The 57,671-nt window shown below is 51.6% G+C and carries 39 protein-coding genes, 1 pseudogene and 1 riboswitch (2 of these 41 running past the window's edge); of the genes and pseudogenes, 13 read left to right on the top strand and 27 right to left on the bottom strand.

Annotated elements, in window-relative coordinates; translation table 11 throughout:
• Positions 1 to 676, bottom strand: the 5' end (the start) of a protein-coding gene (locus DFP94_RS17005) for an alpha-amylase family glycosyl hydrolase (protein ID WP_114497665.1). The gene continues 4,589 nt to the left of window position 1, outside the view; the window shows 676 of its 5,265 coding nt (coding positions 1-676); the start codon lies at positions 674 to 676; its stop codon lies beyond the left edge, outside the window.
• Between the two features lie 460 nt (positions 677 to 1,136).
• Here DFP94_RS17005 and DFP94_RS17010 point away from each other — a divergent pair, with 460 nt between their 5' ends.
• From DFP94_RS17010 to DFP94_RS17020, 3 genes are all read left to right on the top strand, one after another.
• Positions 1,137 to 2,171: a LacI family DNA-binding transcriptional regulator gene (locus DFP94_RS17010; protein ID WP_114497666.1), complete on the top strand. Its 1,035-nt coding sequence runs from the start codon at positions 1,137 to 1,139 to the stop codon at positions 2,169 to 2,171.
• A gap of 89 nt (positions 2,172 to 2,260) precedes the next feature.
• The gene (pgmB, locus tag DFP94_RS17015) at positions 2,261 to 2,920 is read left to right on the top strand and encodes a beta-phosphoglucomutase (RefSeq protein ID WP_114497667.1); all 660 of its coding nucleotides are present in this window, start codon (positions 2,261 to 2,263) and stop codon (positions 2,918 to 2,920) included.
• 126 nt (positions 2,921 to 3,046) lie between these two features.
• On the top strand, positions 3,047 to 5,365 hold the full coding sequence (locus DFP94_RS17020) for a glycoside hydrolase family 65 protein (protein WP_114497668.1): 2,319 nt from the start codon (positions 3,047 to 3,049) through the stop codon (positions 5,363 to 5,365).
• 65 nt (positions 5,366 to 5,430) lie between these two features.
• Here the strand turns inward: DFP94_RS17020 and DFP94_RS17025 are convergent, their stop codons facing one another.
• From DFP94_RS17025 to DFP94_RS17060, 8 genes are all read right to left on the bottom strand, one after another.
• Positions 5,431 to 10,683 (bottom strand): endo-beta-N-acetylglucosaminidase, encoded by a 5,253-nt coding sequence (locus DFP94_RS17025; RefSeq protein WP_114497669.1) that lies wholly within the window; start codon positions 10,681 to 10,683, stop codon positions 5,431 to 5,433.
• Between the two features lie 313 nt (positions 10,684 to 10,996).
• On the bottom strand, positions 10,997 to 12,358 hold the full coding sequence (locus tag DFP94_RS17030; RefSeq protein ID WP_114497670.1) for an MATE family efflux transporter: 1,362 nt from the start codon (positions 12,356 to 12,358) through the stop codon (positions 10,997 to 10,999).
• A gap of 20 nt (positions 12,359 to 12,378) precedes the next feature.
• Positions 12,379 to 13,038 carry a RibD family protein gene (locus DFP94_RS17035; RefSeq protein WP_114497671.1) on the bottom strand — a complete coding sequence of 220 codons (660 nt, stop codon included), beginning with the start codon at positions 13,036 to 13,038 and terminating at the stop codon, positions 12,379 to 12,381.
• A gap of 34 nt (positions 13,039 to 13,072) precedes the next feature.
• Entirely contained in the window at positions 13,073 to 14,209 is a 1,137-nt protein-coding gene (locus DFP94_RS17040; RefSeq protein ID WP_114497672.1) for a sugar ABC transporter substrate-binding protein, read from the bottom strand.
• Positions 14,210 to 14,231: 22 nt separating this feature from the next.
• The gene (locus DFP94_RS17045) at positions 14,232 to 16,184 is read right to left on the bottom strand and encodes an alpha-amylase family protein (RefSeq protein ID WP_114497673.1); all 1,953 of its coding nucleotides are present in this window, start codon (positions 16,182 to 16,184) and stop codon (positions 14,232 to 14,234) included.
• Between the two features lie 32 nt (positions 16,185 to 16,216).
• Positions 16,217 to 17,257 carry a zinc-dependent alcohol dehydrogenase gene (locus tag DFP94_RS17050; RefSeq protein WP_114497674.1) on the bottom strand — a complete coding sequence of 347 codons (1,041 nt, stop codon included), beginning with the start codon at positions 17,255 to 17,257 and terminating at the stop codon, positions 16,217 to 16,219.
• A 263-nt stretch (positions 17,258 to 17,520) separates the two neighbouring features.
• Positions 17,521 to 19,479 carry a type I pullulanase gene (gene pulA / locus DFP94_RS17055; RefSeq protein WP_114497675.1) on the bottom strand — a complete coding sequence of 653 codons (1,959 nt, stop codon included), beginning with the start codon at positions 19,477 to 19,479 and terminating at the stop codon, positions 17,521 to 17,523.
• A gap of 170 nt (positions 19,480 to 19,649) precedes the next feature.
• Positions 19,650 to 21,686: an amylo-alpha-1,6-glucosidase gene (locus tag DFP94_RS17060; RefSeq protein WP_114497676.1), complete on the bottom strand. Its 2,037-nt coding sequence runs from the start codon at positions 21,684 to 21,686 to the stop codon at positions 19,650 to 19,652.
• A 247-nt stretch (positions 21,687 to 21,933) separates the two neighbouring features.
• On the opposite strand from DFP94_RS17060, the pseudogene DFP94_RS26540 reads away from it, so the two are divergent.
• Both DFP94_RS26540 and DFP94_RS17065 read left to right on the top strand, forming a co-directional pair.
• A pseudogene (locus tag DFP94_RS26540) lies at positions 21,934 to 21,996 on the top strand (zinc-ribbon domain-containing protein); the annotation flags it as partial.
• Between the two features lie 3 nt (positions 21,997 to 21,999).
• Positions 22,000 to 22,650: a DUF2628 domain-containing protein gene (locus DFP94_RS17065; RefSeq protein ID WP_245954924.1), complete on the top strand. Its 651-nt coding sequence runs from the start codon at positions 22,000 to 22,002 to the stop codon at positions 22,648 to 22,650.
• A gap of 114 nt (positions 22,651 to 22,764) precedes the next feature.
• Here DFP94_RS17065 and DFP94_RS17070 read toward each other — a convergent pair whose 3' ends face one another.
• Complete coding sequence (locus DFP94_RS17070) at positions 22,765 to 24,201, bottom strand: NAD(P)/FAD-dependent oxidoreductase (RefSeq protein ID WP_114497677.1); 1,437 nt, start codon at positions 24,199 to 24,201, stop codon at positions 22,765 to 22,767.
• 58 nt (positions 24,202 to 24,259) lie between these two features.
• A riboswitch (purine riboswitch) is annotated at positions 24,260 to 24,359 on the bottom strand.
• Between the two features lie 258 nt (positions 24,360 to 24,617).
• On the opposite strand from DFP94_RS17070, the gene DFP94_RS17075 reads away from it, so the two are divergent.
• Entirely contained in the window at positions 24,618 to 25,931 is a 1,314-nt protein-coding gene (locus DFP94_RS17075) for a hemolysin family protein (protein WP_114497678.1), read from the top strand.
• Positions 25,932 to 26,004: 73 nt separating this feature from the next.
• Here DFP94_RS17075 and DFP94_RS17080 read toward each other — a convergent pair whose 3' ends face one another.
• From DFP94_RS17080 to DFP94_RS17110, 7 genes are all read right to left on the bottom strand, one after another.
• Positions 26,005 to 27,381, bottom strand: coding sequence for a DUF4129 domain-containing protein (locus DFP94_RS17080; protein ID WP_114497679.1), 1,377 nt, complete (start codon positions 27,379 to 27,381; stop codon positions 26,005 to 26,007).
• A 48-nt stretch (positions 27,382 to 27,429) separates the two neighbouring features.
• The gene (locus DFP94_RS17085) at positions 27,430 to 28,296 is read right to left on the bottom strand and encodes a GNAT family N-acetyltransferase (RefSeq protein ID WP_245954925.1); all 867 of its coding nucleotides are present in this window, start codon (positions 28,294 to 28,296) and stop codon (positions 27,430 to 27,432) included.
• 48 nt (positions 28,297 to 28,344) lie between these two features.
• The gene (locus DFP94_RS17090; RefSeq protein ID WP_114497681.1) at positions 28,345 to 29,430 is read right to left on the bottom strand and encodes a DUF58 domain-containing protein; all 1,086 of its coding nucleotides are present in this window, start codon (positions 29,428 to 29,430) and stop codon (positions 28,345 to 28,347) included.
• Positions 29,431 to 29,433: 3 nt separating this feature from the next.
• Positions 29,434 to 30,411 (bottom strand): AAA family ATPase, encoded by a 978-nt coding sequence (locus tag DFP94_RS17095; RefSeq protein WP_114497682.1) that lies wholly within the window; start codon positions 30,409 to 30,411, stop codon positions 29,434 to 29,436.
• Between the two features lie 126 nt (positions 30,412 to 30,537).
• A complete protein-coding gene (locus DFP94_RS17100; RefSeq protein WP_114497683.1) occupies positions 30,538 to 31,650 on the bottom strand; it encodes a hypothetical protein in 1,113 nt (370 codons plus the stop codon).
• A 139-nt stretch (positions 31,651 to 31,789) separates the two neighbouring features.
• Positions 31,790 to 32,098 carry a thioredoxin family protein gene (locus DFP94_RS17105; protein ID WP_114497684.1) on the bottom strand — a complete coding sequence of 103 codons (309 nt, stop codon included), beginning with the start codon at positions 32,096 to 32,098 and terminating at the stop codon, positions 31,790 to 31,792.
• 341 nt (positions 32,099 to 32,439) lie between these two features.
• Positions 32,440 to 32,871 carry a VOC family protein gene (locus DFP94_RS17110; protein ID WP_114497685.1) on the bottom strand — a complete coding sequence of 144 codons (432 nt, stop codon included), beginning with the start codon at positions 32,869 to 32,871 and terminating at the stop codon, positions 32,440 to 32,442.
• Between the two features lie 135 nt (positions 32,872 to 33,006).
• Between DFP94_RS17110 and DFP94_RS17115 the strand changes: the two genes are divergently transcribed.
• A complete protein-coding gene (locus DFP94_RS17115; protein WP_114497686.1) occupies positions 33,007 to 33,951 on the top strand; it encodes a helix-turn-helix transcriptional regulator in 945 nt (314 codons plus the stop codon).
• 58 nt (positions 33,952 to 34,009) lie between these two features.
• Here DFP94_RS17115 and DFP94_RS17120 read toward each other — a convergent pair whose 3' ends face one another.
• Complete coding sequence (locus DFP94_RS17120) at positions 34,010 to 34,309, bottom strand: hypothetical protein (protein WP_114497687.1); 300 nt, start codon at positions 34,307 to 34,309, stop codon at positions 34,010 to 34,012.
• 69 nt (positions 34,310 to 34,378) lie between these two features.
• Positions 34,379 to 35,239 carry an AraC family transcriptional regulator gene (locus DFP94_RS17125; protein ID WP_114497688.1) on the bottom strand — a complete coding sequence of 287 codons (861 nt, stop codon included), beginning with the start codon at positions 35,237 to 35,239 and terminating at the stop codon, positions 34,379 to 34,381.
• 131 nt (positions 35,240 to 35,370) lie between these two features.
• Here DFP94_RS17125 and DFP94_RS17130 point away from each other — a divergent pair, with 131 nt between their 5' ends.
• The 3 genes from DFP94_RS17130 (at position 35,371) to DFP94_RS17140 (ending at position 38,508) form a co-directional block, all read left to right on the top strand.
• Positions 35,371 to 36,429, top strand: a complete 1,059-nt coding sequence (locus tag DFP94_RS17130) for a Gfo/Idh/MocA family protein (protein WP_114497689.1) — start codon at positions 35,371 to 35,373, stop codon at positions 36,427 to 36,429.
• A gap of 316 nt (positions 36,430 to 36,745) precedes the next feature.
• Positions 36,746 to 37,624, top strand: a complete 879-nt coding sequence (locus DFP94_RS17135) for a sugar phosphate isomerase/epimerase family protein (protein WP_114497690.1) — start codon at positions 36,746 to 36,748, stop codon at positions 37,622 to 37,624.
• A gap of 23 nt (positions 37,625 to 37,647) precedes the next feature.
• On the top strand, positions 37,648 to 38,508 hold the full coding sequence (locus tag DFP94_RS17140; RefSeq protein ID WP_114497691.1) for a sugar phosphate isomerase/epimerase family protein: 861 nt from the start codon (positions 37,648 to 37,650) through the stop codon (positions 38,506 to 38,508).
• A 349-nt stretch (positions 38,509 to 38,857) separates the two neighbouring features.
• On the opposite strand, the gene DFP94_RS17145 is transcribed toward DFP94_RS17140, so the two are convergent.
• The 6 genes from DFP94_RS17145 to DFP94_RS17170 form a co-directional block, all read right to left on the bottom strand.
• The gene (locus DFP94_RS17145) at positions 38,858 to 41,653 is read right to left on the bottom strand and encodes an endo-beta-N-acetylglucosaminidase (RefSeq protein WP_114497692.1); all 2,796 of its coding nucleotides are present in this window, start codon (positions 41,651 to 41,653) and stop codon (positions 38,858 to 38,860) included.
• A 71-nt stretch (positions 41,654 to 41,724) separates the two neighbouring features.
• On the bottom strand, positions 41,725 to 43,239 hold the full coding sequence (locus DFP94_RS17150; RefSeq protein WP_114497693.1) for an ABC transporter substrate-binding protein: 1,515 nt from the start codon (positions 43,237 to 43,239) through the stop codon (positions 41,725 to 41,727).
• Positions 43,240 to 43,383: 144 nt separating this feature from the next.
• On the bottom strand, positions 43,384 to 44,334 hold the full coding sequence (locus tag DFP94_RS17155; RefSeq protein ID WP_425459263.1) for a carbohydrate ABC transporter permease: 951 nt from the start codon (positions 44,332 to 44,334) through the stop codon (positions 43,384 to 43,386).
• 17 nt (positions 44,335 to 44,351) lie between these two features.
• A complete protein-coding gene (locus DFP94_RS17160) occupies positions 44,352 to 45,281 on the bottom strand; it encodes an ABC transporter permease (protein WP_114497694.1) in 930 nt (309 codons plus the stop codon).
• 307 nt (positions 45,282 to 45,588) lie between these two features.
• The gene (locus DFP94_RS17165; RefSeq protein WP_114497695.1) at positions 45,589 to 47,148 is read right to left on the bottom strand and encodes a response regulator transcription factor; all 1,560 of its coding nucleotides are present in this window, start codon (positions 47,146 to 47,148) and stop codon (positions 45,589 to 45,591) included.
• Positions 47,148 to 48,995: a sensor histidine kinase gene (locus DFP94_RS17170; protein ID WP_245954926.1), complete on the bottom strand. Its 1,848-nt coding sequence runs from the start codon at positions 48,993 to 48,995 to the stop codon at positions 47,148 to 47,150. The genes DFP94_RS17165 and DFP94_RS17170 overlap by 1 nt, the downstream gene beginning before the upstream one ends.
• 255 nt (positions 48,996 to 49,250) lie before the next feature.
• On the opposite strand from DFP94_RS17170, the gene DFP94_RS17175 reads away from it, so the two are divergent.
• From DFP94_RS17175 to DFP94_RS17185, 3 genes are all read left to right on the top strand, one after another.
• Positions 49,251 to 52,400 (top strand): alpha-mannosidase, encoded by a 3,150-nt coding sequence (locus DFP94_RS17175; protein ID WP_114497696.1) that lies wholly within the window; start codon positions 49,251 to 49,253, stop codon positions 52,398 to 52,400.
• 155 nt (positions 52,401 to 52,555) lie between these two features.
• On the top strand, positions 52,556 to 52,987 hold the full coding sequence (locus DFP94_RS17180) for a YvaD family protein (RefSeq protein WP_114497697.1): 432 nt from the start codon (positions 52,556 to 52,558) through the stop codon (positions 52,985 to 52,987).
• Positions 52,953 to 53,507, top strand: coding sequence for a TetR/AcrR family transcriptional regulator (locus DFP94_RS17185; protein ID WP_114497698.1), 555 nt, complete (start codon positions 52,953 to 52,955; stop codon positions 53,505 to 53,507). The genes DFP94_RS17180 and DFP94_RS17185 overlap by 35 nt, the downstream gene beginning before the upstream one ends.
• 107 nt (positions 53,508 to 53,614) lie before the next feature.
• On the opposite strand, the gene DFP94_RS17190 is transcribed toward DFP94_RS17185, so the two are convergent.
• Both DFP94_RS17190 and DFP94_RS17195 read right to left on the bottom strand, forming a co-directional pair.
• The gene (locus tag DFP94_RS17190) at positions 53,615 to 56,362 is read right to left on the bottom strand and encodes an alpha-mannosidase (protein WP_114497699.1); all 2,748 of its coding nucleotides are present in this window, start codon (positions 56,360 to 56,362) and stop codon (positions 53,615 to 53,617) included.
• A gap of 359 nt (positions 56,363 to 56,721) precedes the next feature.
• A protein-coding gene (locus DFP94_RS17195; protein WP_114497700.1) for a glycoside hydrolase family 130 protein crosses the window boundary here: on the bottom strand, positions 56,722 to 57,671 show its 3' portion. 43 nt of this gene lie beyond the right edge of the window; only the last 950 of its 993 coding nucleotides appear in the window; its start codon lies off the right edge, out of view; it ends in the stop codon at positions 56,722 to 56,724.

Below are 57,671 nucleotides of genomic sequence, written 5' to 3' on the forward strand. Positions count from 1 at the left end.
CCGGGCTCTTCAGTGCATTTTCGGTCACCTTTACCGTTTTGACGATCTTCCAAGGATCATGCTTGGCCTCGATCTCAATATTGCCGGTATCAGCATTAGCTGCAACAGTAAGTTTTCCGGTGGTACTGTCGAAGGAAACTCCGTTCAGCCCTTTGGTTAACGTAAGTTGCACTAGATCTTTGGTATCGCGGTCGCCCGTAAAATAGACCGCATCGATCACCGTGGATTCTCCTAACCCGATTTCTGATGGAGGTGATTTAATAAACTTGATTCCCGGAACGGATAACCCGGGATTGTTGTTGGTATCGCTGTACTTCTCGGAATTCAGAGGATCTCCCATCCAGCCGTCTACATCCATGCCGTATTGGTACCAACCCGCATCAATTCCTCGCGTCAGGGTCCAGACGTTGCCCTCTGCCAAAGTTAGGGGGATTTCTTCCCAATTGTTATAGAAATCGCCCTTAACTATGGCCTTCTGTTCTTGCCCGGTCCCCTGATAATTAAACGTCACCTGCGCTCCGGTTGCGCTTCTTTCCCCGATAACCGGACTGGCGAGCCCGCCGCTATCTAAGGTAGGATCATCAGCTCGCGCATGAGTGAGAAAACTGCCGAAAGAGCCCACAACCAGTACAAAAATGAGCAGCCGGGAAAACCAGCCCTTCAATCTTTTGTGCATTTTGCATAGACCTCCTAAATGAATGTTCACTGCAGAAATTCAAATATTTGCATGCAAAAAAAGACTGAGCGATATAAGCCTCCTTTCAGAATTAAAATTGCGCAAACGTTTGACTAAAAATAATTACTGATTCTGTTTCCGTCTAAGGAGTGCACTCCGCCAAGAAAGCGCTTTTATGTTTCTTATTATATTATCTTAGGCACTTCCAAATGTTAAAACGTTTGCACAATCGATATTTAGAAGATTTTACATCTAAACTCACTGTTTGCTTTGTATAACTCAGCATTGCTCTTAATTTCTTATTATTTCAAGATTAAAGTAAAAATCTCTCAGGCATTCCCATCCCTAGGTGAAAATACGCAATAAATGACACCTTTTCGCGGCTTTATCTATTTACTTTCCGTTATGTTTAGATTAATATTACAATGTAAAGCAAACGGTTCCACAGAGGAGGTTTTTTATGGCTGTTACCATAAAAGATGTTGCCAAAAAGGCCGGAGTATCACCCTCTACCGTGTCCCGGGTGCTGTCCAATCATCCAAGAATAAGCGCCGAAACTTCGAGAAAAGTAAAGGACATTATGGAGCAACTTGGATACCATCCGAATATCATGGCAAAGAGCCTGGTATCCAAAACAACCAACAGTATTTGCATCATGTTGCCGAAGTCTGCCGAAGAATTGTTTTCCAACTTCTTCTTTATGGAGTTAATTCGCGGAATTGTCACACAAGCGAGCCGCTTAGGCTACGATGTGCTGATCAGTTCGGGAGCCAACGAAAAGGAAGAAATTGAAGGCGTATCCAGACTGATCAATGGACGCCGGGTAGACGGAGTGATTTTACTTTATTCGAGGCAAGACGACCCAGTTATCGATTTTCTGCATGAGAACGGTCATCATTTTGTTCTAATCGGACGGAGTGAGCAATATCCCGATATTTTATCGGTGGATAATGACAACGTTCAAGCATCCTATGATGCCACGAAGCATTTGATTTCTCTGGGACATGAACGGATCGGGTTCGTCAGCGGACCTCCCGACCTGGTCGTTTCCAAGGATCGGCTAAAGGGTTATCTGGATGCATTGCATGATTCAGGACTTGAAATGCGACCTGAATGGATTGTTGAGGGGGAATTTCTGCAGGATAGCGGCTATCGTGCCATGTCTTTCTTTATGAATTTACCCAACCGTCCTACGGGCCTGGTCCTGATCGACGACGTCGTGTCATTCGGCGTGTTGCGTGGCCTGCATGAGCTCAAGTATAAAGTCCCCGAAGATTTATGTTTGGTCAGTTTCAACAATATTCCTTTGTCTGAATTGTCGACACCACCGCTCAGCAGCATAGATATCGGAATATACAATTTGGGATACACCGCTTCCCAGGTTCTGATCCAGTCGATTCAGAACAACAGCGACAAGTCCTATCAGAAGCGGCAAATCATTCCGCATCGGTTGATGGTTCGTGAGTCTTCCATGTATTCGATATCGAAAAAATAAAGGCGGGACACAAAAAATAATCGAAGCGTCGGCTTCTTTTATTTTTTGCAATTTGTTCAAACGTTTGCGCTATTGGAGGAGGAGAGGTTATGACCTCAATTAAAGCATGTTTATTCGACCTGGACGGTGTGCTCGTCGACACCGCCAAATATCATTATCTTGCCTGGAAGCGCCTCGCCGAGGAGTTGGGCTTCGAATTTTCGGAGCACGATAACGAACGGCTGAAGGGCGTAAGCCGGATGGCTTCGCTTGATATTCTGCTAAGCATTGGCGGAATTGATTTAGACAAAGCAACCAAACTGGAGCTCGCTGAGCGTAAAAACAACTGGTATTTCGAAATGATCACCAAAATGGATGATTCCGAAATTCTGCCGGGAGCGCTTGATTTTCTGAAGGATTGCCGGGAGAATGGCTTGAAAGTCGCCCTGGGCTCCGCCAGTAAAAACGCCATGACGATTCTGAATAATACAGGACTCACGCCGTATTTTGACGCCATCATCGACGGAACCCGTACTACCAGCGCGAAGCCCGATCCCGAAGTATTTACGCTCGGTGCTTCCGAACTTGGCGTTCTTCCGGAACAATGCGTCGTCTTCGAAGACGCGGAAGCCGGAATCGAAGCGGCTCAACGGGCCGGGATGCGCAGCGTGGGCATTGGATCGCCAATCTCGCTGGGCAAAGCCAATCTTGTTGTTGCCTCGCTTGGAGAGATGACAGTAACGCGCCTGCAAGAGATTGCCTCCGTTTAAACAAGGGGATACTAACGTTCAACGATACCTCAACGATCATGCGTAAGAGAACGGACATTCTTTTTTTGCAATCCTATTCATTTAATCTTAATCACTAGAATTACTTTAAGAAGGAGCCGGTAAATCGTGAAACAATATTTGAAAATGGATGAATGGTCTATTATAGAAGAATCCTTTGACCCTGCTACGCACGAAATTTCCGAAAGTATTTTCAGTATCGGTAACGGATTTATGGGCCAGCGGGCCAATTTCGAAGAGCAATACAGCGGAAAATCCCTTCAAGGAAGCTATATGGCCGGGGTCTATTATCCCGATAAAACCCGTGTAGGCTGGTGGAAAAACGGATATCCGGAATATTTCGCCAAAGTCCTGAACAGTACGAACTGGATCGGCATCAACGTGCTCATTAACGGCGAATCGCTGGATCTGGCCAAATGCGAGATCAAAGATTTCGTACGTGAACTGAACATGAAGGAAGGCTATCTTTCCCGCCGTTTTGTGGCTGTGATGGAGAACGGCAAAGAGATTCAAGTGGAATCGGTCCGCTTCGTCAGCATGAAACGCCAAGAGATCGGGGCCATCCGTTATGCGGTTACCCCGCTTAATTTCTCCGGGACCATCCGGGTTGTGCCTTATCTGGACGGCGACGTGCAGAACAAGGACTCCAACTATGACGAGAAATTCTGGCTCGAGGTAGAAAAATCGGCGGCACAGGATATCTCCTACCTGAACTTAAAAACTAAAAAGCTGGACTTTCACGTTACGTCCGTCATGTCATTCGATGTATATAAAAACGGTGAAAAGCAGGAGTTTGAAGCCTCCGTTTCCGAGCGCGAAAAATTCGTTTCCGCGGAAGCTGCTTTTGAAGTAGAACAAGGCGCTACGCTCACTCTCTACAAATACGTAGCTAACGTGACTTCCCGCAATCACGGATTAGGGCAGCTTGTGGAAGCAGGCAAAAAGGCGCTGCTTGAAGCGCATGCGGCCGGTTTCGACAGTCTGCGCCAAGAACAGGCCGATGTCTGGGCCGAAAAATGGAAAGGCAGCGACATCATTATTGAGGGCGATGTATCGGCTCAGCAAGGAATTCGCTTTAACATTTTCCAACTGAATCAAACATATACCGGAGAAGACGATCGCCTGAATATCGGGCCGAAGGGCTTTACGGGGGAAAAATACGGCGGCAGCACTTACTGGGATACCGAAGCTTATTGCGTGCCGTTCTATCTAAGCACCGCGGATTCGGGCATTGCCCGCAACTTGCTGATTTACCGTTACAAGCACCTGGAAAAAGCGAAGGAGAACGCCAAGAAACTCGGCTTTACCAAAGGCGCACTCTATCCGATGGTTACCATGAACGGCGAAGAGTGCCATAACGAATGGGAAATCACTTTTGAAGAGATTCACCGGAACGGCGCTATCGCCTACGCGATCTACAACTATGTGAATTACACCGGGGATAAATCCTATCTGAGCCAATACGGCTTGGAAGTGCTCGCGGAAATCTCCCGGTTCTGGGAAGAACGCGTCAACTTCTCCAGCACTAAAGGAAAATACGTGATGCTCGGCGTTACCGGTCCTAATGAATATGAAAACAACGTCAACAACAACTGGTACACGAACCGCATTGCTTCCTGGACGATGGAATACACGCTGGAAGTGCTCGATTATCTGAAAAAGAACGAAAACGCCCGTTACCTTGAGCTGATCGACAAACTGAAGCTGAGTAACGAAGAGACCGCCAAGTGGCGGAACATCATCGACAATATGTATTATCCGGTTGACGAGGAGCGCGGAGTCTTCCTGCAACAAGACGGCTTCCTCGACAAGGAACTGGTTCCGGTCAAAGACCTGGCTCCGGAAAACCTGCCGATCAACCAGAACTGGTCCTGGGACCGGATCCTGCGGTCCTGCTACATTAAGCAAGCGGACGTGTTGCAAGGCCTGTTCTTCCTGAGCGACAGATACGATCTCGAAACGAAAAAACGGAATTTCGATTTCTATGAACCGTTGACCGTTCACGAGTCCTCCCTGTCCCCTTGCGTGCACTCCATTATGGCCTGCGAGCTCGGCTACCAGGAAAAAGCGTATGAAATGTACCTGCGTACCGCTCGTCTGGATCTTGACAACTACAATAACGATACGGAAGACGGCTGCCACACGACAAGTATGGCAGGAACCTGGATGGCCGTCATCCAAGGCTTCGCCGGCTTACGCGTAAAAAATGATGAACTGGTGCTCCAGCCGTTCATTCCTTCGCATTGGAAAGCCTTCTCGTTCAACGTGATGTTCCGTGGTGCAACGCTGAAAGTGAACGTTGGCGAAGAAAGCATCACCGTGACGAACGAGACCGATACGCCGGCCGCAATCCGGATCTACGACCGCAGCTATACGGTCAGCGCCCATGGCGAAATCCAAGCGCAAAGATCATCGGTAACGATCTAAGAATAATTTTAATTATAGAAAGGCAGGACCTGCATAATAATGCGGGTCCTGCCTCTTTTTAATGGCTACTTAATCAAAAAGTTCAAAACAAATTGCGCCGCCTCCGCTCTCGTCGCCGGCAAGTCGGGAGCAAATCTTTCTCCCTGACCTTGGACCAGGCCGAGTGCTGCCGCCTCCTTCACGCTCTCCAGCGCCCAAGGGGCAATGCTTGAACCGTCGGAGAATTGGAGCGGTCCCGATTCGGTCTCACCGACATCGTGCTGCATCGTATAAGCGCGCATCAAGAGGGTAACGATCTCTTGACGGCTTATATTGGCGTTCGGCTCAAAGCGATCGGCCGACCGGCCGCTGATTAATCCGGCTTTCGCCATTTTTGCGAGATCTTCCTCATACCAGCTCCCGGAAGGAACATCGTTGAATTTTAGCGTAGTCTTCTCCTTCAAATTCAGGGCACTCGCTACGATTTTTACAAACTCGGCTCTGGTTATGGTGCGGTTTGGCTCATATCGGTTATCGGATACGCCTTGAATCCAATGCTTGGCCGCCAATCGCTGAATGGCATTCGCCGCCCAATGGCTGCCGGAAACGTCTTGGAAATTCGCCTTGTATTCCAGCAAGCCGAAAATTCCTGTCTCGTGTACCTCCAATTCCATTCTATTTCCGTTAAGGGTTCCGCCCAGGTAGGTTAAGGAACCGTTATTCCCTATGATATAGATGCCCGACAGTTCCGCGTTCAAACCATCCTGGAGCGGAAGCATCAATTTCAAAGGCTCTACCGGTGCCGTGAGTGGATGAACGGTGCCATCCGCGGAAATAGTGCGGATCTCAACCTCTACGGCCGACCCCTGAAGAGAGACTCCAGATCTCGTCGTTACCCCGGCCTCACTTATTGATTTCGCTTGGATTCCAATTCTGATCTTACTACCGGACGGGCTCTTTTCCCCCAGCAAATCCTGCAATTGAAGTAATACTTTCGGCGAGATTTCCAGGGCCAGCTTGTCGGCCTGAATCCGAAGTTGATTCTGTTTCAAAAGTTCGCCTGCATTGACTGGAAGTTCGATGCTTGTAGCCGTCGACTTCACTTCAATGGTCGTGATTCCGTCTTTTCCCGGTTTGGACAGCTCATTGGCCGAAATCGCCATCGTTCCCGGATCGATAGGAGCCGGCGTCGGTGCCGGCGTTATTACCGTACCGGAGCCTCCCGATCCGGAATTTGATCCGGACCCGGGTCCGGGAGATACGGGAACGTAAACCACAAGAATGCTTCTTTTGGCCTGCAGCAAGTTCGCATACGATTCCTTAATGACTTCAAGCGGGCTGTCTTCACTCAATGCTTTGGCTTCCGTATAAACTTTGCTGGATCTCAACTCCGCGATGGATCCGGCGGTATAGACCGCATTATCGCGCAATGCATCAATTTCGTTCAAAAGGGATTCCAACCGGTTCCATTCGGCCGTAGTGTCGCTTCCCACCTTGAGGCTGATTTCTTCGCTTTCCTGGACGGCCGTATATTCTTTTCCGTTGAACATGTACGTATTGGTTACGGCGACTTTATATTTCCCCTCATCGGACTTTGCCGCCTGATTCAAGGTAAATACGGCGCCAGTAGCCTCGGATACGGGGTTTCCGTCTTTCATCCATTGATAGCTTAATGTCCCCGAGCCGGCAGCCTCCACCGTAAAGATTACTTCGTCGCCGGGTTCGGCAGGATTTTTCGATACGCTAACCGATTGAATTTCCGGATAGGCGGCGACGACATCAGGTTTGACCGTCAAGGTCAGTTCCGTACTTGTCGCAGTAGCGGGATTGGTTCCTTCTATGCCGCGGAGCACTGCCCTGAATACAGTTCCGTCGTCTTCGGCACGAGCCGTAAAGGAATAGATGCTTGAGTTCTCTCCTACCTGTGTCCAATTCTCGGAATCCTTACGTTTTGCTTCCCAAACCATCGACTCTACATCCCCGGTCGGGCTGACCAACAGAGTCACTGCTTCGTTCTCATTGACGGTTTTGCTTTCCTCCAGATTAATTTCGAATCCAGGCGCAACCGGTTCGGCTTCGGCCGGAATGACATTCACCGTTGTCTCGGCCTCGGCGATTCCGCCCTCTTCGTTGGTAACCACTACCTTATATTTGACTCCGTCCATTTCCAATGCCACTTGCGGGATCGCGTAGGTGGCTTCCGTAACGGAAATATCGCTGTAGCCGTTTCCGCTATCCTCGTACCAGGCGTAAGATAAAGTCCCTTTCCCGCTAGCAACGGCTTTCAGCGCTGCCATGGTGCCTTCGCGGAAGGTTCCTTCTTTGGCGATTTGAACCACCGGGTTCTCGAACTTCCATTTTGCCGTTAATTTCAGGTCGGTTTTAACGGTATCCTGATTAAAATCCCATTTCAGTTGATCGTGATACCAACCGTCAAACACATATCCTTCTTTGCTTATTTTCATCGGCTCGGCGATCTTCGCGCCGTAAGCGGCCTCGATCGGCGGAATGGCGGGTTCACCGCCATTAGCATCAAACTCGATCTTATAGCGTTCCTTACCTTTCAGATATACCGGTGTGGACTTGTTACCGGCGTTATCTTCCATGACTACATACACATTTTGGGCATTGGACGTGAAGGCAAGACTTGCCTTGGTCGTCCGTCCGCGAATAATCTTGGCTTCCGTTTTATTCGAAATATAAGTGACCGGGAATGATTTCGATATCCCGTCTTCATATACATACATATACCTCCAGTCTCTCGTGTTCGGCATCGGCAACTTTAGCTGATTCCCTTCCCAAGACCAGGCTTCGGCATAGGGTTCGGAAATTTTGTCGATAAAGTTGCCGCTCAACATCACCGGCTGGGCACCGCCGGGTGCCACGGTTACGAGGTAATCGTCCCCATTGATCGGCATGCCGCTAAATACAGCGGATGTAGCGCCTGCCGGAACCGTTAATTGTGCGTTAACCGGCTGATCCGTGGTAATGCGATTCAAGGATTTCACGCTGACCGAAATGTCTCCGGAAGCATCCGGAGGATTAACCCAGCTTACCTCGAAATCCCCGTTTTCTTGGGAGTTTGCTGCTATGTTGGATACGGAGGCGTTCAAATCGAAAGGAAGGCTTGCGGCCGTCCCTTCTTGCCCGTCAGCGCCGACAGCGGCGACCTTGATCGTTCCGGATTTGGCCGGCAAATTTTTAACGTAAAATACTTCGTCATATTTGCCGCCCACATACACATCGTTCACATACACATTGTATTGTTTTACTTTAGAATAATCCGAATCCAGGTTCCATTTGAGCATTACTTCATCACTATTCGGATGAATTTCCGAAATGGTTAATCCCGCCGGTGCCGTAGGCGCGACTGCGGATCCGTCAAAAATCCGGATTTGACCGATATTCATTTGATATCCGTTTACGGCCGTTTGACCCGGTTCGAACACCAAGCCGAACGCGGCGATCGATTTGCCGGCGAACTGGCTTAAATCAAGCTCGGAAGTCACCCAACCGTTACTTTTCTTTCCGCTATCCGGTACGGGCACTTTTTGTACCGTGCTTGGATCATCCGCCATGATCAGCCCTATTTGCATACCGGAACCATCATCGTCTGAACTTTTGTTATACGTAATGGATAGTTTTGAGCCCTCATTCACGTTCAGGTCCGTTTTATACAGTCTTAGGAAAGTTTCCGCGTTCAAATCCCCGTTTACGACAAGCGAGCTTCCGCCCTGATAAGCTCCGATTTGCTCGTAGTTATACCGCGTGGTGTCCGCAATGTTATACTTCGGACCGTAATCGAAATCTACGGTTAGTTTATTGCCTGTCGTATCCTGCCACCATTGCCAGGTGACCGGAATATCTTGAAGGCTCATATTGGACCACTCGTCATCATTGGATACCGAGCCGTTCACGTAATAAGAAAGGCCGTGCCCGGTGTTGAAGTTACTGTAAAAGTTAGCGTCCCCGATAACGGAGCGTTCCGCTATAACGGAGGAAATGCCGGGCCAATAACGATTATCCGCGTAGACGTCGGCAGCCGTATTCGTCGGGGAAACCGCCGTGTTCCGCGGGTCGATGTTCGGGCCGGACCACCACAGTTGTTCCCGGACTTTCGTCATCCATTGGTAATTATTCTCCGCACGGTGTCTGACGGGCCACGACTGATTCATGTCCTCATCAAGCCCGGCATGGACAAAATCGGCTCCCAATGTGGCGATGCTTAACGAAGGCAGGCCGTCGACGAGTTTATCTCTCAGCGCCGTTCCTTGGACGCTCTTGAACCGGTCCCGGCCGGCCTCCAATCCGGCAAACCCGACGTCGAATATATCAAGGTCTGCACCGGACGTTTGATTCAGATTGTTAAGATAATTCTTGGCCGAATTGATTTGACTGCTTCTCATGCCGTAATCAAAGAAATACGATTGCGATACCCGCTCGCCCGAGTTTTTGTCATACAGAAACGAGATGTTATTGTCATTGAATGTTCTCGCAAATGTATTTGATCCGGTCGCGGTATTTAGGGAATCGTACCATTGTACATACAGCCCGCCTTTTTGCAGCGCTTTCATAAATCCGATATAGTCGGGAATATCCTTCACTTCCACGTTAGGCCCGACTTCTTCCTGATTGACGAAATACCCGTCATAACCGAAATAATCGGCCATTTCGATCAATTTTTCGGCAACCGGATAATTCCCTTGTTCATCCTTGAGTATCATTTGTTTATAGGTTTGCTGCCCCCGGTCATTGTTGGAAAAGAAAATTCCCGCCAGGGAGAGCACTCCGTTCTTATGGGCTGCATCGGTATAGGTCGGATTCGGGATATTCAGCATGCCGAATTCGAACCATTTTTGCTGCCAGTCTTTCTGTGCCAGATCGTCGTAATATTCCGAAGGAGTATAGGCAGTGGCTGTTCCGTGCCAGTAAGAATAGTAATCGATATATTGCCAGAAGTTAAAGTGATATTGCGCGAATTTATTAGTATAAGGAGCATTTTCTATAAAAGCGTTTCCATAATCGCCGGCAACCGTGATCATTTTCACGTTGGGATCGAGATTCGGATTGCTTTGCGTAGCGGTCAGCGGATGTATCCTTTTTTGCAGGGGCACGCGGGATCTGAGCAGTTCGGCATCCGGATCGCTATTCGGACTCCAATCCAAAACTTGGCCGCTTGTGTACCCGTGCACGCTCGGTTGATTTTCTCCGTGGGCGCTTTCACCTTGAAACGGCCAGGTGTCTCCTGCTTGTACATAAAGAGGAAAGCTGGTGAGGACTAATGTTAGCGCCAATACCATAGATGTCATTTTTGCCTTGGTCCTGAAACGTAGATTCATTATGTAACCTCCAGTTCTAAGATAGAATGTTTCCACCACTTTCGTTTACTGCTACGGAGCCGATTAAAGTCCCTTCCGGCCGTCACCTCCTCCTGTCTTGCACCCTGATCTTCCTAACACTCTATCCCATGTAACCCCTTACAAATAGGGTTGAAATTAAAGATACGCTGGACAAATTAAAGGTAATATAGTCTTGAAAATAAAAAACAACAACAAAACAATCCGCAAAGAACGCGGATTGTCAGGTGTTTTAAGCACATAAAGTATTGATCATTCTATTTCGGCTGTGCCCTTTGAAATTCAGGGCAGGCGGCTACGCGGCGATATCGCTAACCAGGTTTTTAATCCACTTGCGCGACCGGATCCGGGCCAATCCAATGCCGAGCCGGACAACCTCCTCCAGGGACAGCACAAGATACACCAGGTAGACCGGCTGTTTGAACACAAACGACAGCAGCAGCCCTGACGGAACCCCGATCAGCCACGTTGCCGCCGATTCCATCGCGAATACGAACTTGCTGTCCCCGCCGCTGTTCAAAATTCCGCCGGCCATGATCATGTTTCCGACCTTGACCCATAAGAAAGCGGCAAATACCCAAACCAGGTAAATTCCCAAGCGATGGGCCTCCCCTGAAATATTAAAGAAGGAAACATACCAAGGGGAAGCAACCGCAATCACCAGGCCGACCGCAAGGGAAACGGAGATCCCCAATGCGATGAAACGTTTGGCATACTGCATGGCAGTCTCTTCTTCCCCGGCACCCAGTTTATTGCCGACCATCACCCCGCCTGCACTGGCCAGGCCCGACAGCAATCCGATACAGATGCCTTGCAGCGGAAAGGTAATCGTCATGGCCGTCATTTCGGATGTCCCCATGCGACTGTAAATCATGGCATAGACGGTCTCGCCCATCACCCAGATGAATTCGGTCAGGATGATGGGATAGGTCGTTTGAATGAACTTTTTCAATAGTGGTCTGGAGATCCCGAACAGGCTGCCGAAATCTACCGAACCCGGAAGCCTGAACTTGTAGACGGCTCCAATGATCAATGCGCACTCCACGACTCTGGCAATTAACGTTGCAATAGCCGATCCTTTTAACCCCAATTCCGGAAAGCCCCAGTTCCCGAAGATCAGCAAATAATTCAGTACAATGTTCAGACCTACCGTAAACAAGCTGACGAACATCGGCAATTTAACGTGCGTCGTACTTCTGAGAATGGCGGAATACATCATCGTAAGCATCGTCGGCACATAACTTAGCGAAATGATCTGCAGAAAAATGTATCCCTCCCCCAAGATCCGCTCATCCGTCGTAAACAAGGACAGGCAAAGCTGGGGTTCGAAGAACACGAGCAGCGTGAACAGGAACGACAGTGCAAACCCGGCCAACAAGCCGATACCGAGCAATTGAGAGATGCTCTTGCGGTCCTGTTTTCCCCAAAACTGGGCCGCGTAGATCGAAACTCCAGCCGCGAGGCCGGCCAGTACTACAGAGATCACTCCGTATATTTTCGTGGCCATTCCGACGGAAGCGATAGCCACATCACCCAACTGTCCCACCATCAACTGGTCCGTGAGCGTGAGCAAAGACATGATCAGGCTTTGCAGCGTTACCGGAAGGGCAATTTTATATACGTTTTTATAAAAATCCTTTTTTAACTCATCGCTCATCTAACCCGATCCCCCATTATTCAAACCGCCTTTAAATAGCGCAGCAAGGTGTAATTATCCTTCGGCTCCACTTCGACCACCTTGAACTTTTTGGCGAAATCGAGCTTGGTGTATCCTTCTCCATCGACCAGCGTAATATTGGACGCCCCGCCGATGATGATCGGAAGCTGCATCAGAATGATCTCGTCGACCAGATCCTGGTTAAAAATATGCCAATTCAGAAAGCCCCCGCCTTCCACCATCAAGTTGTTAATCCCGTACTTCTCCTCCAGCAGGGTAAACAATTGCCCGAAATCCACCTCGTCTTTCCCGCAAATCAGGCACTCTTTGCCCCGTTCCCGCAACTGCTCGATCTTACGTTCGTCCTTGCCGTTCTCCGTCGTTACAAGAAGGGTTTGCCCCCCATCCGTCAGCACATTGCTATCCATCGGAATATTCATGGTCCTTGTGGGGATGATCCGTACCGGATTCTTATTCTCCTCATAACGGTTCGTCAAAAAAGGGTTGTCCGTAGTGATCGTATTTTTCCCGACCATAATCCCGTCGACCTTTCCCCGAAATTTATGAATATATTCCATATCCCGACCATCAAATAGACTGAACAAGGGCTTGCTGGACTGCCCCGGACCCAATGTCAGCTTACCGTCGATTGAAATTTGGCTAAATACGCTCGTTTTCATGGATCATCCCTCATTCCAAATTTTATTTTTCCGTTTACAGGACTCCGGCAGACTGTTTAAATTGTTGATCCATCGCGCTCCAGGCGGACTCTTCGCCTTCTTCCGGCAGAATTTGCAGACCGGCGCGTACCGCCTCCCAAACAGAAGCCATGGCCGGTTCAATCGGCATGGACCGGCTCTCTTCCAACAATGTTGTAAGTGATCTCCTGTTACCGTCAGTTAGGTCTTTCAATTTCTCGCGTGCCTTGGAATGAACGGGAATCCGCTGCACCTCCGTCCCCCATTTCATTTGGCTCTCTGCACTTAGCATGAAGGTCGCAAAGGATACAATCTCCTCCTGCAGTTCCGATTCCAGCGAATAACCGGGAAAAACAAGGCCTATCGCCGATGACATAGAAATGGAAGGGCACCCTTGAATGGAAGGAAGCCGGGCAACGCCTAGCTTGTTCTTCATATGCCGGTCCAGGTGATTATAAATCCACTCTCCGCAGATGATTGCGCCGACCTCCCCGGCGATGAATCCCTCCAGCAGTTCCGTCGAACCGTTCATGCTGGCCAAAAGGCCGCGATCCATCCGGGTCCGAACATAATGCAGTGCCCGCTTCATCTCGCTCTTGGGAAGACTAGGGGCGCCTTCCGACATGGGCCAGCCTCCGAATGCCGTCAAAAAGGGGATGAACCAGTAAGGCTCCCGCAAATCGGCGGCAACAGGAATAATGCCTTTCTTCTTCAATCCGTCTCCCGAATCTTCGATCTCCTCCCAGGATCCTGGAGGCTCCGGATAAATTTCACGATTGTAATACAACACCAAATGGTTGCCCGTAAGCACCGGTAAGCCATAAGCTATTCCTTCCGACCGCATGGACTGGAGAAAGTCAAAACCATGTGGGGCTACCAAAGACAGCAACTCATCCGGTACCTCGGAATACTTCGCTTTCTCCCCGAATCCGGCCATATCCGCAGGGACCAAGGCCATTTGGGGCGCTTCGCCTCCCTCGGCTACTGTATTCAATCGGGTGACCAGCTCCGAAATATTCATTACTTCGGGAATAACCTGAATGTCATTTTGCCGGGAGTATTCACGGCATAAACGTTCCAAGAGTTCAATGGAGGTATCTCCCGGTCCGTCAAATTCATGCCAAATCACCAGTTTCTTCGGATGTGATCCCATCTTTGCACCTGCCTTCATGTCTTTATATTTTGATATGGGGATGGTAGAAAACCATGCCCTGATAGGGTTGGAGCAACCAATCACCCTGTCGGCCTGCTGCAGAAGACAACCATGCCGACTCTGAATCGGCCAAGCTGTCAATCAGGATAGTCCATCCTTTCGATGCGGGATATACGGCATCCAGGTTTACGGTTTGCGGTAAGTCAGGACTTAAATTAAAACAGCCGACAAGCAACTCGCCTCCCGTTAAATAGGCGTACAGCAACACCTCGCCCTGGGCATCCGGTATAAAAAAGTTTGGGGGCTGCACCAGGTAGTCCAGCTGGTATTTGCATGAATACAAGCGGTTCAGCAGGGGGATCATGGGCTGCGGATGAGTCCAGTTAATGGTTATCCGGTTGAAAAACGCCCGCGGGATGGCCGCGCCTCCCGTGTTGTCTCCAAGACCGCAGTTCAGCGGCTGCTCTTCGTTCACCTCGATTCCCGTAGTCAAATAGGGAACGGCGTTTGGCAAAAAGCTGTTAAAAACGCTCATCATCCGTGCCAGCGGGATTCCGCCGCGGCTGGTAATTCTCGGCGTGTCCGCCGTTTCGGAACAGGCAAAGACGTGAATGGCCAGTTCCGGGAGTTCCTTAAGATAAGCCTGCAGCGTCTCCACGGAAATATCCGTCATGATATTCCAGCCGCTGCCCAGCATGATATTATAGCCGGTGCTCGCCGCCTTTCGGTGGTTGCGATTGAACAAATCTTCGCTGATCAGGATAGCGTTCGGCCTGATTTCCTTGATTCTCCGGAACATTTCTTCGAGAAGAGCCACAGGCAGAACATGACCGATGTCGATCCGAAACCCGTCGATGCCGTAAGTATGCAAGTTGAATTCAATGGCTTCCACCAGCATGTCCCACAATTCCCGATTCGGTTCATTTCCGGGGTAAATATTGCATTTGATCGTGTCAAACAGCACGTACGGCGGTTGATCCGGCGGAATCAGGTGCCGGACTTGCGGCGAAACGTCCTTGAACAGCCTGTAAAAAGCGATATCCGTCCAGATCGGCTGAACGTCATTGATCCAATCGGAATGAGCCGGTGCCGTCGTAATTCCCAATTCATCCTCGATGAGGGAAAGCAGCGGCTCGCCGGATTGACGGGCTCGTTGCTTCAGACACTGCCATAAGAGTGGGTTCAGCTCATTCGGCGGCGGTGAAAATTTACCCAGAAACGAAGACGTTTCCGCGCTGCTATAAACGGTTTCCAACATGTCCGGCTTACATTCTTCAAAAAAACCGAGTTCCGGAATGTGCGGCGGACGAAATCCGTCCAAATGTTCTTTGCCGATCCAGTACACCCAGTCCGGATGTTCTTCAATAATTTCACTATCCCTGGCGGTTACCCGGGGGATAAAATCCACTACGACTTTCATGCCCAGCAAATGGCAAGCCTCAACGAGCGAAGCCATTTCGTCATGAAGCGTAAATTCAGCGATCCCGTCCAGCAAGGGATCGTGCAGTTCGGGGTCAAGATCAAACAACGTATGAACCGCGTAGGGGGAGCCGACATCCCCTTTCCAATGCATTTGGCTGTACCTTGTAACCGGCAGCAAATACAGTATATTAACGCCCATCTTTTTTAGCATCGGGAGCAAAATCATGAACCGCAAAATGGTTCCCGATTGAATCCTTCCGTCATGATTGTAGTCCCATGCCGCCGAATAACGGACCAGCGATGAATAAATGACGCTACGGTCCAGATTTCTTCCCTCCGAGAAGGCGTGTGATTGCGATAATTGAAACAGGTAATTAAGATGATGCAAGAAAAAAGGAACAGGGTACACTTCAATTTCATTATTTTTCGTGTTCAGGATATCCGGGTATCGGCATTCGTTCCAAATCGCCGGAATCCAGATCGACGGCAGTTCTTCGCGCTGGCGGGAGGCCAGAAACCGGTATATATGTCTCAATCCCTCTTGGCGTGCCATACACAGCCATCCCCTTTCTTCAAAAATACAGCTCAGAACGCGAACACGGTTTTCATCGTTTCGGACGGCAGAATATGACCTGTAGACAGCTCATAGCCCAAAAGCTCGTGAATGGCCGTCTCATAATGTTTAAGCGGATAACGTTTCGTCACCAAAGAAGCCAGATCAGGATGATTCGCCGCAAATTGCAGCGCCGTCTCGAAGGTATTCAGGTATTCTCCGGCTCCTATGATTTTGACGGCATTCTGCGTGTAATGAGTCGGAGTCAAGAGATATTGATAACCTCCGTTAATGCCGAAGGGAACGATTCTTCCTCCTCGTTCTATCCATTGCTCCGCTAGGCCCATTTGGGTTCCAACCGTATCGATTACGACATCGTATTTCCCTGATTCCCGTAGCCGAAGGCCTGTCTCCCCCGCTAACTCCCCCGGTGTGGTGATCTCCTCCGAAAACCGGCGAGACAAAGACAACCGATATGGATTTATTTCTGTCGCCATGGTAATGCACCCCAGGGACCTGCTTACAATTTGACACAGCAGTCCCATCGGTCCGGATCCCAATATCAAAACCCGGTCTTCCGGGGTTACTCCGGCTTCCTTGAAATTGTGCAGCACACATGCAAGAGGCTCTACAAGAACCGCCGCCTCCCAACTCATGCCCTCCGGTAACTTGTGAACAAAAGATTCGTTGGTAACGAAATAAGGGGCAAACGTTCCGGGAATATTCAGACCGGCAATCGGCATCCCTTGTCCATCCGGACCGATGCAGAGATGCAGCTGCCCTTTCCGGCAGAAACGGCATGCTCCGCAGCTTTGGTTAGGGTCGACCACGACCCGGTCTCCTAACTGAACCCGGTTTACCGCAGCGCCAATTTCAACTACGGTCCCTACGGCTTCGTGGCCGCGAATAACACCGGGAAGCCCCGGTTCTTTTCCGGAAATAACGGCAAGATCCGTACCGCAAATACCTGTCAGTTCGATTCTTATCTTTACGTCGCCTGGCTTGCAACAAGAAGGACATTCCTGCTCGCCTAGTTCCAATCGGCCATGCTCCGTCCATATCAATGCCTCCATTTGAATTTCCCTCCTCTCTCGTCATGATTCACTCAGTCTGTTCAAACGTTTGCGCAAAACGCTTGAACACATCTTATCACAGTTATTTGTAAAAGTAAGGGAAAAATTGTCGAATGATCCCTTATTTTTCAGAAATTTTATGTAAACTACATTTTATTTCATTTATTTTCTGCAAATTCATAAAAAACCGCAGGACGTTCACTCAATCAGCGCTCATCCTGCAGTTTCTTTATAACTATTCATTTATTCAGTACCAAGACAGTTTAATGCGTTATGTTCAAAACAACCATACCGATCCCATGGACTTCCAGTTTGTTATTCCGGAACGATTGAACGAATTCGTTCCCGTAATGCACTTGCCAGGCTCCCAAATCGGGCAGTTCCAAGGAAACCGGATCCGCGTTGGCGTTATAAAGTACATAAAGATGGCGGTCGGCATCGCCTCCGGCATGATTCCGCAGCGTATAAGCCACGGCATGGCCCGGCGCCGGTTCAAAATACAAATGCTCGCGAATCTCCTGAGCTGTCCGCAATCGGAAAGCGGGGTGGGACTTCCGCAGCTTAATCAGGCTCGCCATGTATAATACGTCATTTTGACGGCCAGCACAGCGTTCCCAATCCAGCCAGTTGATCTCCACCGCTGATTTATAGCTGTTCTCCACCCCGTTTTTGGAACGCATGAATTCCTGTCCGGCATGAATGAACGGGATGCCTTGACTGGTGAGAATCATCGCCGACGCGAGTCGGTGCATTCGGTTGCGTTGTTCTTCCGGTTCATTCGCGGAGGAAATATCCAACTTGTCCCAAAGCGTATGGTTATCATGGCATTCCACGTAATTGACGTTTTGTACAGGCTCATCCGCAAACTGTTCAATCGCCCCGCCGTAGCGGATGCCGCCGACAATTCCGCGTTTGACGCCGTCCTCAAGCCCGCCGCCCTGGCTGACGAAGCCTTTCGATCCGAAAATAAAGGTGTCCCCTTTCACCGTATCGCGGATGCCGTCATTGAAATGAGCGATATTCGGCATGCGCCAGGCGTTGCCCTGATGGGCGCGACGTTCATCCGGCAGAACGGTTGCCATGTTCCAACCCTCGCCGATCATCAGGATCGAAGGATCGATCTCATCGATCCGGCGCCGGATTTCGTTCATCGTATCCACATCGATCAAGCCCATCAGGTCGAACCGGAACCCGTCGATGTGGTATTCGCGGAGCCAATGCAGTACGGATTCGACGATGAATTTTCTCATCATGGGCCGTTCGGATGCGCATTCATTACCGCAGAACGAACCGTTGGAGAAAGTTCCGTCCGGGTTGTAACGAAGATAGTATCCCGGAACCAGCTTGGTGAAGTTGACGAGATATCCGTCATACACGTGGTTATAAACCACGTCCATGATAACACGCAAGCCCCGATTATGAAGACTCCGGATACACTGCTTCAATTCCGTGATCCTTGAGGCCGGTTCATACGGATCCGCAGCATAAGATCCCTCTGGGACGTTATAATTTTTCGGATCGTAACCCCAGTTAAAATGCGGCTGATCCAGCTTGGTTTCATCCACGCTCTCCGTGGAATAATCGTAAATCGGCTGCAACTGAACGTGCGTGATGCCAAGCCCGGCGATATGATCCAGTCCGGTCGGGATGCCACCCGGTCCGCGAGTGCCGCTTTCGGCAAGGCCAAGGTATTTTCCCTTATGCTTGATACCGCTGCCGGGATGGATCGATAAATCCCGGACATGCAGCTCATAAATCACCGCATCCAAAGGCGAAGGAAACGGCGGCATCGCTTCGTCCCACCGTTCCGGATCGGTACGGCGCAGATCGAGCACGACCGCCCGGTCGCCATTGACGCCGACCGCCTTGGCGTAAGGATCGGCCGCTTCGTTCCAACTCGCGCCCACCTTGACCCGGTACGTGTAATAAACGCCGTGGTAATCCCCGGCCGTTTCCAGCACCCACGTCCCTTGAACATCTCGGGTCATCGCCCGTTCGTGCATCGGCAGGCTGTCCCAGGAGGAGTAGAACACGACCTTCGCCTCCGACGCCGTCGGCGCCCATAAGCGAAACATCGTTTTCTCCGGCGTATAAACCGCTCCCAGGTCATCGCCGCTATAATAAAATTTTTCATCAAACGCTACATCAAAAACCGAAACGCCTCCGGTTACCGCCGGATCGCCATAATCCATAATCACATCTATTTCCTTCTGTACCGACAATGGATTCACTCCAATCATATAAAATTGTCGCGCCTCTGTTTCCCAGGCTTCAAATCACGAGTTATTTGAACAGCCGCTTATTTAAGATGCTTCCGATGCAGCTTTCTTTCAGAAAGCTTTCAGCTTCTTCGGAATCATTTTACTCCCTTGCCTGCATCGTATACTTTTGTTCATCTTAAATAAGGCAAGACATCCTCGGTATACGCCCGCAAAATCTCCCCAACACTCCAGGCTTGCGAGAAACAGCCCCGCCCCGTACAGGCAAACTCGCCGTCGAAAATCTCGGCGATCCCGCCGATAGCTCCGTCTTGAAGATGATCCTCGAACACCTCGCACATCTCCTTGGCCGCAGACACGGCTTCCTCGCTGTAACCGTTTACTTTACAATAAGCGGAAATAAATGCACCTAGCGGGAATGCCCATACGGTGCCCATATGATATGCGCCGTCCCGGTCAATGAGCTTGCCGATGTACCGGGGTTTATATTCCGGATCTTCAAAAGAAAGCGACCGCAGTCCGTATGGCGTATACAAATGCTTATACACGGTACCCACGACAGCTTTTTCTCTCTCCGGGGGAAGCGTCGTAAACGGAAGCGAGACTGCCCAGATTTGATTCGGTCTGATTTTTCCGTCATTTTCCAATAACCCGTCGCCCTGGTCCACATCGACCACATCGTACAAACACTCCGCCTCTTCATTCCAGAACCGGCGGTTGAAGGATTCGCACACTTGTCGTGCTAATGCATCATATGGCTCCATGTCCCCAAAACGTTCCGCCAGTTCCGCCATGACACAGAGCGCGTTGTACCATAGGGCATTAATCTCCACCGGTTTCCCATGCCGCGGGGTGACGACCCATTCGCCGACCCTTACATCCATCCAGGTCACTTGATCCAAACCGCCGCCTGCACGGATTAACCCGTCCACGTCCATGCCAATAGAAAAGTCGGTTCCTGTTTTATAGGCATTGACAATTTCCTTAAGCTTCGGATAAATTTTCTCCTCAATAAACCGGTAATCCTTGGGATTTCCGGTATAGCGCAAATACTCATGAACGGAATGAAAATACCAGAGTGAAGCGTCGACCGTATTGTATAGCGGCTCCTGGCCGTCATCGGGAAACATGTTGGGGATCAGCCCGTTGTGTACGTATCGCGAGAACGATTCCAGAATTTCTCTGGCATCCCCAAACCGTTTGGTCGATAGCGCCAGCCCTTGCATCGCGATCATCGTATCCCGACCCCAGTCGGTAAACCAGGGGTACCCTGCAAGTACGGTTTTCAGTCCCGTCGATTCACGGTGGACGATAAAGTGATCCGCCGTCTCCACCAGACGGTCGGCAAACCGGTTTTTGTAACCGGCATGGGCCACCAGCCCGTCCATTCGCTGCTTATATTCGCGGACGATGGTGAATCCGTCTTTGTCGTCGAGACAATCTATGGAACATTTTACATAGAAGGTTTTCTTTTCATACGGTTTCAAAGCTACGTGAATTTCATAGGGAGTATAATGATAGTCCACCCCCATGAATCCGTTACGGTTCTCAAACTTGTAAAAGTGAGCCTCTTCATATAAATAGGGCGGCGTTGCCATCGTCACCGGAAACGTGGATCGGTCCACGTATTCTCCATCGGACGTCATGAAGTAGATTGCCGTTTCCGGCTGGCTGTCGGGTATCAGCTTAAGCTTCTTTCCCGTCTGCTTCATTTTAAAAGAAAGACTCCCCTTCTCCGAAGCTTCGCCCGGCGAGCGGTGATTGAACAGCGGAACCAGCTTAAGGATCGTCTGCTCCCTCCCTCCCGTTACTTCATAACAAACGGTCACTGTGTTGCGGCCATATTCCATGGCGATCGTTTTTCGGATCGTCACGTCCTCCACCTGATAGTGATATTCAGGAACGGTATCCAGTTTGAAGCGTCTTAAATAATGCTGTCCTTCCTTCTGCCAATTCACGTACTGCTGCGAGGTTAAATCGTAAGTTTTGCCGCCGATCTGCACCTGCTCCTGGGTTCTTGTAAATACCAACACCCGGTTGACGGGCGCTTTGGTCGAAGCAACCAGATATCCATGGGACATCCGGAACCCGCCCCCGGGCACCGAGTGGCTCGCATAACCGCCGATCCCGTTGCCGATCAGCCATTCCCGTTCATTGCCTTCCTCGATCGTGCGCCAGGCGCTCCGCCCCAATACGTATGCTCTTTCCATGCCGCAATTCCCCCTTTGCCGCTACGGAAAAGAGGTCATCTCCGCAGCTACTTAAACGTTTACTCAACCTTTATGTGCTGCATTATATCATCGCTCTCTTGCATGGGTCAATCGTTTGCACAATGATGCCGGAACAATATATTAGCTCTATTCATTTCTGCCTCATCTTTTCCGATAAATATACATGACTTAGTTCTTTCGAACTATTACGATGCATTTGAAATAAGTCAGTCGGAGGTAGTCATCCATGTTTTGTTCGAATTGCGGTAGTAAACTACTTGAGAATGACAAATTTTGCGTTAGCTGCGGGAGCGTGGTGAAACCCCGGGAAGAGACGGTGGCTACCGCACCTTCCGATGCACATGCGCCCGGTTCGGCCGAATATGCGGCAGGGCGTCAGGGACGGAGCACGGAGCCGACCGAAGAGGATCTCGCTTTGTTTGTCGGCAAGAAGGCCGACGAATATTTGGTTTTTTGGAAAGAAGACCGGCGCTGGAATTGGCCCGCTTTTCTGTTCGGCGGGTATTGGATGCTATACAGGGGAATGTATCTGTATCTGCTGCTCTACTTGGTCGCGATGAGCTTCATGGTCAATATCGTCCGCGCTATCATGTTCCCGGTGTATTATTTCTCGGGAGATGTCGTCGTCGCGGTTCTGATCGCCAATGTCGTGCTTCAGGCCATCTTTGCCCTGATCGCCAACAAAATCTATCTGCATCATGCCCGGCGGAAAATCAGGGCACTTAACTCTCGCTTGGCTAACTTCCCGGAGATTCGGGAAGAACGAATAGCGGCTACCGGCGAAACGAGTCTGTATATCCCCATCGCCCTCGCCGTATTGCCTGTACTGATCGGAATCGTTGCTACGCTCTTTTACTCGGTCTACGTATACAAGGAAATCAATGAAGAGATTCGTTACCGGCAGGACAGCAGTATGGTCCAGCCTTATTTACAGGTAACTTAAAAGAACGGTGGAGCAAAAGATGCTCCACCGTTCTTTGTTTAGTCCCTGTCTTATTCTCGTCATTGGATTAGTTCCAATGAGCGTAGGAGGCATGCGCTCCACAGCCCCCTGCCGCTAGACTCCCGCCTTCTCCAGCATACCGCGGGCGATCCAGACGCCGGCCGCTCCCGCCTGGGCAAGGCCCCGGGTGATTCCGGCCCCGTCCCCGCCGCAGTATAGCCCGGCGACTTCGGTTTCCAGCGATTCCGACAGCTTCGGACGCGCCGAATAGAACTTCGCCTCGACGCCATAGAAGAGCGTATGCTCGGAGGCGATGCCCGGGGTGACTTTTTCGAGCGCCTCGACCATTTCGATCAAACTTTTCATTGTGTTGTATGGGAGCACGAGCCCCAGATCCCCCGGAACGGCTTCTTTCAGAGTCGGCTCCAGGAAGCCCTCCGCAATACGCCCTGCCGTCGAACGCCGTCCGCGCAAAATATCCCCATACTTCTGGATGATGACGCCACCGTTAGAAAGGTCGTTCGCCCGCTGACAAATCTCCCTTGCATATTCGTTCGGTTTATCGAACGGATCGGTAAATTTGTGCGAAACCAGCAGCGCAAAATTCGTATTTGATGATCCCAGCGCGGGATCCTTATAAGAATGCCCGTTGGCCGCCATGACGCCGCTATGGTTCTCCACCACGACATGTCCCGACGGATTGCTGCAAAACGTGCGGACCCGGGTACCAACCGATGTATTAAAGATGAATTTGCCTTCATAGAGATGTTCATTGATCTCTCTCATGACGACGTCGGAGGTTTCTACCCGGACGCCTACATCAACTTGATTGTTCGTCATTTTCAAGCGGCGCTTCTTCAATATGTCGGTCAGCCAGGCCGAACCGTCGCGTCCCGGAGCCACCATTACTTGATCCGCCTCATAAGTGTCGCCATTTTTCAAAATAACGCCCTGAACGCGATGTTTCCCGTCTTCTTTGACGGTAATCAGGTCTTCTACTTCCGCCTTATAGACCATGTCAATCACCGTATTCAAGTGTTCATATATCGATTTCAAAATCTCCAGGTTTTGTTCCGTACCGAGATGACGGACCTGGGCACGCAGCAACTTCAGTCCGGCGGCATACCCCCGCTGTTCGATTCCCCGGATCGCGTCGGTCATCGGATCGGTGATGCTTTGAGTTGCCCCATGCTCGAGATTGATCGAATCCACATAAGTGATCAGCTCGAGCACTTTGGAAGGCGCAATGTAGTCGGTCAGCCAGCCGCCGAACTCGGTCGTAATATTGAACTTGCCGTCGCTGTAAGCACCGGCACCGCCAAACCCCGCCGTGATGGAGCATGCCGGCAGGCAGCCGGCAAATTCCTTCTTGCCCGCAGCCGGAGGACAAAGCGTAATTTTTTCCTCCAAAATCGGGCAACGACGGCGGTAAATATCATGCCCTTTATCAACCAGCAGCACTTTCCAGTGCGGCGCTTTCCGGGTCAATTCGTAACAAGCGAAAATTCCCGCAGGACCGGCGCCAACCACAATTACATCGTATTTACTCATCTGTCTCCTCCTGGGTCTGTAGATAAATAGGCATAAAAAAATCCCGGCTATGAATAGGTATGCATAAGCACCCATTCGTAGCCAGGAATTTGTGGTTCCTTGTAGAGACCCTCAAACCGTATTTTCGAGGATATACGAATACTCTGTAAGACATATTTCAGTTATCACATCACGTTAGTAATAATATCGTTTAAATACGTACGAGTCAATATCTAATTATATTATTATTCGTATTCTGCTGTTATCAAGAAACATAATTATATATTTATTGTCAATTCAGCATAAAAACACGAACATTAAATTCTATTTTCAAAGTAAAAAAAGCTGCTTCACATTCGCATTCATATTTAAATTGCTATATAATAGTCTTATGTTTTTATTCATATTTTCTAAATAAAAAGGAGTAGATGTAGAGAATGGACAGTGACAGGCTTTTGGTATTAAATTTGGTTTTGGTCGTGGTTCTGATTGCGCTGACGGCATTTTTCGTGGCGGTGGAATTTGCGATCGTCCGAGTACGGGGAAGCAGAGTGGATCAATTGATCGCCGAAGGGCACAAGAAGGCGTTGTCCGTCAAACAGGTAACCTCGAATCTTGACGGCTACTTATCGGCGTGCCAATTGGGGATCACCATTACGGCTCTCGGACTCGGTTGGCTGGGGGAACCTACGGTAGAGAAAATATTGCATCCGGTGTTCCACAGTCTCCATATACCTGAAGCATTAGGCGGTGTGCTTTCATTCATTATCGCGTTTGTAGTAATCACTTATCTTCACGTCGTTGTAGGCGAATTGGCGCCGAAAACGATAGCGATCCGCAAAGCGGAGAGCGTCGCCATGATTACGGCGAAACCGCTCATTTTTTTTACCAAGGTTATGCGCCCCTTCATCTGGGCGTTGAATGGTTCGGCAAACCAACTCGTAAGGCTGATCGGGATCAAACCCGCGTCCGAACATGAGGAAGCCCACTCGGAAGAAGAATTACAGATCATCATCAATGAAAGCTTCGAGAGCGGAAAGATCAATCAAAGCGAATACGGTTATGTGAACCGGATTTTTGCTTTTGATAACCTGCTCGCCAAGGAAATTATGGTCCCCCGCACCGATATGGTGTGCTTATATACGGATAAAACGCGCCAGGAAAACCTGGACATTATCAAGGAACAGCAATATACCCGGTTCCCGGTCGTGGAACAAAGCAAGGACAATGTTATCGGTACCGTGAATACCAAGCAATTCTTCCTTGCTTATGAGGACAACCCGAATCTGGAGGTTGCTTCGCTGTTGCAGCCTGTCATGGCGGTATCCGAGGTCACCCCGGTCAATGAGCTGCTTAAGCGGATGCAGCGCGAAGGCACTCACATTGCCATTCTGATCGACGAGTACGGCGGAACGGCCGGCCTTGTCACCATCGAGGATATTCTGGAAGAGATCGTTGGCGAAATACGCGACGAATTCGACAAGGAAGAAGAACAACCGCTTGTACAGCTCAGCGATACCCACGTCGTCGTCGACGGTAAAGTAACCGTTAACCAGATCAACGATGTGCTGATGTCCGACCTAGATACGGAGGATGTCGACACTATCGGGGGATGGCTGTACGGAAGACATCCTGAAATGAATGTCGGGGAAACGCTGGAACATCAAGATTTGTTGTTTAAATTGCTGGATAAAGAGCCTCACCGTTTCAGAAAGCTTGAAATCATCAAGCAGACGGTACAGCCCGAATAGGGAGTTCAACCAATATAAATAAAGAAGCCTCAACCCCGGATAATGTCCAAAGGGTTGAGGCTTCTTTGTTTTTTTACAGCTTCATCTCCGTCTTGATCCGGGCCACTTCATCATCACCCGGCTCCAGCTCCCCGTAGCGAGCCCGGTAATACAAACCGAGAAGGACATCGGCGGTTGACCGGCGTTTCTCCCAGTCACTTTTCCCGGACCGCGACTTGGAAACGGGCAGCTTGCGAATCTCCGCTTCCGTCTCCCGCGGTGTAAAGTGCGGCTTGAGATCGTATCCTTCGGCCTGCTCTGCCTTTAACATGCGCCGGTATAAATAACGAATCCGTTCCCGGTTATCAGGGAGATCCTCCCAGCGTTCCCTTCTGCCGCGACGGGAAGAGAACGTCCCAAGCCACCCTCTCCATTTACTCATCCCCGACTCCCACGCCTTCAGCGTAGTTTCTTCGTCAACATAAGCCTTATTTGACTTCTCCGTACTCGGCTGGCCCAGCAAGCTTAGGAGCCGGTCGATCCACCGGCGCCATATGCCGCCCGCGTTTTTGTATACCCAATACAACAGCGCCGCCAGCAAGGCGATAACCACAAGCGTACCGAATCCAAAAAACACGGCATCCAGAAGCTGTGACAGCCAGCCCGGCTCATGCGCCTCAGGCGGCGGGAATTCCATCGCCGGCGGCTGCACCGCCTCTTCCGGAACCAGCTTAGGCTCATCCGAAGGACGGAACAGCCAACCGAAGATTTCACGCAACAGACCCAATAACACTCCGCCGGCCCAGCGCCCGGTCCCGGCCGCCAGCATAACAGCCCCAAGCACGATCGCTCCGATCCAGATCATGTTATGTCTCCGCAATCCTCGCGGTAGCGGATTTCCTGCCCCCTCCTCCGAAAACGTGCTGTACCGCAAATACATCATGTTGGCGGAAAATAACGCCCAGGCTAGGCAGAAAACGCCTGACCAGGTAACGAGCGGAACTGAGGCTGCTAACTGGGGAAAGCGCGGAAAAAAGATACCTGCAAGCAAATAACCGGCGATTCCGCTCCAATACAGGTTATTATGGCTTTTTCTCTTGGCGGAGGTAGTGCCCTGCAAAGCAAAAAACGTTCCTGCTAACATAAACGGCAGAAATTTAAGTATTAGGCCTGTTCCCGATTCGGGAACAGCAACAACAGCAACCAGTACGGCAAAACCCGCACCCAACAGCAAAGACGCTGCGATCTGTTTCCAAAGCACCGGTAGACATGCCCGAACCAGCACACCGGCTAGAGATACGAGAGGAAAGGCGCATAGCGCCGGAAAACTCAGATACCCAGGCAATACCAGGTAGGTATGCGCAAGTACGATTACCGGCAGGAAAAACGCGGTCTCGACAAGACACAAGCCCCACAGCACCAGCGACCTGGCGAAATAATTACGATCAAGACGGGCCGATTTCAAGTTCAAGTCATCACCTCCCCGATGAGAAATTTATAACGCGGATCGCGGCCAGAATCATAATGTTATATACATCTCGTATAACGAAATGGAATCGCGTTGAAATCCATAACAGCTCAGAAACCCTTCCATCAGCGCGTTATTGGTCATGGAGATGGACATTTTGGCGAGGGCGAGTTCTTTGACGGCCGTCTCCAGCAGCAGCGTCGCCGCTCCACGGCACCGGGAAGAAGGATCTACGAACAGGATGCTGATTCGTCCGGTAGAAGTAATTCCGAGGGTTCCGATCCTTTTTCCATCATGAAAGGCACCGTAAAATACATAATCGCCCGACGATTGGATGTACTCCAGATCGTTCTGCCAGTTCACATGAAAATAGCGGTTGCTCTCGACCCCGGATTCGAAACTATCCCAATCGATCCGCGACACCGTAACTCCGCCTAACTTCTTGTCGCTTGCGGAATTCCGGTTGCTCATGTCATTTAAGCTGAAATAAGACAGATCGTACACTTTCGAATACCCCTGCTTGCGGTAAAAAGCAATCGCCCGGTCGTTCCCGACGATAACTTCCAACATCAACTGTCGGCATCCCTGCTTGACGGCCTCTTCCCGGTGCAGTTCCATCAGCCGTCCGCTGACCCCCTGACCACGCTCCTCCGGATCTATGGCCAGCGAGCCAAGACGCATGGTGCGAATGCCCTCATACGTTTTGATACCGCCAAGGGCGATACCGATCGGCATGTCTCCGCGCAATGCGACGAAGGAATGCTCCCTCGCATTGCCCTCCGGACCAAAAAATCGGTCGGCAAACTGTTCCATCGTAAAATTAAATTGTATGATGTAATCGGAAAACTCGGTTTGAAATGCCGCGTGCAGCACATCCATTTCAACCTCCGTTGCGCGGTAATATTGAACCATTGTCATCGTCTCCCCCCCCATAATCTCTTGCCTAAAATATTACCGTCCCGGGACTTACACGTGCGCGGTTTCCGGAATTTCCATCCATTCGATCCCGTTGCCATTCCGCTGCAGCAGTTCGGCCTGAACGCGAAGCTTCTCCCCTTGATGGCAAGAAATGATTAAGTAATCGGTATCTGTTGTACCGGCCTCGACCGCTTCTTCCAGCAATCTCGACATCGACACGCTTCGATCCAGCATTACCCGGGCCAAGGTGCCCAACAGCCATTCCAGTTGTCCCCCATCTCCGGACGGTTCAATTCGGATCGGGTCCCGGGGGCCGTCCATCAGCCGCCCATTGCACATCAGGCCGGTTTCTATGCCGTTTTGCAGCGCATAACTCGCTACGGAGGCGGCAAACCGGATGCCAAGCTCAATCCGCTCGGGTTCGAGAATATTCCTCCACATCGTCTCGCTCGTCTCTACGTTCAGGCAGATCACCAGCCGGTGGTCTGCCGTGTAATCGCGCTGATGTACCTGCATGTTGCCCGTCCTCGCGGTAGCCTTCCAGTTGATGCTTTTCAGCGCATCGCCGGAACGGTATTCGCGAATTCCCGACGTCAGGAACGGATCCTCCACGATCCACCGCCGTACGGACAGTTCGCCGAGCCAGCTGTGGTTCGGAAGCGGAAATTCCTCCAACGCCAAAATCCGCGGATACACGAGCAGTTCGAGATTCAAGGTAAACTGCCTGACTTTTTTCACAATGCCTAATGGATCGCCCGTGGTCAGCGTGGCCGATTCCAGGCGGTATAGGCCGCGCCGCGGGCATGACAATTGATGACGCCGGGTGATTTGGCGGTACGGCCGAAGATAAAACAGGCTGATATGATTTTGGTAAATATCCCCTGCATACACATCCAGATTTTTTTGCCGGCCGAACATGATTCCCGCCGCCATGCTGGACTCCAGCCGGAGCCAGGGCAGCGGCAGCGGCTTGGCGTTCGAAATGACCTCCACCATTTCCAGGGACTCCTCCTCAAACACGGCCGCCTTCGTGAAATACCGGGTATACTTTACATTCGTTAAGGACCAACGCTGATAGATCCTTGCCAATAGGAACAGTATCAAAAATACGGTGACGATAAACCAGGGGAGCATAAGTCAGTTCACCTGCTTCCCCTTCGCGGTCAGCAAGTCCTCCGTGGGCACCTCCGCTTCGGAGAGCACCTGCCGTACTATTGCCCTCTCCGGCGATTCTCCAACTTTAAGGCCGTGGCGCAGCAGCAGCCGGTGGGCCAGCACCGGAACGGCTACTTCCTTAATGTCATCCGGCGTGACGTAATCGCGTCCCCGGAGCAGCGCATAGCCTTGCGATGAGCGCAGCAGGGCGCCGCTGGCCCGCGGGCTTGCGCCTAATCTGACCTCCGGATGCTTGCGCGTCGCTTCGGTAATCCGGACGATGTAACCGAGGAGGTCTTGCGGTACATGCACTTCCGCCGCGCAGCGCTGGGCGGAAGCTATTTCTTCGCACGTCGCCACGGGCGAAAGCCCCTCCAACGGATTTCGAAGGCGAAACCGCTGAAGGATATCCACCCCTTCTTCAAAGGTAGGATAGCCCATGGAGATTCGCATCAGGAACCGGTCGAGCTGGGCTTCAGGCAGCGGAAACGTTCCCTGATTGTCGATCGGGTTCTGGGTGGCCATGACGAAGAAAGGAGCCTCGAGTTTGTGGGTAACCCCGTCAATCGTCACCTGGCGTTCTTCCATACATTCCAGCAGGCTCGACTGCGTGCGCGGTGTGGCCCGGTTGATTTCGTCGGTCAGCAGAACATGAGTGAAAAGCGGGCCGGGGCGAAATTCAAAGTCGCCGTTCTTCTGATTATAAAAATTGATTCCGCTCAAATCGGAAGGGAGCAAATCGGGCGTAAACTGAACCCGTTTGAAAGTCCCGTCCAGCGAGCGGGCAAGCGCCTTGGCCAGCAAGGTTTTTCCGGTGCCGGGCACATCCTCCAGAAGGACATGTCCATTGCCTAGCAGCGAGGCCAACAGCAGCTCTATCACTTCTTTTTTCCCTACCACGACCTCTTCGATATTTCGGCAAAGCCTCCCGGCTACGTCCATCGCATTCTGCATATTCATGTAATGAAGACACCGCCTTTATAAAGGTATGTAATTTCCAACAATATCTAGTTCATCATATCAAAAAGCCCGCCAGGTTTATAGCGGGCTTATCACGTATACTTCATTCCGTAAAGGTATGAATAATTAATAGAGTGAACTAATTTGTTGCGCTTCCGCCGCCTCAGCGATTTCACCTTTTAAAGCATTCAGGAGTTTTGATAGGATGGTTCCGTCAGCGGCTTCCAGGTATATGGCTTCCAACCTGTCCACGGCCTGCTTGACTTCGGCCAGGAGCGAAATCGACCGTTTCATCGAAGCCGTATAACGCTCCTTGATGCCATCGATGGCATCGGTATACTTCTCGTCTGTCCCCGGAGTAATCGCCAGTTCATAGACGTCGAGGATGCTGTCTCCTTCCCGGACCGGAAAATGCTCATGCGGGGCCGTGCTGTCGAAAATCGCCAGGCTGAGTTCCGGAAAGATCAGCATATCCAGGCTGTTCGGGTCAAACCCGCAATGATATATTTCCGTGTCGATTCCCCGTTCGGCGGCCAAGCCGGCCAGTTTGCGGAACAAGGTCGATTTTCCCGATCCCGGACGGCCTTTCACAAAGATGCGCGTATCCAGACGGTCGGTCAAATTGGGTACATAATCAACCGCCCCCCGCCAGGTAGCCGCCCCGAGAAAGCGGTGCTTCACCCGCGCCTGCTTGCCCTCTTTTTGCTGCGGCTTCAAGTAAGTATCGGACCAGTCCAGGGCTAACCGATCCATCTTTTCGCGATCCAGATTGTCGATATAGAATTTCTCCCATTCATCGTGAATCCGCAGCGTGCTCAAGAATGTGGCATAGGCTTGCGCATAAAGATCCGCGATTTCCTTCTCCAACGCTTGAATTTGATCTTCGTCCTCAGCCAGCTTTTCCCGCCCGAGCACTTCGTCCAAATGAATGAACGATACTTTTGCTCCTGCCGGGCTTGTATTTTCAGACCAAAACGCGCCGTCCACAACCGCGACTGACAGATCTTCGATTACGATCGCCTCCAGCAAATCGCTGTCCAATGGATGGTGAATCAGCTGTAAATTCCACTTTCGCCTTTCCCACTCCGAGGCCAATCGGCCCAACGCTTCCGCCGTTCCCCCCGGATAACCCTGAATAACGTATAGGGTTTCAACGTCCTCAAACAACGAATCCGTAAGGCTGTACAAGCCTGCCGCCGTATTACCGCGCGCAAAATAATGAAGCTCCCGTTCTGACATTTCCGCCAAAACTCCCTTCCCGAAACCGGTAGTTGAATACCTTACACCTTATGCGAGATTCGCATGCAGTGTGTTTGCCTATATTTCAGGGAGTTGGAATTTTCGAAAGTTCACTTCTCATTCAAGGGAAGATACCGGATTACCGTGTCAGCCACCGATGCAGATCCACTACGGACCGCAGCGCGTACTCCTTGCGGATCGGGATTCCGTTTTCCAGAACGATCAAACAGGGAACGCTGGCGATCTGCCATTTGTCCCGCAAAACGGGAGTAAAATTAATGTTCATCTTCAACACCGGGACCGGAGCCCCCGTATCTTCCACAATCTCCAGCATCCGCTCCGCCAGCCGACAAGTCCCGCACAAAGGAGTGTGGAAAAAGAGCGCCTCCTTACCTTCCGATGCATCTAGCCGGTGAAGAAGCTCTCGTTCCGTGATTTCCTGAAGCATGGGCCTCCCTCCTTTCTTTCCTTTAAGTAACTATATCACAAGGATCAGGAGGAATAAGCCGCCGCCAAGCCAAGAAAAAGAGCACTACCGATAAACGATAACCTCGGTGGTGCTCTTCTTCTTTGTAAGGCTCAATTTAACTGGAAAACCTACAGTTATATTCGCTGAAAGTGCTCCCAAGGGACAACTAACTGGAAAAACTACAGTTAATTTTACGGTTTTCCCTCAGAAGAGGCTCAATTCTGCGAAATATATGGAGGTTTTCCATTTAATTAAGCTCATGGGACTATCGAGACAAAATTAACTGTAGGAAATCCAGTTACTTGGTTACTCCTTACCCCTTACTCCTTGCTCCCTCCGGTAAATACAAGAAAAGTAACGCCGAATTTATCCGTGACAATTCCGTAGGCCGGACTGAAATAAATAGGTGCCAAGGGAAGCTTCACCTGTCCGCCGCCCACCTGCAATTGATCAAAAATCTCTCTCGCTTGTTCCGCCTCCGCAAGTGTGATGCAAACCGTAACCTGATTGCCCTGTTGAAGCAGTTCGCCGGGGTCCGTATCAGCCACGAACAATTGCGATTCGCCGATTTTCAAGACGGAATGGGCAATCCGCTTGCCGTCCGGCCCATTCAAAAGCTCTTCCGAGGGATTCGGCATCTCGCCGAACGTTTGCTTAAACAGGACTTTGGCGCCAAACACGGACTCATAAAACGAAATGGCCTCCGCCGCGTTTCCATCCATCATTAAAAAGGGGGTTAATATCATATTCATCGTAACTTCGCCTCTTTCTTCTAGAGTTTATCCTCCGCCACCTGCCATCATCTCGGCTGGACTTGGTTCCCATTGTAAGTCATAATAGTGACAACTATTGTCACAAATAAAAAATAATTTTAGGTTGGGATTAGCATGTCCAAATCCAAGCGTTTAATGGAATTGATGATGACAGTGAACCGGAAACGAAAATTTACGGTCAGGGAGCTAGCCGACGAATTCGGCGTATCTACGAGAACGATCTTAAGGGATTTACAGGAACTGAGCGAGCTTGGCGTCCCGCTGTATTCCGAGGTTGGTCCTCACGGCGGATACCAGGTGCTGAACGAAAGGGTCTTGCCCCCCATCGCCTTTACGGAAGAAGAGTCGGTCGCTATCTTTTTCGCCAGCCATGCCCTTCGTCATTACTCCTTTCTCCCATTCGAAACGGAAGCTTCCTCGGCTCTCAGCAAATTCTACAACTTCATGCCCGGAGATGTCCGCGACCGGATCGACGAGATGAAAAACCGGGTTGATTTCGTAACCCCGCAAAGACAATCTTCGTTCCCGCATTTGGGCGTATTGCTGGACGCAGCGGTGCGGCAGCAGGTTGTCCGTATCAAATACGAATCAAAGGAAGATTCTGCTTGCCGGGACATCCAGCCGGTCGGCATCTACGCCAGCGGGGGCCTCTGGTATTGTCCGGCCTACTGCTTCCGGCGCGAGGATTTCCGGTTGTTCCGGTGCGACCGCATCTTGTCGGCTGCGGCTCTTCCAGTCGTGGAGCCCTTGGATCTTCGCCGCGTCAATCTGGCAAATTGGGAAGAGCATATCCGCTCCAAGCGCCATAATGCCGAATGCTATGTGGAACTAAGCAAACTGGGAGTGGAGCTGTGCGAAGCCGAGTTGTCCCGCCGGGTCCCGATGCATGTCCGGGAGGACGGGTCCGGTTATTTGGAAGGAACGATTCCGCTGGGAGAGATTCCTTTTCTGGCAAGGTTTTTTATCGGACTGGGCCGGGAAGCCACGGTCAAGCAGCCGCCCCTGCTGGTGGAGGAAATGAAGAAATTGCTGTCCGAATTGTTGGGCAGATATGAATAGGCATAAAAAAACTGCCCGAATTCGGGCATTCCCTAAAGCTGGCGCAGTTATTTCTAGCTCAATGCCCCCGCCGTAACAATGACTGATATGACGCATTCACGTTCAAAGGCGCCGTCGGGACGCCGTTTGGGTCAAAGATCACGTTCCGCGAGGCGTCCAGCATCGTCCCATTGAACTCAAACCTTGGCAGCTCGGTGATTTCGAAGCTTTTCTCCGCTTTCGCATGTTCCGCAAAACAGGCCCAGGCGCGGTAAAAGTGGATCTTCTGATCGTATTGGATCCGGCCCCCGTTTCCCGACTGTGAATCTATGCCGAGGATCCCGGCCAGTTCCGTAAATTGTAATTTGAGCAATGTCATAAATATTTTTAGCTCCGTCTGTCGTCAGTCCCGCTATGCCCGTTTTGATCCATGACATCTATTTGATAATTACATTCCGGCCCTGTTTCGATAGATTCTTGGAGAAACGCCGGTAATTCTTTTGAACACTCGCGAGAAATAAAACATGTCTTTGTACCCCAAAGCTTCGCTGATTTCTTTCACGCTGATATCTGTGTTGAGCAACACTCTTTTCGCTTCTGCCACTTTGAGCCGGTGAATGAATTCATTCAAGGGGTATCCCGAATACTCATGAACGACCCGCCTTAGCGTCGATACGGAAATATGATGTTTTGCCGCAATTTTCTCCGGCTCCGCCGCCAAATACAGCACATTGCCCAAATCCTCGATGATCTGGAGCGCAAACCTGCCCCGGTTCCCCGCTTCCGCCCGGTCCCCTTGGGAGACAAGCTCATACAGCAGCGCTTCCAGCTGCAAGGCTGCACGGTCCAGGTTGCTCGGATTGCCGCTGTCGATCAGCATGAACATCATCTCCATTTTATGGAGCAGCGTGTCGTCGAATGAGGCTCTTTTCACCTGATCCGGATTAGGCAGCCACTCCTTCAGCCACTCCGCAACCCGTTCCCCTTCCACCGAAAAATAGTACTCGTCCCAATATCCCCCCGAATCCGGCCCGTAATTAAATGTGGCCCCGGGAAAGAGACAGAACCACGATCCGGCCGGAACGCGTTGCTTTTCACCGCGATCAACCTGGTAATACCCCTCGCCGCCCGTGATCGATACAAATGCCCAGTGCTCGAAAGTGGCATCCGCGCGCTGCATCGTTCTTCCGGGCAAATGCCCGGCACTCACCACGGAAAGCGATTTGATTTTCAGCCGCGCCGGCTCGACGGCCGGATTGAAGACCCGAATCGGGTGAGGACTGATCATATAATCCATATACTTTGTCATCCTGCACATTCTCCCTTTGAGATTAGTGTGCTAATTTATTGGTAATTGAACAAATATAACATATTTGTGTGAATCGGCAGGGATCATTGTAACAGATTCACGCAAAAATTGAAAGGATGTAAGCGATCGCAATGAGCGAACTGAAGGTTGGCCTTATTGGTAACGGATCTATCTCGGAATCCCATTTGCAAGCCTATTTATCAAATCCCAAGGCGGAGTTAGTCGCCGTATGTGATCTTAACGAAGAACGGGCCAGTGAGACCGCCCGCAAATACAACATCCCCCACGTTTATACCGATTATAGGGAACTGCTCGCCAACCCTCTGGTTGAGGCCGTCAGCATTTGCACCTGGAATGACTCGCATGCCGAAATCAGCGTCGCGGCCCTCCGGGCAGGCAAAAACGTGTTATGCGAAAAACCTCTGTGCAAAGCGGTAGACGAGGCCCTTCAGGTAGAGCAAGCCGTGCGCGAAACCGGAAAACTGCTTCAAGTCGGATATGTCCGCCGTCATGCCGCCAACATCGCCGTACTGAAAAAATTTATGGATGCCGGGGAACTGGGAGAGATTTATTTTGCCAAAGCCAGCCTGATTCGGCGCCTCGGCAATCCGGGCGGCTGGTTTGCGGACAAGGAACGCTCCGGCGGCGGGCCGCTGATCGACATCGGCGTGCATGTCATCGACCTTTGCTGGTATCTGATGGGCAAGCCGAAAGTCAAATCGGTAAGCGGCAACACTTACACCAAGCTCGGAAACCGCTCCAACATTGAAAATTATGACTTCTATAAAGCAGCCGACTACGATGGCTCTTTCAATACGGTGGAGGATATGGCCAATGCGCTTATCCGCTTTGAGAACGGCGCCTCGCTGCTGGTCGATGTCAGCTTCTCACTCCATGCCAAAGACAACTCGGCTCAAATCAATATTTACGGAGAAAAAGGAGGCGCCGAGATCGAGCCCGTGCTGTCTATCGTGACGGAGCGCCACAATACCATTCTTAATATCGAGCCGCAAATCAGCACTCCCGGCTTTGATTTTCAAGGAAGCTTCGACACGGAGATCAATCACTTTGTCGACAACTGCCTCGGTTTAACCGAAAACATCTGTCCGGTGGAGGACGGAGTGGAAATGATCAAGGTTTTGAATGCGATCTATCAATCCGCCGCCGAAGGCCGCGAAATCCACTTTTAGGAGAAACCAAAAAGTCTGCTTTTGATCACGAAGTCATTCAAGGAGTATATCGGCGTCGAATCTTGAATACGGCCGGGCCTAGCGTATGCTTTCGAAGCATGTTTCCTTCGGAAACATTTAAGTTGCTCACGTAGGTTTTGCCAGCGTATGCTTTCGAAGTCGTTTTCTACGAAAACGTGTAGCTCCGCTACTCAGTCCCTAGCTTTATTCAACCTTCTCGGTGCTGAAAACCCGACTTTTTGCTCTTTATTTTATTGGAAACCCAAAAGTCGGCTTTTGATCGCGAAGTCAAACATATAAAGGAGGCGAATTTATTATGAACTTGAACAACAAGATCGGCGTGATTATAGACAGCTTTGGGCTAGGCGTCATTGAGGGGTTGAAAAAAGCCAAGGAAATCGGGGCTGACGGCGTGCAAATCTATGCAGTTTCCGGCGAAATGGACCCAGCAGTACTTACCGGGAACAAGAGGAAGGAACTGCGCAGCTACATCGAAGGCCTTGGCCTGGAAATATCCGCGCTGTGCGGCGACTTGGCCGGACACGGATTCCAGGACGCGGAAGCGAATCCCGCAAAAATCGAGAAATCCAAGCGGATTCTCGACTTGGCCGTGGAACTCGGCACGAATATCGTGACGACGCATATCGGCATCGTACCGGAGGATACGGGCAGCCGTATCTATGAATCAATGCAGCGTGCTTGCGAAGAGCTTGGCGTCTATGCCAAGAGCATGAATGCCTATTTTGCGATCGAGACCGGTCCCGAGCCGGCGGTGCATTTGAAGAGCTTTCTGGACACGCTCAGCACCAACGGCGTTTCGGTCAATTTCGATCCCGCCAACATGGTGATGGTGACGGGAGACGATCCTGTGCAAGGCGTCAAAACGCTGCGCGATTATATCGTCCATACGCATGTCAAAGACGGCAAGCTGCTTCGCCTGGTCGACCCGAAAGACGTTTACGGATTTCTGGGCTACAGTGCGATGGACCACCAGAAAATCGCGGAGATGGCTGCCTCCGGTGCGGCCTTCGAAGAAGTTCCGCTCGGCGAGGGACAAGTCGACTTTCCGGGTTACTTCGCCGCTTTGCAGGAAATCGGCTACACCGGGTATTTGACGATCGAACGTGAAGTGGGCGCCAATCCTGCGGAGGATATTGCCAAAGCGGTGTCCTTCATCCAATCTTATCGAGGCTAACTAAAATAGGGAGATGACCAATCATGAAGTTAGGGATTAGTTCTTACAGCCTGTACCAGGCTATGGATCAAGGCCGGATGAACATCGCGGAAGTTATCGACTGGACCGCGGGCATAGGGGCAAGCCATATTGAAATCGTGCCGGGGCTCGGATTCGACTTCGACAGCGATCCCGGACTGGAAGAACAAATTGTGAACAAAGCCAAGGCTGCCGGCATCGAAATATCTAACTACGCGATCGGGGCCAACTTTATCACGGATACGGATGAAGACTACGAGGCGGAGATTGCCAGGGTGATCGGCGAGGTGGACCGGGTGCATCGCTTGGGTGCGAAACTGATGCGTCATGACGTCGCCTCCCGCGAAGATACCTCCATCCTGCGGTTTAACGAAGATCTGGAGAAAATCGCCGCGGCCTGCCGCCGGATCGCCGACCACGCGGCCCAGTACGGAATTACGACCAGCGTGGAGAACCACGGGTACTATGTGCAAGCCAGCGATCGCGTGCAGGCGCTGCTTCATGCGGTGGATCGTCCGAATTACAAAACGACGCTGGATGTGGGCAACTTCGTATGCGTGGACGAAAATCCGGTCACTGCGGTCAAAAGCAACCTGAAATATGCCTCCATGGTGCATATCAAGGACTTTTACATCCGTCCCTCCTACCGCAATCCCGGAGAAGGCTGGTTCCGTAGCTCCGGCGGAAACTATCTGCGCGGAGCGATCGCCGGCCATGGCGATATCGATTTGCCGGAAATTCTCCGGGCCATCAAAAGCTCCGGCTATGACGGCTTCCTTTCGATCGAGTATGAGGGCATGGAGGACTGCTTGAACGGCACGAAAATCGCCTTCGACAACGTTAAGCGGATCTGGGACGAGGTTTAGAGCATTTACGACAAAAAAATCCTGCCAGGAAGACTCGCAAGTCTTGGCAGGATTTTTTCTTGGTCGGATTAACACTCGTTTGCAAGTGAACTGAAATAAGGGGCTTTTAGGGCGCTATTCAGAGCGTATTTACGTTATCTGGGAAATAGCGGAATTTCAGGCCCCTATTTAGGCTGGAACTGGCCAATTGTCTTCACAGCGCCTGTTTTGGCTGAAATAGCACCCTTAAAGGGCGCTATTCTGTTCATGAGCCCGCTATTTCCGGAAATAGCGCTCTGTTTGGGCGTTATTTTTTTGGAACGGCTTCTTCCCATTTTAGAGAAGCAACTTTCATGAATCGGCCGGGAGATTATTTCAGTCCCATCACTTCGAATCCATAGATCCGCGCGGCCGTATCCCCGCCCTGGGTCGGCTTTTCCACGACAAGCCGGGCATAGCGGGCCGAAGTCAAAGCAATGGCATGCTTGCTTTCGCCCTTTACGTTGTCGGTCACCCGTACCGCATCGGTCCAGTTTTCCCCGTCCAGGCTGTGCTGGAGCCGGAAGCTGCGCGTATTGAATGCCGCGGCCTCCCCGCCCGCTTCGGCATGTTTGACGACGAACTCGCTGACTTTATGCTCGGCACCGAGATCTACCGTCAACGTATGAGGAGCATCGCCCACCGCGCACCATTTGGTCTTGTCGTCGCCGTCCAGGGCAAACGGCGGAGCTTCCTTCTCATTCACATAACTTGAGGCCGTCGCCTTCTTTCCAAGGGCCAGATCGGATACCCCTCCGGCGGCTTCCTTGGTGACGGTGATCATTTGCCGCATCACTACGTCCTCCCCGACCTCATTGATCGCCTTCAGAGTCACTTCAAACGTGCCTTCTTCCTTATAGGTCACCTTCGGATTCCGTTCCGTGCTGTCCGATGGCTCCCCGCCGGGGAAGCCCCACGCCCAGCTTTCCGTGACTTCCGAGGACTTGTCGGTAAACTGTACGCTTTCGCCCGGAGCGATTAGCGTACGGTCCGCCTCAAAAGCGGCGATCGGCTTCGGATAAGCCGGCCAGTTAAAGGCAACGGAAGCCGGTTTCCCCTGTTCATACTGCCGATTCACGGGAATGACGACCATTTTCGTAGCCTCTTCCTTGTTCAGCCGTTTCATTTCAGGCACATAATAGACCGTGTTCCCGGTCATTCCCATCAGCTCATAAGCGCCGTCCGGCTTGACGCGGTAAACTTGATAATACATCACGTCGCCGCTGTCCTTGGGCGCATCCCAGGACAGGCGGGCATCGCCGTAAATGCCGTCCCGGAAGTCGTTTTCCGTCACCTTCAAGCTGCTCACAGCCTTCGGCTGTTTGGCTTTGTCCTGCTTCTGCGTTACGGCCAACTCTCCGATAAACGCCTCATAACCGGCTACAGGCTTGGAGGAAGAAAATTTCAGCGAAATACCGCTGATCGTACGGCCCTTATACTTGTTCAGCTGGACGCTGCCCTCTCTCCATGAACCTGCATCCCCTGCGGACGTCCATTTTTTCGGTTGTAAAAATACATACTTCTCAGGTGCATCCGAGAAAGACACCCCGATTTGAACCGCGCCCGCTGTGGCCGCATTGTCTTGATAAATCAACGATAATTCACTCGTCGCCGCGACCGGAATATTCGTTTTATATAGCTTCACCTGTGTCGGATTATCCGCGCTCAAGTCTCCCGCCACTTTCAGCGAGCTACCGCCGTAATACGATTTGGTAAAGTCGAAGCCCGGGGTAAGTGCTTTCCCTGCCCTATCCGATTCGGCGATCCAGCGCCAAGTCGGCAAAATGTCCTGCAGGCTTCGATTACTCCAGTCCTTCTCCCGCATGACTTTCCCGTTGACCGCAAACAGGTGGCCGTTCCCCGTATTAAAATGTGTAATGAACTCCGGACCGGAAATCACGCTCTTATCGGCAATATCATGGGCAATTCCGCGCCAGGCATAAGGGTCCCCGTCCTCCGCACCGCTCGCAGCCGCCTTCGTTTCCGCCGGATTGCCGCCCGGCCCAACCCAAAAAATCTCCTCCTTCTTCATATACTGTTCATTCGTCTCCGAACTGTTGAAGGCCCAGTCCGGGCGATAGATGCCAAGCGACGTGGTCGCTTTTTTCCCGTCCGGGAACAAGACCGGCCAATTGTAGCTACCCTCGTACCCGTTTGCCTCCACGTCGATGCCCGCGAATAAATCGTAAGGACTTCGTCCGAGTTCATTCGCTTTCGCCGGGGAGTTCAGATACGGAGTCACGTAATCGTATTTCCCTTTTTCTTCATCTTTGTATTTCCAGCGAAAATCCAGAAACATCGCGTCGGATACCCGGTCGGACCCCTTCTGGAAAAACATCGCGTTTTTGTCGGTCAGGGCACCCTGCCACTTTATGTTCCCCTCGTTAATCATGGAATCGTACCAGATGATCTCCAGCTCGGACCCTTTGATTTTCTGCAAATATTCCAGGAAGCGCTGCATGTCGGCGGCATCCTCTTTGGAAGCTCCCTGCGTCTCCTGGTTGATGAACCAGCCGTCGAACCCGTAATATCGGGCCGCCTCCACCAATTTATCCGCTACGGGGAACGTGCCGTCTTCCCGCTGTTGCAGCAGATCGTGCATCCATTCCAGCTTCCCGCCATGCTCGGTCTGCGGAAAGAAAACGGTTCCAAAAACGGGAACCCCGTTTTTGTGCGCCGCATCGATCACATCCGCGCTTGGCGATACGATCAGCCCTTCCCCGGCCGAACCGCCCCACATGACGAGCTTGTCGATGTACTGCCAGAAACTGAACGTGTAAGTGTGAAACTTCTCGGACCCTTGGGAAGGAGCCCCGCTCGTGCTCGGAAACATGGAGGATAATGCGATCACCTTCGCCTCCGGCTTGGCGCTTGGATTAACAACGTCTCCAAGGAACCGGTCCTTTTGAAGCTTTACCGTCCCCCGGTTAAACGCCGCATCCTTGTCGGTCGCCGGAGACCATTCCAGCAAAGTATCCGGATACCAGTAGGACGAATACGGCTGCGCCGCCTCCGCTTTTCCGGGCGTTCCGAGAATGACTCCGGCGAGAAGCACCGCTCCGGCTGCATACATCATGACCTTTTTCCACTTCGATTTCGTAAAATAGTCCGGCTTCACTCTTTTCATCATTCAACCTCCTGTTTTGGGCTATGAAAAAAAGAGAAACGGCCGTACCCGCCGCCCGTTTCTCCGAATTTCTATTTTTGCTCGGCTTTCCAGGCATCAAATTGCTTTTGAGCTTCCGCAATGACTCTATCGATCCCGGCGTCCTTGAACTTCTGAAGCGCTTTCGGTAAATATTCGTCCGGATCTACCGATCCGGTATACAGCGCCGGAATAAATTCCTTAGCCACGTTCGTAACCGCTGCGACTTCCGTCTTCACCGGTGCGGTATCGAAGTTAAAGCCAAATGTAGGCGCAACGATCGCCGACGAGTTGAACTTTTCAAAGGCATCCCATTTGTCCTTCGGTTCGCCTTCATGCAGGTAAGTCAGGAACATATTGCCCAGTGCAAAGCCCGGCATCGCATAATTTTCGTTCATCGCCGGAAGATCCTCGATGTAAGGGTCCTCCACTTTTTTGTAGTGAACGTCTTCCATTCCGTACTGAATCAAGTTGCGCAGATAGGCGTCTGTATTTAGCAGGTTCAGGAACATCATCGCCCGCTCCGGATTTTTCGAGTAGGAAGAAATTGCGAGCATCGAACCTGCGGCAGAGCTGGTATAAATAATCGGATCATGCATCGGTTTCGTCACGATGTCATAGCCCGCACTTCTCGACCAGCCGAGTTCGGCATAAGGCTGCGTAATTTCGCGGTCGACCAGCCATTTGCCGGTCTTCATGTTGTCGATGCCTTCCAGCGTGGCGATATCCTCGCGGACATACCCCGCTTTGTAATATTTACGCATCGTTTGCAGCGCAGCTTTGAGTTCAGGCGACTCAAGGATATTCACGTATTTATTGTCCTTGGTATCCATGTACATGCCGATCGGAATCTCATCGCCCAGTACGAAATCGAACGGCAGATACGGCTTGAAATTTTTAGGAACGGCCAAAGGCGTAATATCTGCCGGCTCGTTCTCTTTCATCGTTTTCAAGAGCGGTTCCAGGTCTTCCAGCGTCGTTACGTTGGAAATATCGAGATTGTACTTGTCGAGATACTTCTTGTTAAAACGCCAAACGAATTGCTGGGCCAGTTCTTTGTTGGCCGGAATTCCGTAGTTAACCCCGTTAACTTTCGTACCTTCGAGGAAGCGGGGATCCAGTACTTCCTTAATTCCCTTGCCGTATTGGTCAAGGAGATCGTTCAGCGGCATAAAGGCGCCCTTAGCGGCATTCGGAAGATAGTCAAACGCCCAGGAGCTGGTGAACGCGATGTCGTAATCTTCGCCAGAGCTGGTAATAACCTGCATGCGCTGGCTGTAATCGCCCCAGTCGATCATCGTAATGTCGACCTTGGCGTTGATTTTTTCGGATACGTATTTATTGATTTCTTCCTGCACTTTCGGCAGGTCGTTCTGGCTTGGACCGATCAGGTACAACTTCAATGTCACGGGATCCAGTTTGGAGACGTCGATCGAGCCGTCGCTCTGTACAGCCTCTTCCTCTTTTGCCGGTTGATTGCTTTTCTTCTCTCCGCCGCATCCCGCGAGAACCGCGGACAGCGCCAAAATCAAAGATAAGACCATAACAAGGGACTTCTTCTTGTTCATATTGTTTCCCCCTACGTACAAGTTGGATAATAAGAGCATTTATTGAAACCGCGCATTCACTCCGGCCGGGCAGCTGCTACGATTCTACGGCCGGTGATGGAGGCGGAAACAACCATAGTTATGGACCCGTCTGCCGGTTCAGGCTTATCCTTTTACCGAGCCGACGGTCAGACCCTGGACAAAATAACGCTGAAAGAATGGATAAGCCAGCACGATCGGAAGGGTGGCCAACACGACCATCGCCATTCTTACGGTTTCCGTCGGTAAACTTGCCGCGGCGTTGAAGGAACCGAGATTCTGGGCATTTTTGATCAAAAAGTCCATGTTTTTCTCGATCTTCATCAGCATGAACTGCAGCGGTGGCGTTAAATCCGGTTTGTTGTAATAGAGCAGCGCGTTAAACCAGTCGTTCCAATAGGCCAGGCAACTGAACAGCCCGATGGTGGCAATGCCCGGCAAGGACACGGGAAGCACAATTCTCATAAAAGTCCGGAATTCCCCCGCCCCGTCGATTTTGGCTGATTCTATGATTTCATCGGGAACCGTGGTTTGAAAAAACGTCCGCATGACGATGATCGAAAAAGCGCTTAAGGACAACGGAAGGATCAGGGACCAAATCGTATTTTGCAAATGCAGGAACTGAGTCATCACAATATAACCGGGAACCATACCCCCGGAAAACAGCATCGTAAAGAAGGCCAGAAAACTGAAAAAGCCGCGGAACTCAAAACTTTTTCTGGATACGGCATACGCATAGGTCGTCACCAGAATCAAGGTGAACAGCGTACCCGTTATAGTCACCAGCAACGTGACGCCGAAAGAAACAAGCAATTCGTGCCCGGTTTCGAATATGTAGCTGTAGGCAGCGGTACTGAATTGGCTGGGCCAAAGGCTGAAGCCTTCCAGCGCCAGCGTCTGTTCATCGGTCAAAGAGATGATAATCACGAATAAGAACGGAAAGACGCAAGAGAAAGAAAACAGTCCAATCACGATATTGAAAAATACGTTCCATGCCGGGGTAATTTCATTGTAATCCCGCTTTTTCTTCTTTCTCGGCTTCATCGGCATTTCTATTTGAACAGGTCTTGATGTCATCTGCTAACCCCCCGGCTCTAAAAGATCGCATGATCTTTTTCAATTTTTCTGACGATCGCATTGGCGACCAGTATGAGCACCAACCCGACCAGCGATTGATAAAGGCCCGCTGCGGTACTCATGCCGATGTCCCCCATATTGATCAAGCCGCGATATACGAAGGTATCGATGACATTGGTTACAGGGTATAAGGCACCCGCATCCTTCGGCAACTGGTAAAACAATCCGAAATCGGAGCGGAAAATCCCGCCGATGGCGAGGATCGTCAAAATAATCATGAGCGGTTTAAGCAGCGGTACGGTAATGTAGCGGATCTGCTTCCATTTGGTCGCCCCGTCGATGACGGCCGCTTCGTAGTAAGACTTGTCGATCCCGGTGATGGCGGCGAGATAAATAACGCTGTTATAGCCGACGCTCTTCCAGATCCCGACGAATACGATGATGAACGGCCAGTATTTGGGTTCCGAATACCAACTGATCCGCTCCCCGCCGAAGAAGGTAATGATCTGGTTCAGCGTCCCTTTATCCATGCTCAGAAAGGTGAACGCGAAATAACTAATAATGACCCAGGACAGGAAGTGCGGGAGAAACATCCCGGTTTGATACACCTTCGCCATCCGTTTGTTGACGAGTTCGCTTAAGAGAATCGCAAAGCCGACGGAAATGACCAGCCCGAGAAAAATGAGAACCAGGTTGTACAAGATCGTGTTTCTTGTGATCACGTAAGCATCGCTGGTCGTAAACAAATACTCGAAATTTTTGAGCCCTACCCACTTGCTGTTGAACACGCTGGCGAAAAATCCGTCACGGCTGATTCGGAAATCTTTAAATGCAAGGATTGAACCGAACATCGGCAAGTAGGCAAAAATAAGAAACCAGATGGTTCCTGGTATAACCATGATCAGCAGCGCCCGGTTGCGGACGACCTTTTTCCAAAATGCTGCCACGATCCTTCCTCCTTTGCCTGCTGTACCCTATGGAGTTAAGCGTTTCCAAAGGATGTTGAATTGTTTGCTGATTACGCATGTAACAGCTCCGTCATGGATCCCCTAAGACCAAAACAAAGCACCGGCGAAACAACCGCCTTTCCGTTACGTTTGCCCTTAACTAACTCTATTTTGCCAAGTAAGCGCTATCCTCAACAAGTTGAAAAACCCTAGAAATTCATGGATAAATTAAAGAACAGTCTAAAAAAACAACAGGCCAACCCAAAAAGGTTGACCTGTCATGAGGCTATCCCGGAAAAATTGCGACTTATTTGTTGTACATATGGCGCAATTCCGTCGGCGAAACGCCGGCATACTTTTTGAACTGCCGGTAGAAATAAGAGGTGTCCAGGTAGCCAACGCCAAGCGCGATTTCCGTAGTTTTACGGTCCGTGTTTATCAAAAGCTGGGTCGCTTTTTCAATCCGGTACTGGTTTACGTAATCCGAAAAGCTGTTTCCGACCTCCTGCTGGAACAGTTGTCCCAAATAATTCGGGTGCAAACCGGCCTTTTGGCTTAAGGTCTTTAAAGACAGCTCTTCCGCGTAATGCCGGTGTACCTGCTCAACCAGAAATGCTACATGCGGACTGAAGTCTTCACGGCCGGTCTCTTGCTTCTCCAGACTTCTCCGGACAACAGAGGTTACATGCCGGACTAGGGCAGGCAGCGTGCTGATTCTCCCAATCGGTGCAAACACCTCGCTATAATCGGGATTGTCTTCCCTTTCTTTGACGGCGAGCATGAGTTGAAGGCCCGTGTTGACGCAGGATTCCCGCGGCGTTAGGTGCTCCCGGGATGCGCTCCGCAGAACCTGTTCGATAAACGGTTCCACAGCCTCGATCCTGCCTTCAATCAATAGCTCGACGTAATGATCGTTATCCCACTCCATAGACGGTAATTCGATATCCTCCGGCTTCGTTAATGCGGTAAACCTGATGCGTTCCTCCCCGGAAATCAGATACCGGTGGAATACTGCTTTTGCAAGTCCGTAGCTGTTTTGGACACCCTTGGAATCACATCCCGCTCCGCCTTCCGAGATCCAGAAGCTTCCCTCCGAGCCGTTTTGCACGTCCTCGGCGGCCAAAAGCAACTGACGCTGCGCTGCGGAAACGTCCCTTTGCCCCCGGAAAGCATACAGGATGACCAAATCCCCGTCCGGATCCATGAAGCTGATGACTTCCGTTTCTGCCGGCTTCGACTGCTCGACCGCCTTAGCCAGTTCCCTGCATTTCTCCCCCATTTCGTTCCTGAAGGATTCCGGCGCATCCTGATATCCACCCGGAATCGGCCTTACGACGAATAGCTGGTACAAACCGCAGTTCAGCGGCAGGCCCAACAATTCGGCGCGGTGCTTGAACTCCTGGCTTTCAATCTCCCCGCTGACCCAACGCTGCAATATGTTGCTGCGCAGCACTTCCCAATCCTCTTCAAAATGGACCTGCTGCAGCTCCTCCCGGTCCCAATCCCCGCGGATATGGCGGATCGTGAATTCCAGTTCCTCCAGGTTAATCGGTTTCAGGATATAATTTTCAATCCCCAGCGTAATCCCGGCTTTGACGTATTCGAATTCCTCATACCCGCTCAGCACCACGAACTTGATCTTCAACCCGGCCTCCTTAATTTTCCTGATTAATTCGAGCCCATTCATTCGCGGCATCATGATGTCGGTAACCAATAGGTCCACGGTTTCCTCCCGAATCATCTCCAGAGCGCTCAATCCGTCATTCGCCGTCCCGGCAATCTCGATGCCGTATTTGCTCCAGTTGAGTATCGAGCTTAACCCTTGAGCGATCAACGGCTCGTCATCCACGAACAACACCTTTTTCATCACATGAATCCCTCCCTCAGAAGCGGTATTTCGATGCGGACGGTCGTACCTTTCCCTTCTTGGCTGCACACGGCGACTCCGTACTCGTCTCCATAGTTCATACGTATTCTTTCATGGACATTGATCAGACCGATCGATGAACCTGAGCCCCCGGCAGACTGGGGAGAAGGCGAAGCCGACAGCATCCGGTTGATTTCCTTCAGTCTTTCCGCCGGGATGCCCTTCCCGTTATCCGCTACCGTAATCGCGATCCGGTCATTGTCCTGCACGGTATGGAGCGATATTTCGTTATCGCTGTCCAGCGACCGAAAGCCGTGAACGATATAATTTTCCACGATAGGCTGGATGAGCAGCTTAATGATGCGGCAATTCCCGATCTCGCCGTCCGTGCCGATTTCCACGCTCAGGCGGCCTTCATAGCGGATCCGGAACAGGTCCAGATAAATGGAGCACAGTTCGATCTCTTCCTGGACCGTAACTACCGTATCCTTTTTGACCATGCTTCGGAACATGACGGAAAGGCTGTAAATCATTTGCCCCACATCCTTGGCCCCGGAGGAATAGGCCTTCATCCGGATCGATTCCAGCGTGTTATACAAGAAATGGGGATGAATTTGCGATTGCAGCGCGACTAATTCGGCATGCTTCTGCCTGATCTCCGATGTGTACATTTTGTCGATGTACAGCTCCAGACGTTCGCACATATCGTTGACCCGCTCGGAGATCTGCTGAAGCTCATCTTCGCCCGGCATCTGTATCCGGATGGATAAGTCCCCTTCCCCGATTCGGCTCATCGAGCGGATGATCCGCTGGATTTTCTTGGAGTATTTTCGCATAACCGTACTCGTAATGACAAAGCTGGCCGCGATAAACAGGAGGGTGCCGATCACCAGGCTGTTCCTCAGGCGCACCGTGCTGTCGTGAATCGAAGATTTGGACACGATCCCGACGACCGACAATTCCGCGTTCCCGACGCTCAGCACATTCACCTTGGACATCTCGTCCAGTTCAACCCATTTCCCCGTATTATCCAGCTCCATCCGGTACGGATACGTCTGCCCGAAGTACCCTCCCGCTCCATGGGAGTCGTAAATGACCGTTCCCTGGGAACTCATCACCAGAATCCGTCCGCGGATTTCCGGCGTCCTTGTACTCAGCCAGGCGGATAGCTGTTTCGTATCGAACTCCACCATCATCATCCCCATCTTTTCCAGCGTCCAGGGATCCTGAAGCTCGCGGGTATAGGAGTAGACCCCCGCCTGGGCCGAATCGGCGGAATCCCAAAACCGGGCATCCTGATGAATCGTATCCCAGGCATAGATTTTGCGGCGGACGAACCAGGATTCCCACTCGGCTTTGGAACCGGTTTCATATTTGAGCTGCTGACTTACCGGCCGGATTTGCATGTAGAAATCTTTCGGATAGCTGTATATCGTAACCCCCGTAGCCCCCGGATTTTGTTCCAGATAGGATTTCAGGAGCGAACTGAACGATCGGATTCGTTGTTCGCCGGGCCTGCTGAACAAATTCAGACGATGGCTTAAATAGCTTTCATACCGGTTATTCAAAAAATAGACCAAATCGTCGCTGAGCGCCGCGTCGCCGTAAATTTGCTGCACCGTGTTCTGAATGTTCTCGTACTGCCGGTTCAAATATATGCTCAAAACGTGCGCAGTTTTTAAATTAGCGTCGGTCTCTTCGCGGATAATCCGCTGCACTTGGTACTCATAAACCATGACCGCCGCGATCAGAAACAAAATCATCATGATGGCGGAATAGAGCAGAATGATCTTGTTAAACATTTTCCGTTTCAAGTGATTGAGGTAAAAACGGCGAATTTTGTTCAAAGCGGGACACTTCCTGTCCTGTCGATTTTGGGTTCGCGTTTCAGTGTATCACCGCCGCCCCCTAAGCTGCAATCCGTATTTTCCGAAAGCAAGCACCGATTATTTTTGTGTTTGAATTCTGCCATCGCTCTGATTATAATAGACCATGATCCCCTACGATCACCGCAAAACAACACTTTGGAAGTCGTGTTCGGACTTCGCCTTCCTTTTTTTCTCCACGTTTGCCCCTAAGATTCCAAAGGGGGTTCTTTCCTGATGTTTCTCACGCAGAACAAACTGCAAGCACGCATAAACGAATTATCCGCCTACCGGTACCGCGATAGCAGACCTATCCCGTTCTTTCACAGTCTGGAAGACGTTCGACAAGAAATTAACCCCTCCCTGCCCGAAGTCTCGGAGAGCTGGAGCAGAATGCGCACGGGCGATACCTGGAGCGGCCGTGATTTATACCTGTGGCTGTCTGCCGAAGCGGACATTCCAAAGTCGTGGGCCGGACAGAAAATTCTGGGCCGCTTTGATTTCGGCGAAACCGGAGCGGGCAACAATTCCGGCTTTGAATCGCTGTTTTATTTGCACGGCCAGCCTTATCAGGGCGTCGATTCCAATCATAAAGAAGTGTTTCTGCCGGACAGTCTGGCCGGAACCACGCAGCAGCTTCTGTTCCGGCTGTGGTCCGGTTTGGAAGGCGGCGGACAACCGCGAAACCAGACCCACGGCATCAAGCTGGCCGAGTTGTGCTGGCTGGATGAGGCCGTCGACGATTATTACTACACCGCCCTGGCGATCTCGGAAACGGTAAATGCCCTGGACGAAAATTTGCCCGAGCGCGCGAAGCTGCTGCAATACGCCGACCAGTCCCTGGCTTTGATCGACTGGCGGGTGCCGGGTTCGGACGACTTTTACTCCTCGGTCCATGCGGCCCGGGATTTTCTCAATGAACAAATCGAGAGAATGGATAAATCGTCTCTCGTCAATATCACCTGCATCGGGCACACCCATATCGATGTGGCCTGGCTGTGGAGACTGAAGCATACTCGGGAGAAATGCGCCCGCTCGTTTTCCACCGTCATGAGACTGATGGAAATGTATCCCGAGTACACCTTTTTGCAAACCCAGCCTCAGCTCTATGATTACGTGAAAGAAGATTATCCGGAGCTGTATGAGGCGATCCGGGAACGGATAGCGGAAGGCCGCTGGGAAGCCGGGGGCGGCATGTGGCTGGAAGCCGACTGCAACCTGACCTCCGGCGAGTCGCTGGTACGCCAACTGCTTGTCGGGACCCGCTTTTTCAAGGAGGAGTTCGGAGCGGACTGCGACTATTTGTGGCTTCCCGACGTGTTCGGCTACAGCTGGTCTCTCCCGCAGATTTTGAAAAAATCGGGCATCCATACGTTCATGACCACGAAAATCAGTTGGAACCAGTACAACCGGATGCCGCATGATACGTTTAAATGGCGCGGGATCGACGGAACCGAAATTTTGACCCATTTCATTACCACTACCGAGCCTTGGTCGCAGCCGGGGTCCTGGTTCTATACGTATAACGGGCAAATCATCCCGAAAACGGTGAAGGGAAGCTGGGAGGCCTACCGGGATAAAGAGCTGAACCAGGAACTCCTGCTCTCTTACGGCTATGGAGACGGGGGCGGCGGGGTCAACCGTGACATGCTGGAAATGCGCCGCCGGCTTGACAAGCTGCCGGGGCTTCCTAATCTGAGCACCGGCACGGCCGGAGACTACTTCCGCAAGCTCGGCGAGACGGTAAGCCAAACCGACAGCTACGTCCATACCTGGGACGGCGAGCTGTATCTGGAATATCACCGGGGCACCTACACGAGTCAGGCGCATAACAAGCGGATGAACCGCAAGCTGGAACTGCTCTACCGCGAAGCGGAGTGGTTGAACGTAATGCACATCGTAACGGAAGGCGACTGGTCCCTGTATCCCGCCGCGAAGCTTAATGACGGCTGGAAGATCATTCTGCGCAACCAGTTCCATGACATTATCCCCGGCTCTTCCATCCGGGAAGTGTATGAGGACAGCAAAGTCGAATACGAGCAAGCCAAGCAGCTTGCCATGCAGACGGTGGAGGATGCGGTTCAAGCTGTCGCGATGCAGGAAAATGGCGACGCTCAAGCCTTCACGGTTTGGAATTCTTCGCCGTGGACGGAAACAAGACTGGCGGAAATTCCGGTTCGGCCGGGGCTGGAAACCGGCGTCTGGAGCGACGCGTCCGGCAACCGTCTCGCGGTACAACGCGGCGATGGAGTCTGGATCGTGGAAGTGCCGGACGTTCCTTCTCTCGGCTATGCCGTGATCGCCTTTGAATCTGCAGCTCCACAGGCTGCGGAACAGAATTCGCCGTTCATCCACCGGGAACACGGGCTCACCACCCCATTCTATGAGCTGGAATGGAATGAACAGGGCCAGTTGACCCGGCTATACGACCGGGAAGAACAAAGGGAAGTGCTGGCCGAAGGCAAGCGGGGCAATCTGTTCCAATTGTTCGAGGATAAACCGCTCGCTCATGAAGCCTGGGATATCGATATTTTTTACCAGCAAAAATCAAGGGAACTCGGAGACCTCCAAGCCTGTAAACTGGTGGAATCCGGCCCGATCCGTGCGGTAATTCATTTTAGCTGGTGCTACGGGCAGTCGAAAATCGAACAGGACATGATCCTGTACGCCGGAAGCCGCGTGATCGACTTCGTGACGGAAGCCGACTGGCATGAACGCCAACAGCTGCTTAAAGTAGCCTTCCCCGTCAATGTCCGCGCTACGGAAGCCACGTTCGACGTGCAGTTCGGCAACGTCAAGCGTCCGACCCATTGGAACACCAGCTGGGATGCGGCCCGTTTCGAAACCGTAGGCCACCAGTGGGCCGATCTGTCCGACAAAGGCTATGGCGTCAGCCTGATGAACGATTGCAAATACGGCTACGACATCAAAGATAACGTACTCCGTCTTTCGTTAATCAAATGCGCGACGCATCCGGATACCGAAGCGGATCAAGGCTACCATCGGTTCACCTACTCCCTGTTCCCGCATCAAGGAGACTGGCTACAGGGCGGTACCGTGCGGGAAGCGTGGGTATTGAACAATCCGCTGCGCCTCTCCCTTGGGGCCGCTCAAGGCACGGCCAGCTCGCTGTTTAAATTGTCCGGCCGTACGGCCATGATCTCGGCTGTCAAAAAAGCCGAGGACCGGGATACCGTGATCGTCCGTGTCCACGACTATTCCGGCAGCCGCAAGGCGCTGGAACTGGACAGCGACCAAAGAATCGTTGCCTGGAGAGAGTGCAACTTGATGGAACAATCCGAGGAGCCATGGACCGCCTCTGCGGGTATTTCCTTCGTACTGAACCCGTATGAAATCAAGACATTCGAGATCGAATTGAAGGCTTGAGTACACATAAATGATGTACAAAAAATCCCCCTCATCAGGGGATTTTTTATTTTTCTGCAAGACTTGGCTTGACAATAAAAAGAATGAACAATAAACTGGAAAACAAATAAACATTTTTGTTTTCTGTGTTTTCCAAGAAGGAGGAGAGTTTCGATATGCGCCTGAGCTTAAAAAGTTTAATGGTTGTAACCGATGTCGGATTCATCATTTACTGGGCGATAACCTTTTTAGAATGGATTCCCAAAACCTATGCTTACCAGGACTATAGCAATCCGCTGCTTGTCTCGTGGAACATGTCGTTTTTGCCGCTTGACCTGTTCATTTCGGGGACGGGCCTGATGGCGATTGCCTTATCCGCAAAGAGGAATCCCTTGTGGAAGCCGTTAGCTCTTATATCCATGGTTTTAACTTTCTGCTCCGGGCTTCAGGCCATCGCCTTCTGGAGCATCCGGCTTGATTTCGATCTCTTATGGTGGATTCCTAACCTGTTTCTGATGCTGTATCCGCTATTCTTCATCCCGGGGTTGCTCCAACGGGAAGGAGGCAGCGGACGTGAGAACAAAAATTATGGAAGCGGCAAAAACTGAATTCGCCTACCGGGGCCTGAAGTTCTCGATTCGCGATATCACGGCGCAGCTTGGAATCAGCTCGAAGACGCTGTACCAATACTTTGCTTCAAAAGAGGAACTGGTCACCGCCCTAACCCTGGATGCGATTGATGAAATGAAACAAACGGAAGCGTCGATACTGAAAAATCCGTCCCTCTCTTTACAAGAAAAGATACGGGAAGCGCTGGTGGTGCTCCCGAGCGCCATCATGATTAAAGATCTGCGTCTTCTGGATGATTTGCGGCGCAGCTACCCTCAGGCGTGGAGCCACGCTGAGAAATATATCCGTGAAAGCTGGAGCGGTGTCGGGAAGCTGGTAAAGGAAGGGATTCGGCAGGGCATAGTCCGCGAATTTGATTTCGATCTGTTCATACAGATGTATGTCGGTTCGTTATATGGAATGATGGAGACGCGGGGAAATGGGGTGCCTTCCGCCGAAGACATCGGCCGTATGGTCGATATTTTGCTGCACGGAATCTATATCGGGAAGGAAAAATGAAACGATCAGATTAACCCGGGTATCATAAAAAGAGACTGCCGAAATTGGCCCTTATCGGCCATTCGGCAGTCTCTTTTGCTTAGAAAAAACTTATACGAAATCGGATCTTATCTCCGAATCCCGATGGTCACGATTTCGCAAGGTCCGACCGGCAAGGAAAGCCCTCCGGCCGTGTTTCCGGCCAAAGGCTGCGAAGATTCTTCCAAAATAGTCGTCTTATATAGATGCTCCGCCTTCAATTCCGGACTGAAGGTCAGTTCCGCGTCCTTATCGCTCATATTGTACCAGCGCAGCAGCAGATCCCCCGTCTCCTCGTTCATTTTCAAAGAAGAGAAGGCAAGCTCGGCCCCCTCCCACCGCAGCGGCGTGCTAAGTGGAGCGATTTGCCCGGCATGCATGCCTGTTTGGCAGACCGTCCATGGAATCTGGAACTGGTAGGCTTCGGTGTAGGCACCGAACGCTCCGCCGTCGTTCTCGCTGCCGTATGGAATCAGTTCCAGACGGAAGGTATGCTCGCCGAGACATTGCGCCTCCGGCGTCGGGAACAGGCCCCAGTCGCCCAACTCGCCGACGGAACGGAGCAGCGTCACAGCGATCGTGTTGCGGCCGTCCCGCAGCACTTCGTATTCGTTCAAGCCCAGGTTGGCTACCGCCAGGCCGGTATGGCCGTCGCTAATCTCCACAAAGGCTTGCTGATGCTGGGTATTGCTCGGGTTTGTCCATTCCGGAGCCGGTTCGTTGTCCCTAACGGCGATTTCGAACATGGAATCGACCCGGTGCTTGGCTGCTGCGAGATCGGTCGGAAACAGAACGCGGACCCGGTGATCCTTCGCCCGGTTATCGAGGCTGCTTTCGATATGCAGCCCTCTGCCGCCTTTCTCCAAAGAGAGAACGGTGATGATTTCCAATGGAACGAGGCGCTTGCTGCGCTGCGCCTTGCGCTCCGGATAATAGACTAGCGCCCGTTGCTCCGCATCCAGCGTATCGTCCGCGGAAGCCGGGATCTCCCAATGGTGACGGATCTCTATGGATGCGCGGTACAGCGTATCCTCCAGCACGCGGATCTGCGCGGCTAGCCCCTTCGTGATCAGCGCTTGTTCGCCTTCCGGCTGACGGTACATATATTCGTTGCCGATATCCCCTGTATCCTCGTATACGCCGAGATCCCGGTAGGTGCGGCCCGATTTTTTATCGACCAGCGCAAAGGAGCCGTCCTCCGCGATCTCCACCTTGATCGCAGCATTTTCCATCACGAGATGGCCGGTCAGCAAGGAGCCGGCGGTTTGAGGATTGGACCCGGACGCAGCCTCCTCCCGGCGTATCCACGCATAGGCGCGGAGTCCGAGCGCCGGAATGTCTTCCACTTGGAACGTTATCCGGACCCGGCGGCACATGTAAGGCTGGCGGAACTTGTCATCCGGCAAATCGTAGCCGAACAGGAGCCCCAGATCCTCCACGGTACAAGCCACCGTATTTCCGGCTTCGTCTACCAGGACGCGGCCGGACAAATCGGCCTCCTTCATCCGGCGGGCGGTTTCCTCCAGTGTAAAGCCTTCCCGCAAATACAAGCGGGCGGCGTCCAGCTCCACCGAAATGACACCGGTACGCGCCCAGCCGGTCGTATTCATCGCGACCAAAGGCAGCGGATCTTCGCCGTAGGCGGCGAACCCCGAAGTATCGACCGCCTCGGCGATTGTCCGCTTGCTGTCGTCGATGACGGCCTCGGCAACATGGCGGCTTTTGGCGAAGCGCGTCACCATTTCGCGGTGCACTTCATCCACGCTGCAACCGCAGATGCTGTCGTGCGGATGGTTTTGCATCAGCGTTTTCCAGGCATAGGTAAACAGGTGATGCGGGTATTCCCTGCCCAGCAGATGCGCAAACGAAGCCAGCGGTTCGGCCACTTTTTCCAGCAAGGCCTGACCCTCCTGGTTCATTTGCTTCAGATAAACGCGGGCCGATGCCGTATTGACGAGCGTCCCCCAGCCGTCCGTGCGCTGGCTGCGCAGTTCGCCCTTCACGGAAGACAACTCCCGGTCCAGCGCCCCTTCCAGCGACTGCAAATACTGCGGCAGGCTGGAGTGGACAAACTCCGTATCCGGGTATAACCGGGAGGCCGTTTCGATCGCCTCCGGCAGATCGAGCTGGATCGGCTGATGGTCGCAGCCGTTCATGAACAACAATTCCCCGGTGGACGCATATTTCTCGGCGTCGGCCAGCTTGCGGTCCCAGAATGCCTTCGCTTCCGTTTTATCCGTTGGAACTTCGTTACCGTTGGAGTACCAGTTCGCGAACAGAATGCCGAGCACCTTCGAGCCGTCCGGTCCTTCCCAGATGAGCTCGGAGAAAGAGGACTCATACCCGCCGTCGGAAACGGTATTATTGAACCCCGTCGGCTTCACGCCGCGCCCGAAAAAGGCGTTATCGATCCCGGACTGCTTCATCAGCTGCGGCGTCTGCCCGACAAGACCGAACGTATCGGGGAAATAGCCGATCTTGGCCGGCTCCCCATACCGTTTGGCGTCCTGATGGCCGATTTGCATGTTGCGAACATTTGCTTCTCCGCTCGTCAGGAACGCATCCTGCAAAATATACCACGGGCCGATCAAAATCCGGCCTTCCCGGATATAGGCTTCCAGCCGTTCTTTATTTTCGGGGCGAACCTGGAGATAGTCCTCCAAAATGATAGTCTGCCCGTCCAGATAAAAGCTTTTGAACTCGCCGCCCTGGTCCAGTTTGTCCAGAAGCGCGTCCACCAGCGCCACGAGCCGGACATGATGCTTTTCATATGGCAAGTACCATTCTCTATCCCAGTGCGTGTGGGAAATGATATGGGCCGTTCTTTTTTTATTCATGCCTTGATTCCCCGCCTTCTTTAGCTATTTGGATCGTTATGTGCACTCATGAGTTAGGTCATTCCTCACTAATTTATCGTACCGGCTCTATTTCATATAGAAGGGAAACTAAAGATATCGATAGAAAAATTAAAGATAGACCCGCGATCGGGTTCATCATGCCCCAATCCCATTGGCCGGAACCGAACCGGAGGAATAAAGAACCGCCACCCTCGCTTCAAGCGAAGCAGGATAGCGGTTCTCCTGTTTCGGAAAAGCCCGTCATTGATCCTCTATTGGATTCCTTAATCGATGGCTCTTCCGGTTCCCGTTCATTGCCTGTTTCCATATTGCGCTTATACTTCTGCTTATGCTTATGCTTATGCTTCCAAAGGATACTTTTCCATGTAATCCAGCAACTCGTCCACGGTCGTGAAAGCAAGTCCTGTCACCGTATCGGCGCAGCCGTAATAGATGGCGATGCGGCCGGTGTCGGCATCGGTCAGGGCGGCGCATGGGAAGGTTACGTTCGGCACGTCTCCTACGCACTCGTACAGCGTTTCCGGGCCGAGAATGTAGTTGCGGGACCGGGCGAGCACTTTCCAAGGCTCGTTGATGTCCAGGAGCGCGCAGCCCATGCGGTAAACGAACCCGTTGCAGGTATTGATGACGCCATGGTAAATCAGTAGCCAGCCTTTGTCGATTTCGATCGGAACCGGTCCGGGACCGATTTTTTTGGATTGCCATGCGGACTCGTCACCGTTAATCGTACCCATCACATAGCGGTGTTTTCCCCAGAACGTGAGGTCCGGGCTGACGCTGTAAAAAATATCTCCGAACGGCGTGTGGCCCGTGTCGCTAGGCCGGCTGACCATAGCATAGTAATCCCCGATTTTGCGCGGGAACAGTACTCCGTTGCGGTTATATGGCAAAAATGCGTTTTCCAGCTGGTGGAACGTTTTGAAATCGGTCGTGTACGCGATGCCGATGGTCGGGCCGTGATAGCCGTTGCACCAGGTGATGTAGTAACGGTCCCCGATCTTGCTCACCCGAGGATCATAGCGGTATTCCCGCTTGATTATTTCCTCGTCGCCTTCGAATTGGATCGGCTCGTGATTGATGTTCCAGTTCACGCCGTCGTCGCTGAACCCGGCAAAAATATCCATACTGACCGATCGCGAGTCGCACCGGAACACGCCGGCAAACCCGCCCTCAAAAGGCACAACGGCGGAGTTGAACACGCTGTTGGAATTCGGGATCGCGTGGCGCTCGATGATCGGGTTCGCGGAATAACGCCAAACCGGAGCGTTCAAGCCTTCGGGCTTTTCCT

The organism is Fontibacillus phaseoli, from assembly GCF_003337355.1.
In the GTDB taxonomy this organism is placed as follows: Bacteria; Bacillota; Bacilli; order Paenibacillales; family Paenibacillaceae; genus Fontibacillus; species Fontibacillus phaseoli.

Coding starts and splice junctions, on each gene's coding strand:
- DFP94_RS17040 (WP_114497672.1), bottom strand. CDS start 14,209: ATGGGATCACATCCGAAGAAACTGGTGATTTGGCATGAATTTGACGGA.
- DFP94_RS17035 (WP_114497671.1), bottom strand. CDS start 13,038: ATGAAAACGAGCGTATTTAGCCAAATTTCAATCGACGGTAAGCTGACA.
- DFP94_RS17085 (WP_245954925.1), bottom strand. CDS start 28,296: ATGACAATGGTTCAATATTACCGCGCAACGGAGGTTGAAATGGATGTG.
- DFP94_RS17075 (WP_114497678.1), top strand. CDS start 24,618: ATGGACAGTGACAGGCTTTTGGTATTAAATTTGGTTTTGGTCGTGGTT.
- DFP94_RS17120 (WP_114497687.1), bottom strand. CDS start 34,309: ATGACATTGCTCAAATTACAATTTACGGAACTGGCCGGGATCCTCGGC.
- DFP94_RS17145 (WP_114497692.1), bottom strand. CDS start 41,653: ATGAAAAGAGTGAAGCCGGACTATTTTACGAAATCGAAGTGGAAAAAG.
- DFP94_RS17180 (WP_114497697.1), top strand. CDS start 52,556: ATGCGCCTGAGCTTAAAAAGTTTAATGGTTGTAACCGATGTCGGATTC.
- DFP94_RS17070 (WP_114497677.1), bottom strand. CDS start 24,201: ATGAGTAAATACGATGTAATTGTGGTTGGCGCCGGTCCTGCGGGAATT.
- DFP94_RS17105 (WP_114497684.1), bottom strand. CDS start 32,098: ATGCTTCAGGAAATCACGGAACGAGAGCTTCTTCACCGGCTAGATGCA.
- DFP94_RS17165 (WP_114497695.1), bottom strand. CDS start 47,148: ATGAAAAAGGTGTTGTTCGTGGATGACGAGCCGTTGATCGCTCAAGGG.
- DFP94_RS17025 (WP_114497669.1), bottom strand. CDS start 10,683: ATGAATCTACGTTTCAGGACCAAGGCAAAAATGACATCTATGGTATTG.
- DFP94_RS17130 (WP_114497689.1), top strand. CDS start 35,371: ATGAGCGAACTGAAGGTTGGCCTTATTGGTAACGGATCTATCTCGGAA.
- DFP94_RS17060 (WP_114497676.1), bottom strand. CDS start 21,686: ATGGAAAGAGCATACGTATTGGGGCGGAGCGCCTGGCGCACGATCGAG.
- DFP94_RS17045 (WP_114497673.1), bottom strand. CDS start 16,184: ATGGCACGCCAAGAGGGATTGAGACATATATACCGGTTTCTGGCCTCC.
- DFP94_RS17135 (WP_114497690.1), top strand. CDS start 36,746: ATGAACTTGAACAACAAGATCGGCGTGATTATAGACAGCTTTGGGCTA.
- DFP94_RS17050 (WP_114497674.1), bottom strand. CDS start 17,257: ATGGAGGCATTGATATGGACGGAGCATGGCCGATTGGAACTAGGCGAG.
- DFP94_RS17190 (WP_114497699.1), bottom strand. CDS start 56,362: ATGAATAAAAAAAGAACGGCCCATATCATTTCCCACACGCACTGGGAT.
- DFP94_RS17090 (WP_114497681.1), bottom strand. CDS start 29,430: ATGCTCCCCTGGTTTATCGTCACCGTATTTTTGATACTGTTCCTATTG.
- DFP94_RS17010 (WP_114497666.1), top strand. CDS start 1,137: ATGGCTGTTACCATAAAAGATGTTGCCAAAAAGGCCGGAGTATCACCC.
- DFP94_RS17150 (WP_114497693.1), bottom strand. CDS start 43,239: ATGAACAAGAAGAAGTCCCTTGTTATGGTCTTATCTTTGATTTTGGCG.
- DFP94_RS17125 (WP_114497688.1), bottom strand. CDS start 35,239: ATGACAAAGTATATGGATTATATGATCAGTCCTCACCCGATTCGGGTC.
- DFP94_RS17030 (WP_114497670.1), bottom strand. CDS start 12,358: ATGAGCGATGAGTTAAAAAAGGATTTTTATAAAAACGTATATAAAATT.
- DFP94_RS17110 (WP_114497685.1), bottom strand. CDS start 32,871: ATGAATATGATATTAACCCCCTTTTTAATGATGGATGGAAACGCGGCG.
- DFP94_RS17100 (WP_114497683.1), bottom strand. CDS start 31,650: ATGTCAGAACGGGAGCTTCATTATTTTGCGCGCGGTAATACGGCGGCA.
- DFP94_RS17140 (WP_114497691.1), top strand. CDS start 37,648: ATGAAGTTAGGGATTAGTTCTTACAGCCTGTACCAGGCTATGGATCAA.
- DFP94_RS17175 (WP_114497696.1), top strand. CDS start 49,251: ATGTTTCTCACGCAGAACAAACTGCAAGCACGCATAAACGAATTATCC.
- DFP94_RS17095 (WP_114497682.1), bottom strand. CDS start 30,411: ATGAATATGCAGAATGCGATGGACGTAGCCGGGAGGCTTTGCCGAAAT.
- pgmB (WP_114497667.1), top strand. CDS start 2,261: ATGACCTCAATTAAAGCATGTTTATTCGACCTGGACGGTGTGCTCGTC.
- DFP94_RS17155 (WP_425459263.1), bottom strand. CDS start 44,334: ATGACATCAAGACCTGTTCAAATAGAAATGCCGATGAAGCCGAGAAAG.
- DFP94_RS17115 (WP_114497686.1), top strand. CDS start 33,007: ATGTCCAAATCCAAGCGTTTAATGGAATTGATGATGACAGTGAACCGG.